Annotated in this window: 57 protein-coding genes and 2 pseudogenes (1 of these 59 only partly in view); 8 read left to right on the forward strand and 51 right to left on the reverse strand. The window is 68.8% G+C overall.

Annotated elements, in window-relative coordinates; genetic code table 11:
- Positions 1-276 (forward strand): annotated as a pseudogene (locus tag AS25_RS14835) (IS1634 family transposase); the annotation flags it as partial.
- Positions 277-523: 247 nt separating this feature from the next.
- On the opposite strand, the gene groL reads toward AS25_RS14835, so the two are convergent.
- The 6 genes from groL to AS25_RS00665 all read right to left on the reverse strand — a co-directional run bounded on the left by groL (position 524) and on the right by AS25_RS00665 (position 6,635).
- Complete coding sequence (gene groL / locus AS25_RS00640; protein WP_035959431.1) at positions 524-2,107, reverse strand: chaperonin GroEL; 1,584 nt, start codon at positions 2,105-2,107, stop codon at positions 524-526.
- Positions 2,108-2,214: 107 nt separating this feature from the next.
- Entirely contained in the window at positions 2,215-2,511 is a 297-nt protein-coding gene (groES, locus tag AS25_RS00645) for a co-chaperone GroES (RefSeq protein ID WP_035959438.1), read from the reverse strand.
- Positions 2,512-2,813: 302 nt separating this feature from the next.
- Complete coding sequence (locus tag AS25_RS00650) at positions 2,814-3,569, reverse strand: iron ABC transporter ATP-binding protein (RefSeq protein ID WP_035959444.1); 756 nt, start codon at positions 3,567-3,569, stop codon at positions 2,814-2,816.
- Entirely contained in the window at positions 3,566-4,603 is a 1,038-nt protein-coding gene (locus AS25_RS00655) for an iron chelate uptake ABC transporter family permease subunit (RefSeq protein WP_035959451.1), read from the reverse strand. Before AS25_RS00655 ends, AS25_RS00650 begins: the two co-directional genes overlap by 4 nt.
- Positions 4,596-5,573 carry an ABC transporter permease gene (locus tag AS25_RS00660; RefSeq protein WP_035959455.1) on the reverse strand — a complete coding sequence of 326 codons (978 nt, stop codon included), beginning with the start codon at positions 5,571-5,573 and terminating at the stop codon, positions 4,596-4,598. Before AS25_RS00660 ends, AS25_RS00655 begins: the two co-directional genes overlap by 8 nt.
- An 81-nt stretch (positions 5,574-5,654) precedes the next feature.
- The gene (locus AS25_RS00665) at positions 5,655-6,635 is read right to left on the reverse strand and encodes a siderophore ABC transporter substrate-binding protein (RefSeq protein WP_035959459.1); all 981 of its coding nucleotides are present in this window, start codon (positions 6,633-6,635) and stop codon (positions 5,655-5,657) included.
- Positions 6,636-6,796: 161 nt separating this feature from the next.
- Between AS25_RS00665 and AS25_RS00670 the strand changes: the two genes are divergently transcribed.
- Together AS25_RS00670 and AS25_RS00675 are read left to right on the forward strand one after the other, a co-directional pair.
- Positions 6,797-8,167, forward strand: a complete 1,371-nt coding sequence (locus tag AS25_RS00670; protein ID WP_035959465.1) for a THUMP-like domain-containing protein — start codon at positions 6,797-6,799, stop codon at positions 8,165-8,167.
- Between the two features lie 103 nt (positions 8,168-8,270).
- On the forward strand, positions 8,271-9,416 hold the full coding sequence (locus tag AS25_RS00675) for a glutamate--cysteine ligase (RefSeq protein ID WP_035959470.1): 1,146 nt from the start codon (positions 8,271-8,273) through the stop codon (positions 9,414-9,416).
- A gap of 21 nt (positions 9,417-9,437) precedes the next feature.
- Here the strand turns inward: AS25_RS00675 and tsaD are convergent, their stop codons facing one another.
- From tsaD to AS25_RS00695, 4 genes are all read right to left on the reverse strand, one after another.
- Positions 9,438-10,517, reverse strand: a complete 1,080-nt coding sequence (tsaD, locus tag AS25_RS00680; RefSeq protein ID WP_035959473.1) for a tRNA (adenosine(37)-N6)-threonylcarbamoyltransferase complex transferase subunit TsaD — start codon at positions 10,515-10,517, stop codon at positions 9,438-9,440.
- Positions 10,504-11,049, reverse strand: a complete 546-nt coding sequence (gene rimI, locus AS25_RS00685) for a ribosomal protein S18-alanine N-acetyltransferase (RefSeq protein WP_052160591.1) — start codon at positions 11,047-11,049, stop codon at positions 10,504-10,506. Before rimI ends, tsaD begins: the two co-directional genes overlap by 14 nt.
- Before the next feature lie 11 nt (positions 11,050-11,060).
- Positions 11,061-11,747: a tRNA (adenosine(37)-N6)-threonylcarbamoyltransferase complex dimerization subunit type 1 TsaB gene (tsaB, locus tag AS25_RS00690; RefSeq protein ID WP_035959476.1), complete on the reverse strand. Its 687-nt coding sequence runs from the start codon at positions 11,745-11,747 to the stop codon at positions 11,061-11,063.
- A gap of 107 nt (positions 11,748-11,854) precedes the next feature.
- The gene (locus AS25_RS00695) at positions 11,855-13,792 is read right to left on the reverse strand and encodes a bifunctional alanine racemase/tRNA (adenosine(37)-N6)-threonylcarbamoyltransferase complex ATPase subunit type 1 TsaE (protein ID WP_035959479.1); all 1,938 of its coding nucleotides are present in this window, start codon (positions 13,790-13,792) and stop codon (positions 11,855-11,857) included.
- 141 nt (positions 13,793-13,933) lie between these two features.
- Between AS25_RS00695 and AS25_RS00700 the strand changes: the two genes are divergently transcribed.
- Positions 13,934-15,130, forward strand: coding sequence for a glycosyltransferase (locus AS25_RS00700; protein WP_052160609.1), 1,197 nt, complete (start codon positions 13,934-13,936; stop codon positions 15,128-15,130).
- Positions 15,131-15,140: 10 nt separating this feature from the next.
- Positions 15,141-15,938 carry a phosphatase gene (locus AS25_RS00705; protein ID WP_052160592.1) on the forward strand — a complete coding sequence of 266 codons (798 nt, stop codon included), beginning with the start codon at positions 15,141-15,143 and terminating at the stop codon, positions 15,936-15,938.
- Here AS25_RS00705 and AS25_RS00710 read toward each other — a convergent pair.
- Positions 15,898-19,131, reverse strand: coding sequence for a cytochrome P450 (locus AS25_RS00710; protein WP_084117925.1), 3,234 nt, complete (start codon positions 19,129-19,131; stop codon positions 15,898-15,900). The genes AS25_RS00705 and AS25_RS00710 overlap by 41 nt on opposite strands.
- Positions 19,132-19,204: 73 nt before the next feature.
- Here AS25_RS00710 and AS25_RS00715 point away from each other — a divergent pair, with 73 nt between their 5' ends.
- Positions 19,205-20,233, forward strand: a complete 1,029-nt coding sequence (locus tag AS25_RS00715) for a LysR substrate-binding domain-containing protein (RefSeq protein WP_052160593.1) — start codon at positions 19,205-19,207, stop codon at positions 20,231-20,233.
- 60 nt (positions 20,234-20,293) lie between these two features.
- Here the strand turns inward: AS25_RS00715 and AS25_RS00720 are convergent, their stop codons facing one another.
- From AS25_RS00720 to glmS, 9 genes are all read right to left on the reverse strand, one after another.
- Positions 20,294-21,379: an inositol-3-phosphate synthase gene (locus AS25_RS00720; RefSeq protein ID WP_035959490.1), complete on the reverse strand. Its 1,086-nt coding sequence runs from the start codon at positions 21,377-21,379 to the stop codon at positions 20,294-20,296.
- A gap of 178 nt (positions 21,380-21,557) precedes the next feature.
- Positions 21,558-22,274: a LysE family translocator gene (locus tag AS25_RS00725; protein ID WP_035959496.1), complete on the reverse strand. Its 717-nt coding sequence runs from the start codon at positions 22,272-22,274 to the stop codon at positions 21,558-21,560.
- Positions 22,271-23,362, reverse strand: a complete 1,092-nt coding sequence (gene mgrA, locus AS25_RS00730) for an L-glyceraldehyde 3-phosphate reductase (RefSeq protein ID WP_035959502.1) — start codon at positions 23,360-23,362, stop codon at positions 22,271-22,273. Before mgrA ends, AS25_RS00725 begins: the two co-directional genes overlap by 4 nt.
- A gap of 174 nt (positions 23,363-23,536) precedes the next feature.
- Positions 23,537-25,360: a malto-oligosyltrehalose trehalohydrolase gene (treZ, locus tag AS25_RS00735; protein WP_035959506.1), complete on the reverse strand. Its 1,824-nt coding sequence runs from the start codon at positions 25,358-25,360 to the stop codon at positions 23,537-23,539.
- Positions 25,361-25,363: 3 nt separating this feature from the next.
- Complete coding sequence (gene treY, locus AS25_RS00740; RefSeq protein ID WP_035959510.1) at positions 25,364-27,727, reverse strand: malto-oligosyltrehalose synthase; 2,364 nt, start codon at positions 27,725-27,727, stop codon at positions 25,364-25,366.
- A 166-nt stretch (positions 27,728-27,893) separates the two neighbouring features.
- Positions 27,894-30,086, reverse strand: a complete 2,193-nt coding sequence (gene glgX, locus AS25_RS00745) for a glycogen debranching protein GlgX (protein WP_035959513.1) — start codon at positions 30,084-30,086, stop codon at positions 27,894-27,896.
- An 83-nt stretch (positions 30,087-30,169) separates the two neighbouring features.
- Positions 30,170-31,855, reverse strand: coding sequence for a bifunctional ADP-dependent NAD(P)H-hydrate dehydratase/NAD(P)H-hydrate epimerase (locus tag AS25_RS00750; protein WP_035959518.1), 1,686 nt, complete (start codon positions 31,853-31,855; stop codon positions 30,170-30,172).
- A complete protein-coding gene (locus AS25_RS00755; RefSeq protein ID WP_035959524.1) occupies positions 31,848-32,219 on the reverse strand; it encodes a holo-ACP synthase in 372 nt (123 codons plus the stop codon). Before AS25_RS00755 ends, AS25_RS00750 begins: the two co-directional genes overlap by 8 nt.
- Before the next feature lie 234 nt (positions 32,220-32,453).
- On the reverse strand, positions 32,454-34,337 hold the full coding sequence (gene glmS / locus AS25_RS00760) for a glutamine--fructose-6-phosphate transaminase (isomerizing) (protein ID WP_035959532.1): 1,884 nt from the start codon (positions 34,335-34,337) through the stop codon (positions 32,454-32,456).
- Between the two features lie 74 nt (positions 34,338-34,411).
- Between glmS and coaA the strand changes: the two genes are divergently transcribed.
- Together coaA and mscL are read left to right on the forward strand one after the other, a co-directional pair.
- Positions 34,412-35,368, forward strand: coding sequence for a type I pantothenate kinase (gene coaA, locus AS25_RS00765; protein WP_084117926.1), 957 nt, complete (start codon positions 34,412-34,414; stop codon positions 35,366-35,368).
- A 36-nt stretch (positions 35,369-35,404) separates the two neighbouring features.
- Positions 35,405-35,871: pseudogene (gene mscL, locus AS25_RS00770) on the forward strand (large conductance mechanosensitive channel protein MscL).
- A gap of 85 nt (positions 35,872-35,956) precedes the next feature.
- On the opposite strand, the gene glmM reads toward mscL, so the two are convergent.
- The 31 genes from glmM to rplB form a co-directional block, all read right to left on the reverse strand.
- Entirely contained in the window at positions 35,957-37,306 is a 1,350-nt protein-coding gene (gene glmM, locus AS25_RS00775) for a phosphoglucosamine mutase (protein ID WP_035959545.1), read from the reverse strand.
- 48 nt (positions 37,307-37,354) lie between these two features.
- The gene (ppk2, locus tag AS25_RS00780; protein ID WP_035959553.1) at positions 37,355-38,395 is read right to left on the reverse strand and encodes a polyphosphate kinase 2; all 1,041 of its coding nucleotides are present in this window, start codon (positions 38,393-38,395) and stop codon (positions 37,355-37,357) included.
- 182 nt (positions 38,396-38,577) lie between these two features.
- Positions 38,578-39,078, reverse strand: a complete 501-nt coding sequence (gene rpsI, locus AS25_RS00785) for a 30S ribosomal protein S9 (protein ID WP_035959560.1) — start codon at positions 39,076-39,078, stop codon at positions 38,578-38,580.
- Positions 39,079-39,110: 32 nt separating this feature from the next.
- Entirely contained in the window at positions 39,111-39,554 is a 444-nt protein-coding gene (rplM, locus tag AS25_RS00790) for a 50S ribosomal protein L13 (protein WP_035959569.1), read from the reverse strand.
- A 237-nt stretch (positions 39,555-39,791) separates the two neighbouring features.
- Positions 39,792-40,772, reverse strand: coding sequence for a tRNA pseudouridine synthase A (locus AS25_RS00795; protein WP_035959578.1), 981 nt, complete (start codon positions 40,770-40,772; stop codon positions 39,792-39,794).
- Positions 40,773-40,855: 83 nt separating this feature from the next.
- Positions 40,856-41,620, reverse strand: a complete 765-nt coding sequence (gene rplQ, locus AS25_RS00800; RefSeq protein ID WP_035959585.1) for a 50S ribosomal protein L17, sunset domain variant — start codon at positions 41,618-41,620, stop codon at positions 40,856-40,858.
- Positions 41,621-41,691: 71 nt separating this feature from the next.
- Positions 41,692-42,711 (reverse strand): DNA-directed RNA polymerase subunit alpha, encoded by a 1,020-nt coding sequence (locus tag AS25_RS00805; RefSeq protein WP_035959592.1) that lies wholly within the window; start codon positions 42,709-42,711, stop codon positions 41,692-41,694.
- 149 nt (positions 42,712-42,860) lie between these two features.
- On the reverse strand, positions 42,861-43,265 hold the full coding sequence (rpsK, locus tag AS25_RS00810) for a 30S ribosomal protein S11 (RefSeq protein WP_012397714.1): 405 nt from the start codon (positions 43,263-43,265) through the stop codon (positions 42,861-42,863).
- 59 nt (positions 43,266-43,324) lie between these two features.
- Positions 43,325-43,693 carry a 30S ribosomal protein S13 gene (gene rpsM / locus AS25_RS00815; protein ID WP_035959599.1) on the reverse strand — a complete coding sequence of 123 codons (369 nt, stop codon included), beginning with the start codon at positions 43,691-43,693 and terminating at the stop codon, positions 43,325-43,327.
- A 157-nt stretch (positions 43,694-43,850) separates the two neighbouring features.
- Entirely contained in the window at positions 43,851-43,964 is a 114-nt protein-coding gene (rpmJ, locus tag AS25_RS00820) for a 50S ribosomal protein L36 (protein ID WP_012397712.1), read from the reverse strand.
- Between the two features lie 89 nt (positions 43,965-44,053).
- A complete protein-coding gene (gene infA / locus AS25_RS00825; RefSeq protein ID WP_012397711.1) occupies positions 44,054-44,275 on the reverse strand; it encodes a translation initiation factor IF-1 in 222 nt (73 codons plus the stop codon).
- A gap of 251 nt (positions 44,276-44,526) precedes the next feature.
- On the reverse strand, positions 44,527-45,675 hold the full coding sequence (rlmN, locus tag AS25_RS00830; protein WP_035959607.1) for a dual-specificity RNA methyltransferase RlmN: 1,149 nt from the start codon (positions 45,673-45,675) through the stop codon (positions 44,527-44,529).
- A 99-nt stretch (positions 45,676-45,774) separates the two neighbouring features.
- Positions 45,775-46,608 carry a type I methionyl aminopeptidase gene (map, locus tag AS25_RS00835; RefSeq protein WP_035959614.1) on the reverse strand — a complete coding sequence of 278 codons (834 nt, stop codon included), beginning with the start codon at positions 46,606-46,608 and terminating at the stop codon, positions 45,775-45,777.
- 150 nt (positions 46,609-46,758) lie between these two features.
- On the reverse strand, positions 46,759-47,325 hold the full coding sequence (locus tag AS25_RS00840) for an adenylate kinase (RefSeq protein ID WP_035959623.1): 567 nt from the start codon (positions 47,323-47,325) through the stop codon (positions 46,759-46,761).
- 78 nt (positions 47,326-47,403) lie between these two features.
- The gene (gene secY, locus AS25_RS00845; RefSeq protein WP_035959629.1) at positions 47,404-48,717 is read right to left on the reverse strand and encodes a preprotein translocase subunit SecY; all 1,314 of its coding nucleotides are present in this window, start codon (positions 48,715-48,717) and stop codon (positions 47,404-47,406) included.
- A 230-nt stretch (positions 48,718-48,947) separates the two neighbouring features.
- Positions 48,948-49,415 carry a 50S ribosomal protein L15 gene (gene rplO / locus AS25_RS00850; RefSeq protein ID WP_035959637.1) on the reverse strand — a complete coding sequence of 156 codons (468 nt, stop codon included), beginning with the start codon at positions 49,413-49,415 and terminating at the stop codon, positions 48,948-48,950.
- Between the two features lie 2 nt (positions 49,416-49,417).
- A complete protein-coding gene (rpmD, locus tag AS25_RS00855) occupies positions 49,418-49,624 on the reverse strand; it encodes a 50S ribosomal protein L30 (protein WP_035959642.1) in 207 nt (68 codons plus the stop codon).
- Positions 49,624-50,352 (reverse strand): 30S ribosomal protein S5, encoded by a 729-nt coding sequence (gene rpsE, locus AS25_RS00860; RefSeq protein WP_035959651.1) that lies wholly within the window; start codon positions 50,350-50,352, stop codon positions 49,624-49,626. Before rpsE ends, rpmD begins: the two co-directional genes overlap by 1 nt.
- Complete coding sequence (gene rplR / locus AS25_RS00865; protein WP_035959658.1) at positions 50,349-50,720, reverse strand: 50S ribosomal protein L18; 372 nt, start codon at positions 50,718-50,720, stop codon at positions 50,349-50,351. The genes rpsE and rplR overlap by 4 nt, the downstream gene beginning before the upstream one ends.
- Positions 50,721-50,722: 2 nt before the next feature.
- Entirely contained in the window at positions 50,723-51,259 is a 537-nt protein-coding gene (rplF, locus tag AS25_RS00870; protein ID WP_035959666.1) for a 50S ribosomal protein L6, read from the reverse strand.
- Positions 51,260-51,290: 31 nt separating this feature from the next.
- On the reverse strand, positions 51,291-51,689 hold the full coding sequence (rpsH, locus tag AS25_RS00875; protein ID WP_035959672.1) for a 30S ribosomal protein S8: 399 nt from the start codon (positions 51,687-51,689) through the stop codon (positions 51,291-51,293).
- A gap of 74 nt (positions 51,690-51,763) precedes the next feature.
- Positions 51,764-52,333, reverse strand: a complete 570-nt coding sequence (gene rplE, locus AS25_RS00880; RefSeq protein WP_035959679.1) for a 50S ribosomal protein L5 — start codon at positions 52,331-52,333, stop codon at positions 51,764-51,766.
- Complete coding sequence (gene rplX, locus AS25_RS00885; protein ID WP_035959685.1) at positions 52,333-52,671, reverse strand: 50S ribosomal protein L24; 339 nt, start codon at positions 52,669-52,671, stop codon at positions 52,333-52,335. The genes rplE and rplX overlap by 1 nt, the downstream gene beginning before the upstream one ends.
- Before the next feature lies 1 nt (position 52,672).
- Positions 52,673-53,041: a 50S ribosomal protein L14 gene (gene rplN, locus AS25_RS00890; RefSeq protein ID WP_035959693.1), complete on the reverse strand. Its 369-nt coding sequence runs from the start codon at positions 53,039-53,041 to the stop codon at positions 52,673-52,675.
- 576 nt (positions 53,042-53,617) lie between these two features.
- Positions 53,618-53,905, reverse strand: coding sequence for a 30S ribosomal protein S17 (gene rpsQ / locus AS25_RS00895; RefSeq protein ID WP_035959699.1), 288 nt, complete (start codon positions 53,903-53,905; stop codon positions 53,618-53,620).
- Complete coding sequence (gene rpmC / locus AS25_RS00900; RefSeq protein WP_035959707.1) at positions 53,902-54,198, reverse strand: 50S ribosomal protein L29; 297 nt, start codon at positions 54,196-54,198, stop codon at positions 53,902-53,904. Before rpmC ends, rpsQ begins: the two co-directional genes overlap by 4 nt.
- Positions 54,199-54,201: 3 nt before the next feature.
- Entirely contained in the window at positions 54,202-54,618 is a 417-nt protein-coding gene (gene rplP / locus AS25_RS00905) for a 50S ribosomal protein L16 (RefSeq protein ID WP_012397695.1), read from the reverse strand.
- Positions 54,618-55,442 (reverse strand): 30S ribosomal protein S3, encoded by an 825-nt coding sequence (gene rpsC, locus AS25_RS00910; RefSeq protein WP_035959714.1) that lies wholly within the window; start codon positions 55,440-55,442, stop codon positions 54,618-54,620. Before rpsC ends, rplP begins: the two co-directional genes overlap by 1 nt.
- A complete protein-coding gene (rplV, locus tag AS25_RS00915) occupies positions 55,443-55,808 on the reverse strand; it encodes a 50S ribosomal protein L22 (RefSeq protein WP_012397693.1) in 366 nt (121 codons plus the stop codon).
- 53 nt (positions 55,809-55,861) lie between these two features.
- Positions 55,862-56,143 (reverse strand): 30S ribosomal protein S19, encoded by a 282-nt coding sequence (gene rpsS, locus AS25_RS00920; protein WP_035959716.1) that lies wholly within the window; start codon positions 56,141-56,143, stop codon positions 55,862-55,864.
- A 12-nt stretch (positions 56,144-56,155) separates the two neighbouring features.
- Positions 56,156-56,643, reverse strand: the 3' portion of a protein-coding gene (rplB, locus tag AS25_RS00925) for a 50S ribosomal protein L2 (RefSeq protein ID WP_035959718.1). Its footprint extends 352 nt past the window's final position; only the last 488 of its 840 coding nucleotides appear in the window; its start codon lies beyond the right edge, outside the window — the gene reads right to left on this strand; it ends in the stop codon at positions 56,156-56,158.

Consider the following 56,643-nt stretch of genomic DNA (forward strand, 5'->3'; position numbering starts at 1 on the left):
CGGATGAGCAAGACCGACCTGCGGGCCAGGCCCATGTTCCACCACGACCGCGATGCCATCGAGGCCCACCTCACCATCGTCGTCACCGCCCTGGCCGTCGCCCGTCACCTGCAGGATCAGACCGGGATGAGCATCAAGAAGATCGTCCAGGCCCTACGCCCGCTGCAACAGGTCACCGTCGTCATCGCCGGTCACCCCCACGTCGCCGCCGACCCGCTGACCGGCACCGCCAGCGAGATCCTCACCGCCACCGGCACCGAATGGCCAACACACTAAATTGGCACGACTCGGGCGGAAGCGACCGCGGCGCCGGTCACGGAACCGGCAGCGCTCGACCCGGGATCGTGCGAGGAGCGCTTCGGGGCGGACGGCATTGATTCAGCCTAGGGGCCGCCGCGACAGGATGCGAACCGTTCGCGGTGCGGGTCCTCACACGACACGACATGGGAAAAGGCGGCCCACTCCCGTCAGGAGCGGACCGCCAATTCTCAGACACCCACCGAGGTGGGCGGGGTGGGACGGGTCAGGCGTCCTCGCCCTTGTGCTCGGCCACGAGGGTCTCCGTGGTGAGCACGAGCGCCGCGATGGACGCCGCGTTCTGCAGAGCGGAACGGGTGACCTTGACGGGGTCGATGATGCCCGCGGCGAGCAGGTCCTCGTACTCGTCCGTCAGGGCGTTGTAGCCGTTGCCGGGCTCGAGGTCCGCCACGCGCGCCGCCACGACGTTGCCGTCCTGGCCCGCGTTCTCCGCGATCCAGCGCAGGGGCTGGGTCAGGGCGCGCCGCACGATGGTCACGGCCGTGGCCGCGTCCCCGGTCAGACCGAGGTCCGTGCCGTCGAGCGCCTTGGAGGCGTGGACCAGAGCGGAACCGCCGCCGGCCACGATGCCCTCCTCGAGGGCCGCGCGGGTCGAGGACACGGCGTCCTCTATGCGGTGCTTGCGTTCCTTCTGCTCGACCTCGGTCGCGGCACCCACCTTGATCACCGAGATGCCACCGGCCAGGCGTGCGAGGCGCTCCTGGAGCTTCTCGCGGTCCCACTCGGAGTCCGTGCGGGCGATCTCCGCCTTGATCTCCGCCACGCGCTCGGCCACGGCCTCCGAGGAGCCCGCACCGTCCACGAGCGTGGTCTGGTTCTTGGTCACGGTGATGCGGCGGGCATTGCCCAGCTGGGACACATCCACGCCCTCGAGCGAGATGCCGAGCTCGGGGGTGATCACGGTCGCGTCCGTGAGCACGGCCAGGTCCTGCATGATCGCCTTGCGGCGGTCACCGAAACCGGGGGCCTTCAGGGCCACGACGTCCAGCGTGCCGCGCAGCTTGTTGACCACCAGGGTGGACAGGGCCTCGCCCTCGACGTCCTCCGCGATGATGGTCAGCGGCTTCTTGGCCTGCAGCACCTTCTCGAGCACGGGCATGAGGTCCTGGACCGAGGAGATCTTGCCCTGGAACAGCAGCACGAAGGTGTCGTCCAGGACGGCTTCCTGGCGCTCCGGGTCCGTGACGAAGGACGGGGACAGGTAGCCCTTGTCGAACTGCATGCCCTCGGTGACGTCCAGTTCCACCTCGGTGGAGGAACCGTCCTCGATGGTGATCACACCGTCCGTGCCCACGGTCTCGAAGGCGCGGGCGATCAGTTCACCGATCTCCATGGACTGCGCGGAGATCGCGGCCACGTGGGCCACGTCCTTGCCCTCCACGGGGCGGGCGTTGTCGAGCAGGCGCTGGGCCACGGTGGCCACGGCCGCTTCCACGCCGCGCTTGATGTCGCCCGGGGCCGCTCCGGCGGCCACGTTGCGCAGACCCTCCTTGACGATGGCCTGCGCGAGGACGGTCGCCGTGGTGGTGCCGTCACCGGCGACGTCGTTGGTCTTGGTGGCCACTTCCTTGGCCAGCTGGGCGCCGAGGTTCTCGTACGGATCCTCGAGCTCCACCTCACGGGCGATGGTCACGCCGTCGTTGGTGATGGTGGGTGCGCCCCACTTCTTGTCCAGGACCACGTTGCGCCCGCGGGGGCCCAGCGTGACCTTGACGGTGTCGGCCAGTCGGTTGACACCGGATTCGAGCGCTTTGCGAGCGGCGTCGTTGAACACCAACTGCTTGGGCATGTGTGCTCCTTACGAAACGAGAAGGGTGTGGAAATGACGGCGCGGTGCCCGCGTGGCCCGTTCTCGGGCGAACGTCCGGGCACCGCGCACGAAAGTCGTTGCGGGGATTACTTCTCGATGACGGCCAGCACGTCGCGCGCCGGGAGCACCAGGTACTCCTCGCCGTTGTACTTGACCTCGGTCCCGCCGTACTTGGAGAAGATGACCACGTCACCCTCCTTGACGTCCACGGGGATGCGGTTGCCCTTGTCGTCCACGCGGCCCGGGCCCACGGCCAGGACGGTGCCTTCCTGCGGCTTCTCCTTGGCGGTGTCCGGGATGACCAGACCGGAAGCGGTGGTCTGTTCAGCGGCCAGCGGCTGAACCACGATGCGATCCTCGAGAGGCTTGATGGAGACCGACACGATCTCTCCCTTTCTTCTAGGCGTGTGAGACGGTGTGCGAACGCGCCGTGTCATGGGGTCCCATGACGGCGTCCGCCACAGGCCAGTTGGCGTGCCAACCGTCGTCGCGGTGCCGATTGAGCGCCTGGCCTTTAGCACCCTCACCATGAGAGTGCTAATCATCACTGTAGGGAGACGGGCCGCGCGCGGTCAAGGCGCGCCCGCCGCGCTCGCCTCTGGGCGCAATCCGCGGGTACGACGCCGCTGTCCCCCGCCCTCCCCACGGCCGCGTCAGTAGTGGCCGGAGAGCCGTCCGTGCCGCGTCAGTAGTAGACCGCGAGCCGTCCGTGGGGGCCGTCGTGGCACGTGACCGGGGTGTCGAACACGCGCGTGAGGGTCTCGTCCGTCATGATCTGCTCGGGCGGGCCGAACTCCACCACGCGACCGTCCTTCACGGCGCAGATCCAGTCCGAGTAGTGGCTCGCGAAGTTGATGTCGTGCAGCACGATCAGCACGGTGCGGCCGAGCTCGTCCGCGACGCGGCGCAAGTGGTGCATCATGTGCACCGAGTGGCGCATGTCCAGGTTGTTGAGCGGCTCGTCCAGCAACAGGTACTCGGTGTCCTGGCACAGCACCATGGCCACGTACGCGCGCTGGCGCTGACCGCCCGAGAGCTGGTCCAGGTAGCGGTTCTGCAGGGGCCCCAGGTCGAAGAAGTCGATCGACTCGGAGATGATCCGCTCGTCGTCCCGCGTGATCCGCCCGCGCGTGTACGGGAAGCGACCCAGTGCCACGAGCTGGCGCACGGTGAGCCGAGCGGTGAAGTGGTTCTCCTGGCGCAACGTGGAGACCACCTTGGCGAGTTCGCGCGGCGGCGTCCTGCTGACGTCGTGACCGCCGATCTCCACGGTGCCGGCCTCCGGACCCAGCAGGTGACCCATCATGGTCAACAGCGTGGACTTCCCCGCGCCGTTGGGCCCCACGAGCGCGGTCACGCCACCGGCGGGGATCTGCAGATCCACCGGCCCGATCGCCATGTCCGTGCCGTACTCCTTGACCAGTCCGGTCAACTGGATCACAGTCTGCCCCTCCTCAGGATCACGAAGAGGAAGACGCTGCCACCCACCAGCTCGATGATGATGGACACAGCGCCCTCCGCGTAGAAGACGTTCTTCAGGACGAAATAGGCCCCGGACAGCACCGCGAAACCGATCAGCGCGGCCATGGGGAACACGTAGCGGTGGTCGTGGGTGTCCGCGAACTGGTACGCCAGGATCGCCACGAGGAACCCCAGGAACGTCATGGGCCCGATCAGGGACGTGGAGACCGCCATGAGGATGGACACCCAGAACAGGGTGAGCAGCAGCTCCCGGCGGTGGTCCATGCCCAGGTTCGTGGCCACGTCCCGCCCCATGGCCATGACGTTGAGCTTGCGGGAGTGCACGTACAGGGCCACCGTGGCCACGACGCACAGCGGCACGGCCAGCGGGAAGTACCCGGGATCCGCGTTGGCCACCGAGCCGAACAACCGGGCGCTGAGCACGTCGAACTCGCTCGGTGAGAGCAAGCGCTGCATGAAGGTGGACACCGCGCCCAGTCCGCCGCCCAGGACGATGCCAATCAGCAGCATGACCTGCACGTTGGCGTACTTGCCCGAGAGCAACCAGCCATAGAGCCCCAGCGCGAACACGATCATGAGGCTCACCTGCAGGGCGTACTGCGGCAGTCCCTGCACCGCGCTGACCCCCACCGCGCCCAGGAAGTAGACCGCGGAGGTCTGGATGAGCACGTACAGGGACTCGAACCCCATGATCGAGGGCGTGATGATCCGGTTGTTCGCGGCGGTCTGGAACGCGACCGTGGCCATGGCTTGGCTCACCGCCACGATCAGGATCACCACCACGCTCGTGGCCCGGGACTCGGCGATCCGCCAGAATCCCGGGGTGCCGAACGGCAGGGGGTTGTCCCACGTGAGGATGCCCGCGCAGAACACGAGTCCCGCCGCGAGCAGGGACAGCGCGGTGATCCAGTAGCGGCGGCGGTGGGTCGGGGAGACGAAGGCTCCCGATCCCGTGCGCGCCCGGTCGTGGCGCAGCGCGGTGGCCTCAGACATGGCGCCGGCTCCGCAGCAACAGGGCGATGAACACCGCAGCGCCCACGATGCCCAGGATCAGGGACACGGGGACCTCGAACGGCGCGATGATCGTGCGCCCGATCAGGTCGCACACCGTGACCAAGCCGATCCCGAGCAGGCACACCCACGGCAGGTTCGAGCGCAGGTCGTCACCGCGGAACAGGGACACCACGTTGGGCACGATCAACCCCAGGAACGGCAGGTTGCCCACGACCACCGTGACCACGCCCGTGGCCACGGCCACGAGTCCGGTGCCGATCAGGATGATCCGGTTGTAGTTCAATCCCACGTTGGTCGCGATGTCCTCGCCGAGCCCGGCCACGGTGAGCCGGTCCGCCGTGATGAACACGAGCACCGCCACGAGTGCCACGACCCACAGGGTCTCGTACTGGCCGCGTAGCACGGACGTGAAACTGCCCGCGAACCACACGCCCAGGTTCTGCAACCGGTCCGTGACGAGCGCCAGGTAGGTGGAGATCGACCCCACCACGGCCCCGAGCATGATCCCCACGATCGGCACGATCAGGGAAGAACGCAGGGTGACCCGGCGCAGGAACGCGAAGAACACCATGGTGCCCACGAACGCGGCCACGATCGCGCCGATCATCCGCGCGCTCAACCCGGCGTCCGGGGCCAGGATCATCATGAGCAGCAACCCCAGCCCGGCCCACTCGGTGGTGCCCGTGGTCGTGGGTTCCACGAACCGGTTCTGGGTCAGCAACTGCATGACCAGCCCGGACATGGCCATCGCGGCACCGGCCAGTACCAGGGCCACCGTGCGGGGAATCCGGGTCAGCCCCAGGAACTGCTCACCCTGGGCGTCCGAGAGGTCCGCGACCCCCGTGACCAGGGACAGCCAGAGCAGCCCCAGGACCACCAGCAGGGCGAGCCAGAACTTCCAGTCCCGGGCCACCCCCGCGCGGGTCGGACGTTGTGCAGTGGAGACCATCACGTGTGTGCTTCCTGGATCATGCCGAAGCCCCGCGGGAGGCTCCCGCGGGGCGTCGGTGGTCGTGCGGGGCGGGAGGGATCAGTTGTTCCGGCCTCCCAGTTTCTCCGCGATGTCATTGAGGATCTCGGTGTAGGTCTGGATCCCCTCGTTCGTGTAGGTGTCCGCGGGCAGGTAGACCACGTTGCCGTTCTTCACCGCGGGGACGTCCTTGAGGGCCTCGGACTTCTCGATCACCTCGGACGCCGGGCTGGCCCCCTCGGAGGTCTTCACACCCGCGTCACGGTCCAGCACGATCAGCAGTTCCGGGCGGGACTGGGCGATGGCCTCCACGGAGATGTCGTCCCCCTGGTGGTTGTCGGAGCCCTCGACCTTCAGCGCGGGCTGCAGCCCCACCATGTCGAACAGCGGGCCGATCGTGCGTCCCTTGCTCGGTGCCACGTACCCGATGTCACCACCGGAGACGATTACGCCCATCGTGGACTGGCCGTCGTAGGCGTCCTTGGCGCGCTGGGCGGCCTGGTCCAGCCCGTCGGTGAGTTGGCGGGCCTCCTCCTGCTTGCCGAAGACCTCGCCCAGGGCCGTGGTCTGGCGCTTGAGCTCCTCGTCCAGCGGCTGGTCGTCGCGCGGATCCAGTTCCAGCATGGCGGCGTCCGGGACGAGCTTCTTGATGTCGTCGTAGTACTGCGCGAAGCGCTGCCCGTTGATCACGAGGTCCGGGTCCACCCCGGCGATCGCCTCGAGGTTCGGTTCGCGGTGGGAGCCCAGGTCCACGACGGCGTCGTCGTTCGCGTAGGAGATGTCGTTCGGGATCAGCTGCTTGGGGGCGGCCTTGAGCTGTACGCCCCAGTCCGCGAGCGTCTCGAAGACCCGGTTATCGGTGGCCACCACGGACTGCGGCGGGGCGGGAACGGTCTGCTCGCCCTTGTTGTCCGTGACGGTCACGGTGGCCGCGGACGCCTGGGTGTCGGAGGCGTTCTGGGCGTTGGCACCGCATCCCACGAGGGCCAGTGCCGCCACGGCACTCAGCGCCACACCGGGGATCAATCGGTTCATGGACATGGATTTTCTCGCAATCTCGCGGGGTCGTCTGTTACGGGCGGCCAGCCACTAGGTGAGCCTAACCTAATTAGGGATGCGGATCGTAATGTAAATGGCTCTGTGACGGGCATCGCGGCCCGCGCGTTCGTCGCGGCTTCCCCGCGCCGTGATGTGATGGACGCGTGAACGCCTCCACCGCCCCCGACGACGCCGAGACCCGCGGTCTCGCCCAGCTGCTGACCCCGCAGGGGATGCGGCTGCTGGATTCCCTGGGCCCCTACGACCCGGACGCCACGCTCGCGCTCTCACAGTCCCTGCGAGCGCAGGGCCACGACCCGGAGCTCGTGGCCGCGGTCCTCACCCAGTCCCGGTTGCGCGCCAAGGCCCACGCCAAGTTCGGGGACTTCGCCCGCCACATGGTCTTCACGCGCGACGGCGTGGAGCAGGCCACCCGCTGGTCGGTGGCCGCCCTGCACGCCCAGCGGTTCGCGCAAGCGGGGATCGAGCACGTGGTGGACCTGGGCTGCGGGATCGGCGCTGACTCGCTGGCCCTGGCCGCCCTGGATCGCACGGTCACCGCGGTGGAGCTGGACCCGGCCACCGCGGCCGTGGCGACCGTCAACCTCACGGGCTGGCCGCGCGCCCGGGTGGTGTGCGCGGACGCGCAGTCCCTGGACCTGGACGCGCTCGAGTCCGGTCCCGCGCAGGGCGTGTGGCTGGACCCCGCGCGCCGGGTCTCGGGTCACGGGCGCACGCGGCGGTTGTTCGACCCGGAGGCCTTCTCCCCTCCCCTGTCCTTCGTCACGGACCTCGCGGATCGGGGGCTCGCCGTGGGCGCCAAGCTCGGTCCCGGCATCCCCCACGAGCACGTCCCGCGCGCGGCGGAGGCCCAATGGATCTCACAGCACGGTGACGTCGTGGAGGTCGCATTGTGGTTCAACGCCGTGCGCCGCCCGGACGTCGCGCGCGCCGCCCTGGTCCTCGGACACGACGGCGCACCCCGCCTTCCCGGCGCCGCCGACGACACGCTCGTGCCGGGTGACGACGCGCCGGGTGCCGGGGGCGGCCGGAACGGTGACGCATCCCGGGACGGTGCCGCGGCGTCGTCGGCGGCCGAACTGACCTCCGCGACGTGGGAGTCGCCCGCGGCGGAAGGGGATCTGCTGGGCGCGGTGGGGCAGTACTTCTACGAGCCCGACGGCGCGGTGATCCGCGCGGGGCTCGTGACCGATCTCGCGCAGCGCATGGGGGCGCGTCTGATCCATCCCGCGATCGCGTACCTGAGCTCGGACACGCTCGTGCATACCCCGCTGGCCACCGCGTACGAGGTGCGCGAGGTGCTGCCCCACACCGTGAAGACCCTCAAGAAGTGGGTGCGGGAGCAGGACGTGGGAACGCTGGAGATCAAGAAACGCGGCACGGACGTGACCCCCGAGCAACTGCGTCAGCAACTTGCACCCCGGGGCACACAGCGAGCGACCCTGGTCATGACGCGACTCGAGCAGGCGGGGAAGGAACGGCGCGTGGTGCTCGCCGTAAACCTCGTACACTGATACCCCTGTGTTCGGACCGCGCGCGACACCCCGGTGATCGGCAACGACGTCCCGGTTCAGGTCACGACCGCCGATCCCGGTGCACCCATGAGAGGACCACGCCGTGCAGATTGATTTCCACAGCTCCGAACGTTCCACCCTGGGTGTGGAGTGGGAGGTCGCCCTGGTCGAGCGCGAGAGCGGCGAGCTCGCCCCGCGCGGCCAGGAGGTCCTCGAGGCCCTCGTGGCGCAGCACCCGCAGTTCGGTGAGGAGGGGGACCACCCCCATGTCACGGGCGAGTTCCTGCAGAACACCGTGGAGATGGTGACCGGTGTGTGCGACACCGTGGGCGAGGCCGTGGACCAGCTCGCGGACACCCAGGACCGGATCCGGGAGATCACCGATTCGCGGTCCCTCGAGATCTTCGGCGCGGGGACCCACCCGTTCTCCCAGTGGGCGGACCAGCCCGTGGTGGACAAGGAACGCTACTTCAAGGTCCTGGACCGCGCGCAGTACTGGGGCCGGCAGATGGTGATCTTCGGGGCCCATGTGCACGTGGGCATCGACCACCGGGACAAGGCCCTGCCCGTCCTGGAGGGCCTGCTCAACTACTACCCCCACCTGCTCGCGCTGTCCGCGAACTCGCCGTACTGGTGCGGTCAGGACACGGGCTACGCATCCCACCGGGCACTGATCTTCCAGCAGCTGTCCACCGCGGGGCTGCCCTTCCACTTCGACACGTGGGGCGAGTACGAGTCCTACGTCAACGACCTCATCGAGACCGGCGTGATCGAGGAGATCTCCGAGAACCGCTGGGACATCCGCCCCGTCCCCCGCTTCGGGACCGTGGAGATGCGCGTGTGCGACGGGCCGTCCACCCTGCGCGAGGTGGGTGCGCTCGCCGCTCTGACGCAGTGCCTCGTGGAGTCCTTCTCCCGTTCCCTCAACAACGGTGACACGATCCCCGTGATGCCCCCGTGGCACCACCAGGAGAACAAGTGGCGAGCCGCGCGCTACGGTCTGGAGGCCGTCGTGATCCGGGACGCCCGCAACCGCGAGCGCCTGGTCACGGAGGACCTCGCGGATCTGCTCACGGACTTGGAACCCCTCGCGGACGAGCTCGGCTGCACCCGCGAGCTCGCGCACGTGGAGACCATGATGGGCGGGGCCGTCGGTTACCAGCGTCAGCGGCGCGTGGCCCAGGAGAACGGCGGGGACCTGCGCGCCGTGGTCATGGACATCGTGGAGCGCAACCGCTCGGAGCGCTGATCCGGGTACGGCCCGGCAGGGCTACGCGGCGGGCACCGACACCGTGGACACCGGCAGGCCGGGATCGGCGGTGAACGAGATCCCGGTGGGCTGACGGCCCTGCGCCACCAGCCGGGAGCCCAGGGCCGCGACCATCGCGCCATTGTCCGTGCACAGGGACAGCGGGGGGATCACCACGGGAATCCCGTGCTCACCGCACCGCGCGGTCACGACCTCCCGCAACCGGGAATTGGCGGCCACTCCCCCGCCCATGAGCAGCGTGGTGATCCCGTGTTCGGTGCACGCCAGCACGGTCTTGCGCGCGATCACGTCCACGACCGACTCCTGGAAGCTTGCGGCCACGTCCGCCACGGGGACGGGTTGATCGGCGGCGTCGAACGCCTCGACCACGCGGGCCACGGCCGTCTTCAAGCCGGAGAAGGACATGTCGTAACGGTGCGGGCCGGGGTTCTCGGCCGACCCCATGTACTTGCCCGCCGTCAGCCCCCGGGGGAACGCGAAAGCCGTCGGGTCGCCGTCCTTCGCGGCCTTGTCGATCGCCGGTCCACCGGGGTAGGAGAGTCCGAGCAGGCGGGCGACCTTGTCGTAGGCCTCGCCGGCGGCGTCGTCGATCGTGGCGCCCAGTAGCCGCACGTCGCTCGTGATGTCGGGGACGGCCAGGATCTCGGTGTGGCCCCCGGAGACGAGCAGCGCGCCCAGGCCGTCGGGCAGCTCACCGCGGTCGTCGAGCAGACCCACCCCCACGTGGGCCACGAGGTGGTTGATCGCGTACAGGGGTTTGCCCGTGGCCACCGCGAGTGCCTTGGCCGCCGCGACCCCTACCATGAGCGCCCCGGCGAGCCCGGGCCCGGAGGTCACGGCGATCGCGTCGAGCTGGTCCAGGGTCACACCGGCGTCGTGGAGCGCAGCCCGCACCGCGGGGACGAACGCCTCGAGGTGCGCGCGCGAGGCGATCTCGGGGATCACCCCGCCGAAGCGCACGTGTTCGGCCATGGACGAGGACACCGTGTTGGTGAGCAGCTCGGTGCCCCGCACGATCCCGATACCCGTCTCGTCGCACGAGGACTCGATGCCCATGACGAGCGGTTCAGCGGTGTTCATGAATGGTCCTTCCGTCCGCACTGCGGGTGGGCTCCTTCGCGGGGGCCAGTTCGCAGCGCATGATCAGTGCGTCGTGGCCGGGCCCGTAGTAGTGCGCCCGGGTGTGGATGTGGTGGTAGCCGAAGCGGCGGTACAGCTCTTGCGCGCGCGGATTGTCCGCGCGCACCTCGAGCATCATCTCGGTGGCGTCGCTGCGGATCGCGGCCTCGTGCAGCACGCGCAGCAGGGCACTGCCCAGGCCCTTGCCCTCGTGGTCCTTCGCGACCGCGATGGTCTGCACGTCCGCGACCGGCGGGATGCTCATCATCCCCGCGTAGCCCACGATCTCCCGGTCCCGGGTGAGCACCCAGTACTGCCGTGTGGGGTGGGTCAGTTCCTCGTGGAACATGTGCCGGGGCCAGGCGTCCTCGGGGAACAGGACGGTCTCCAGCGCGTACACGTCCTCGAGGTCCCCGGGTTGCATGGGGCGCAGCGCGTAGCCCGCCGGTAACGACGACGCCGCTCCCACCGCAGCCGCGTGCCCTCCCGTCATGGGGTGGCCCGTCATCGGGTGGCTCGCTTGGGGGATGCGGGCACCTTGGCGTCGGAATCGCGCAGGTACAGGGGGGACGTATCGGTGCTCAGTTCCTGACCGCGGCTCGTGATCGCCCACGCCGCCCGGGCGAGATCCGCGGCGGAGGGGTGCAGGTCCGAGAATCCCGGGACCGCGTGCGACAACCGATCGGGGTAGAGCCCCGCACCGGAGCCGTAGCACGGCAGCGCGGGAACGTCCTCCGGGGGGCCAACCCGGGGATCGCCCAGCGGGGTGATCACGGGTCCGAGCTCGTCCTCGTGCACCCGGTAGTCGCGGCGGTAGAGCTCCTTGCGGCGCGCATCGGTGACCACCACGAACTCCGCATGACCCGCGGCGAGCGCCTCCGGGGCCACGTGGAACGCCGCCGCGTCCAGGGAACACACCCCATGGACAGGCAAGGCCCATGCAAAGCCCAAAGTGCGACCGGTCACAAGTCCCGCGCGCAGACCCGTGAACGGTCCGGGACCGGTGCCCACGAGAACGGCGTCCAGGTCGGTGCCGGTGAGGCCCGCCTCCGCCATGAGGTCGTGCACGGCGGGAGCCAGGGCCTCGGCGTGGGATCGGGTGTCGACGGTGTCGAACCTGCTCAAGACCTCACCGTCCCGGGACAGTGCCACGGACGCGATCGACGAGGAATCCAGACTCAGCACAAGCACCCGAACAGTCTAAGCCCGGCCCCGCAACCGCTCCGGGCCCCGGCGACCGCCCGCCGCCATCACTCCGGGCTCCGGCCGCCCCCCCGCCCCGGCACTGCGTGGCGAGGTCACAACTGGAGGGGGTCCGCCCAACGGGGTCCGTAGCCGCGCACGATCACCGCGCGCGGTTCATCGCTGAGTTGCTCCGCGGATTTCCACTCGTCGTTGAGGGCGCGGATCACGTCCGCCGCGGAGGGGGAATCGCCCTCCCCGTCGGAACCTGATCCGCCGGAGAGCACCGCCCCACTGAGATCCGCGGGGTCCTCACCGTCCGTGGTTCCCACGGTGGACTCCGCACCCGTCGCGTCCGACACCGGATCCGTCGAGCCGGGCCCGTCCTGCGTACCCCGCGCCCGGACGATGTCGATCACCAACCGGGAATCGCTGAGGTGTTCCACCTTGCCGGTCCCCCACTCCACGACGGTCACGCACGTGTCCACGGTGTCCTCGAGGTCGATGTCGTCCACGTCCGCCGCGGAGTCCAAGCGATAGGCGTCCACGTGCACGAGATCGGGTCCGCCCGGGTGGGGCCCGTCCGGATCGTTGGGGTGCACGCGGCTCAACACGAACGTGGGGGAAATGATCCCGTCGCGCACGCCGAGGCCCCGGCCGAGCCCCTGGGTGAACGTGGTCTTCCCGGCGCCGAGGTCACCGTTGAGCATGACCAGGTCCCCGGCCCGCAGGTGCTCTGCCACTCGCTCGGCGAGCACCCGGGTGTCATGAGCGGTGTCGGGATGCCGGGTCAGGGTCCAGACGGCACCGTCCGCCGCGCTCCCGGCCGTTCCGGCGCCGTCGGCATCGGGAGCGTTCACGTACTCCCGGGGCACGCGCGGCGAGATCCGGGTGACAATCTCGTAGTTGATCGTTCCCGCGGCGTCGGCCCAGCGCGTGACGGACGGGTCCTCCCCCGCCCCGAACAACACGGCCTTGTCCCCCACGCGCACGGCCGGTTCCGCCCCGGACGAGTCCACTCCGGACGACGAGGCCGCCGGCTCCCCGTCCAGCGACAGGTCCACGACGCACTGGTCCATCGCGATCCGCCCCACCACGGGGTAGACGCGGTCCCCGATGCGCACGGGGGCGCCGGTGGCCACGCGGGGAACGCCGTCGGCGTAGCCCAGCGGGATCAATGCGAGGTGCGTGGGCCCGGCGGTGCGGTACGCGAAGCCGTACGAGACCCCGTGGCCCGCGGGAACGGCTTTGACGTTGGCCACACGCGTCCGCAGGGTCATGGCCGGGCGCAGGCCGAAGTCCTCGGGGGTGCGATCCGCGAACGGGCTCAGCCCGTACAGGCCCAGCCCCACCCGCACGGCGTCACGGAGCACGAGATCGGGGTCCGCCATGTCCTGTGCCCCGAGCAGTCCGGGGGTGTTGGCCGCGTGGATCAGGGTGGGCTCGAGGCCCGCGTCGCGCGCGATCCGCACCGCATCGCTGAGGGCGTGCAGTTGCGCGACGGTCTCGGCCTCGCGCTGTGGTTCGTCCGCGACGGCGAGGTGCGTGAAGATCCCCTCCACCCTCAGCAGACCGGCGTTCTGAGCGACCACCACGCGCTCGACGAATCCGGGCCACTCCTCCACCGTGGCGCCGTTGCGGCCGAGCCCGGAATCGATTTTCAGGTGCACCGTGGCCGGGGTGCCCGTGGCGCGGGCGGCGGTCAGAACGGCGTCGAGCTCCCACCCGTTGAGGCCCAGGCGGATGTCACGTCGCAGCGCCTGTTCGAAGTCCGTGGCAGGGGTGTGCAGCCACGCGAGCACGGGGGCGGTGGTGCCCGCGTCACGCAGGGTCACCGCCTCGGACGCGTGCGCCGTGCCGAGCATGTGCGCCCCGGCGGCGAGCGCCGCGCGCGCCACCGGAACCGCCCCGTGGCCGTACGCGTCCGCCTTGACCACCGCGATCAGCCTGCGCCCCCGGGCGAGTTCCGCGAGGCGCCGCACGTTGTGCTGCACGGCGGAGAGATCCACCACCGCGCTGCGTTCGCTGGGTTGCCGGGGCTGTCGGGACGTCATCGCACTCACCGTTCCATTGTGCCCTGCACCGCCGGCACGCCCGGCCCCGCTCGACTCCCCTGGCCCGGCACGCGGTGCACCCCGCCCCAGTAGGCTGGTCGCGTGTCCCTTCCCGATCGGCCCCACGTCCTGCTGCTGAGCATGCACACGTCCCCCGTGGACCAGCCCGGGACCGGGGACGCCGGCGGCATGAACGTGTACGTGTGGCACCTGGCCCACGCGCTCGCCCACGCGGGGTGGGCCGTGGACATGGCGACCCTCGATCGCGATCCGTCCCACTCCCCCGGCATTCGCACGACGGACCTCGCCCCGGGGGTACGGCTTCTCGCCGTGGCGCTCGCGGGCGCCGCAGAGGTCCCCAAGGAGAGACTTCCCGGCTTCGCGCGTGCCTTCGGCGAGGCCCTCGCGCAGCACTACGCCGACGACGCCGCGCCCGTCCTACACGCCCACTACTGGCTCTCCGGCGTGGCCGGGCTGCACATGGCGCATGTCCTCGGGGCTCCCCTCGTCCTGACCCTGCACACCTCCGCCGCCGCCAAGAACCTGCGCGCCGGATCGGACGAGTCCCCCGAACCACCCGAGCGCGAGGCCGCCGAGCGAGAACTGATCGCCCACGCGTGCCGCACCGTGGTGAACACCCCCGCGGAACAGCGGCAGGTCGTGGAGCTGTACGGCGCGGATCCGGCGCGCGTGGTCGTGATCCCTCCCGGGGTGGACCCCGAGGTCTTCCACCCGCCGATCCCGGACGAACGCGACGAGCCCCGGGACGAACCCTTCACCGTCCTGTCCGCCGGGCGCATGCAGCCCCTCAAGGGTCAGCAGATCCTGATCCGCGCGCTCGGTGCGCTGCGCCGCAGTCACCCCGACATTCCCGTTCGCTTGCTCCTGGCCGGCGTGGGCTCCCCCGATTTCCTGGCCCACCTGCGCGGGCTGGCAGACGCGGAGGGCGTGGCGAGCGCCGTCGACTTCCGCGGCTCCCTGCCCCGCGAGGACCTCGCGCGACTCACGGGCCGGGTGGACGCGGTGGCCGTGGCGTCGTCGTCGGAGACGTTCGGGCTCGTGGCGGTCGAGGCCCAGGCGTGCGGGACGCCCGTCCTGGCCACGGACGTGGACGGGCTGCGCTACGCCGTGCGCGACGGTGAGACCGGCCGGCTCGTCCCGGACCGCGAGCCCGCGAGCTGGGCGGACGCGCTGTACCGCGCGGCCCGGGACCCGGGCGCGTGGCGAGCAATGTCACACGCCGCTCGGCTGCGAGCGCGCGAGCTGACGTGGGACGACGTCGCCGCGCAGCACGCTGCGGCCTACCTCGCCTGTGCGGCGCGCGAGCACGACGCCTAAACTTTCCCGTGTGACCACCGCGTACCTGAGCCGTGATTCCCTTGCCCGTTACCTGGACCGCTCCCGGATCACCGGGGCCGTCGCGACCCCCCGTGAAGCCAACCTCCGCAACATCCGCGGTTTCCTGGACGGGGACCAGCACCAGCACATGGGGGTCGAGCGCACCAGGGACTGGGATTTCGACTCCGTCTTCGAGCTCATGCGCGACCGCGTGGGGATCAACGACGACCCCGAGTACACCGAGGGCCAGGACTCCATTTCCGCGCAGCTGTGCGTGGCCGGACTGGACCGCTACGCCGAGCTGTTCAGCCGCGCGGTGCAGGGCCGCAAGCGGTTGTTGTTCGCGACCGGTCATCCCTCGGGCCTCGCGCCCGTGTACGCCCGGCTCGCGCGGGTGGCCCGCAAGTCCGGGGCGCGCGTGCTGCGCTTCGACGAGGCCCTGCCGTTCGAGGACGGGGACGTGCGCCAGATCGAGGACGTCGTGATGGTCGAGCAGTACGGCGGTCTGCGCCACACCCACTTCCCCGAGCCCATGCAGCTGGTTCTCGATCACCTGCGGGACCAGGGCCGCGAGGCCCCGGACCTCGTGATCGCCGATCACGGGATGGCCGGGTACGCGGGCTCCCGGGCGGGACTTCCCACCATTGCGATGGGCGACTGCAACGACCCCGGGATCTTCGTCGCGGAGGCCCAGGGGCAGGTGGAGGTCGTGGTCCCGCTGGACGACAACGTCCCCCCGCACCTCTACGACCCCGTGGTGGACTACATCATTTCCCGCGCGGGGCTCGCGGGGCAGGAACGCGGCTGAGTTCCGCGATCCCGTCCAGCCACTCGCACGCCTGCCGCGCGGGCGGTCGGCCCCCGGCGGCGTCGTGCCGGCCCACGTCCCCGAACCGGGACGCGTCCGCTGCCGCGAGGGTCTCATCCAGCACGACGACGCCGCGCGCGAACGTCTCCCCGTACGTGCGGTCCCCGAGGCCGAACGCCGCGTAGCGCACACCACTCAGGTCCGCGGAGCCCTCGGTCACCGCTTCCGCGAAGGCCCGCGCGGACGTGGGCAGCTCGCCGTCCCCGTAGGTGGAACACACCACGACGTACGGGTGGGAGGTGTCCAGCGCGGCGGGATCCGTGTCCGCGAGGTCCTGGACCGTGACCGCGAACCGGTCCCGCACGTGAGCGGCGAGTGACTGCGCCACGAGTTCCGCGTTCCCGGATTCCGTGCCGAAGAGGATCGTGAGGGGAGCCGTCCCCGCACCGTCGGAACCGTCACCGGAACCGCCGGAGTCCTGTGCGCCGTCCCCGCATCCCCGCGGGACGCCCAGGGCGGCAGCGGCGAGCAAGCGCGATTCCCGGGGGTCGGTGAGCTTGAGCCGGGGGCGCCCCTCGGCGGCACGCTCGCGTTCGGCGGCGTCGATGCGCAACCAGCCGTCGAAGTCCGTGGCGCGACCCAGGTAGGGGCGCACCGCGGCCATGCCGGGGCGAGGTGGGGTCCCGCCCTCGTTCGCCGAGCCGGAGCCCGCCTCGCCTGGGACCGTCGAGCCCGTCAGGTCCGCGGCGATCAGCTGCGCGAGCTCACGGGCGTCCGTGCGCTGGGACGCGATCGTGCCGCGCGGTCCCCTGCGCAGCCATCCCGCCGCGTACAGCCCGTCCCCCACGCATCCGGTGTCCCGGCATTCGGCGTCGAGTGCGCTCTGCGGGAGCAGGGCGTCGGGGCCCTCCGTGAATCCCACGGCCGTGATGACCGAGTCCGTGGCGATGCGCGTGGATTCCCCGTCGGAAGCCCCGGTGGAAGCTCCGCCGGAAGCCCCACGGATCTGAACCCCGCTCACGTGATCGGGACCGACGACATGCTCGGGGGTGTGCCCGAACCACCACTCGATCCGCAACCGCGCATCCTCGGGTGCCGGGTACCGCAGCAGCTCCGCGACCAGTTCGCACCGGGTGTCCCCCGCGCGGGCCGCCGCGAGCAGCTCTTCTTCCGCGACGCCGTGCACCACGTGGTGGATCCCGTCCAAGGCTACGATCTCCCGCAGCATCACGGGGTCGAACGCGGCCCGCTGCGGCGCGGAACGGCCCAGCACGTGGATGGTCTGCAGCCCCGTGCTCAGGGCGCGGTGGGCGTCGTCGTGCACATCCGATCCCGCGAGATCGGTGGCGCGCTTGGCGAGCAAGCGGATCACGTCCATGGCCACGTTGCCCATCCCGATCACGGTGGTGCTGCCACCGAGCAGGGTGCCGGAATCGGTGCGGCCCGCACACTCCCCGGGGTCGCCGTTGAGCCACCGGGTCACCCCGCCCGCGCCGTGCACACCGGGCAGGTCCCCGCCCGGCACGCCCGGATCCGCGTCCGTGTGCAGCCCGGTCGCGAGCACCACGGCGTCGAAGGCCTCGCGCAGCTGGTCCAGAGTGAGCTCCGCGCCGTCCGCGTCCTGCGAGCGGGACGCCGGGCCCATGACACCGGGGCGGCCCGAGAGCACGACGTCGTACTCGGGCTCACCGCCGTGCACGCGCGTGCAGCCCACGAACTCCACGTCGCGGGAGGCGAACATGCCCGTGAACTGTTCCGCGATCGCCTTGGTCCCCTGGTGGTCACCGGCCACGCCGCTGCGCACGAGTCCGAACGGCGCGGGCCGCGAGTCCAGCACCGTGATCCGGGCGCCCGGCAGGGTGCGCAGCAGCGCCTGCGCGCTGTAGCAGCCCGCGGGCCCCGCCCCGACGACGGCGATGTGCCGCCCCGTGCCCACCGCGCTCGACGGCGCGGGCGGGTCCCACACCACGGGGAGCTTGTCCATGCCCCGGAACACCCATCCGCCGGCCACGGCCGGGTTCCCGGGATCCAGGCGAAGACCCGGCAGCCGCGAGAAGAGCAGCGGGAGGGCGACGTCGGCGACCTCCGCCCGCGCGACCCACGCGCCGGCGCAGACGTGCACGCCCTTGCCGAACGCGAGGTGTGCGCCCTGGTCGCGGCGCGTGAGGTCGAAGCGTTCGGGGTGCGGCCACTCGTTCTCGTCCCGGTTGGCCGAGAGCAAGCACACCCCGAGCCTGGAACCCGCGGGCAGGTGCACGCTCTGGAGGACGGTGTCCCGCGTGGTCTGGCGCGGGTACATGCCGATGGGTGCGACCCACCGGATGCTCTCGTCGAACACCGCGTTCCACAGGGAGGGATCATTGCTCACGAGCTCGCGCTGCTCCGGGTGGCTGAGCAGCGCCCACGAGGCCACGCCCAGGGCGTCACGGGGTTCGTTGAGGCCACCGCCGATCGTCATCTTGATGTTGGCGCGGATCGAGTGCAGCGGCATCCGGTCCCCCGGCATGGACAGCAGCCCCGAAATCAAGGAATCGTCCGGGTGCGTGAGGTGCCACGCGAGCATCTCGTCGATGGCGTCGTCGACCTCCGCGAACGCCTTCTCACCGCGGGCCCACACGTCCGGATCATTCGCGTAGTTGCCGGTCGCGTCGATCAGGCACTGGGACCAGCGCTGCATGTCCTGCTCGGTCACGTTGTGCAGACCCGTGACCGCGCGCAGGGATTCCGCGGCGAACGGGGCAGCGAAGTCCCACACCAGATCCGTGCCCGGGCCGATCTCCTGCAACCGGGCCAGGTAGCGCTCGGCGGTCGCGCGGAAGATCCCCATCCAGGACTTCTGCACCGCCGCGGGACGCAACGGCGGCATGAACGCGCGCCGCTCGGGGTGGTGTTCGGGGTTGTCCTTGCGCAGCATGGAGTGGCCCATGGCGCGCTTCATGAGCGAGCCCTCCTCGTTCGCGGAGAACAGCTCCTGGTCCAGCTCGGTCGCGTGCGCGGCGGCGTAGGACGTGACCAGGTAGCGGTTGACCGCGGGAACCCAGTGCACGCCGCCCTCGGCGCGCAGCCGCTCGAACGTGGGGAACGGGTCCTGGTACAGCTGTTCCAACCGGACCCAGTCCGCCACGGGGGCGGTGCGTCCCGGGGAGGCCGGTCGTGCGGCGGAGGCTGGGGTGTGCGGGTCCAGGATGGTCATGGTTTAACTGTGACCCGCGTCTTACTTACAGTACAACTGAGATTAAGTGAGCTGTTAACGCAGGAGAACTTTTATGGTGGGTGATCCGGGGATCACGTTCCGGCAACTCGAACAACTGATCGCGGTCGCGGACACCGGCGGCTTCGCCGCGGCCGCCCAGTCACTGCACCTGACCCCCAATGCCGTGGCGCAGTCCGTGACCGAGCTCGAACGGATCCTCGGGGTCCCCGTGACCGTCCGGCAACGCGCCCGCGGCGTGACCCTCACCCCCACGGGTGCGCGGTTCGTGGAACGGGCCCGCGCCCTGCTGCACGACGCCGCGGACCTCGTCTCGGAGTCCAGCGAGGACCGGGACACCCCGCTGCGCGGACGGATCACCCTGGGCTGCTTCGCGCCGCTGGCCCCGACCGTGATCGCCCAGGTGTGGTCCGATCTGGCCCGCGAACACCCCGGGGTGGAACTACGGATCGTGGAGGCGGACACCACGGAACTCGTCCAGGACGTGCTCACGTCCCGCGTGGACGCCATCATCACCTACGCGGTCAACCTGCCGCCCGAGCTGCACACCGTGGAGTTGTTCGGGGCGCGACTCAAGGTCTCGCTCGCGGGAGATCATCCGCTGGCCGGTCAGGATTCCGTGGCGCTGGAGGATCTCGCGGACGAGCCCCTCGTGCTGCTCGACAAGGCACCGAGCGGGGAGAACACCCTCAACATCCTGCGCCGGCGCGGGATCACCCCGCGCATCGTGCACCGCACGGAGGACGTCGAACTCATGCGCTCCCTCGTGGGCCGCGGTGCGGGCTACGGGATGCACTTCCTGGGCGTGGGGACGGAGCTGAGTCGGGAGGGACTACCCGTGGTGCGCCGCCCGGTGTCCCCGGGGAACGAACGGGAATCGGTCGTGCTGACCTGGCCGCGGGGCATGACCGTGCCCCCGGCGGGTCCGGGCGGTCGCGGACCTGGCGCGCGCGTCCGCCGAGGGCTCGGCGATCTTTCGCTGCACCGTGCGAGGGCCGGGCCGTACGCCCGCCCCCAGGGACCCGGGCCGCCGCACCCGCGGGCCCGGGCCAGCAGCAGGACGCAGACCTCCGGACACGCATGAGGGCCGCCCGGTGCGTGCCGGACGGCCCTCGCGGCGTCGTCGTACGGTGCTACGCGACGCTCAGCGCTCGACCTCGCCGCGGATGAACTTCTCCACGTTCTCGCGCGCGGTGTCGTCGTCGAACTGCTCGGGCGGGGACTTCATGAAGTAGGAGGACGCCGAGGTCAGCGGTCCCCCGATGCCGCGGTCCAGGCCGATCTTGGCGGCGCGGATCGCGTCGATGATCACGCCGGCGGAGTTGGGCGAGTCCCACACCTCGAGCTTGTACTCCAAGGAGATCGGGGCGTTGCCGAAACCGTGGCCCTCGAGGCGCACGAACGCGAACTTGCGGTCGTCCAGCCATCCCACGTAGTCCGAGGGGCCGATGTGGACGTCCTTGGCCCGCATCTCGTGGGGCACGTTGGAGGTCACGGCCTGGGTCTTGGAGATCTTCTTGGACTCGAGCCGCGAGCGTTCGAGCATGTTCTTGAAGTCCATGTTCCCGCCCACGTTGAGCTGGTACGTGCGGTCCAGGACATAGCCGCGGTCCTCGAGCAGCTTGGCCAGCACGCGGTGCGTGATGGTCGCGCCCACCTGCGACTTGATGTCGTCGCCCACGATCGGCACGCCGGCGTCCGTGAACTTCTGCGCCCACTCGTCGGTCCCGGCGATGAACACCGGCAGGGCGTTGACGAACGCCACCCCGGCGTCGATCGCGGCCTGCGCGTAGTAGCGGTCGGCCTCCTCGGAGCCCACCGGGAGGTAGGACACGAGCACGTCCACCTCGCGCTCGCGCAGCACCTGCGCGACGTCCACGGACTCGGCGTCCGATTCGGTGATGGTCTCGCGGTAGTACTGGCCCAGCCCGTCCAGGGTGGGTCCGCGCTGCACGCTCACGTCCAGGTTCGGGACCTTCGCGATCTCCATGGTGTTGTTCTCGGAGGCCAGGATCGCCTGGGAGAGATCCAGGCCCACCTTGGCGGCGTCCACGTCGAACGCGGCCACGAACTGCACGTCCCCCACGTGGTAGTCGCCGAAGCGCACGTGCATGAGCCCGGGCACCGTCTCGGAGGGGTCTGCGTCCCGGTAGAAGTGGACGCCCTGGATGAGCGATGTGGCGCAGTTGCCCACACCGGCAATGGCCACGCGGATGGGATTTTCGGACACGGTTCTCCTCAGCTCGGGTGATGACGGCCACGCGCACCTCGCGCGTTCGTGCGTGGGCACCGCATCCCGCCGTGCCACGCCGCACGCAACCGACTCCACAGTCTAGCCACGCGTTCGGACGTGACTTTCCCCGGGGCAGCAATGACGACGACGCCGCTGCCGCCCCCGCGCTGCAGGGTCACCCGACCACGAGGACCTCCACGAGCAACAGCACCGCGACCAGCAGGAACACGACCCCGGCCACGATCTCGACCTCGGCCGAGCGCGCCTGGAACCGCCGTGCCAGGGCGGGGACGGAACCGAACCACGCGACGGCCAGGAACCACGCCAACCCCACCGCCATGAGCAGTGCGAGGGCGATCAGTCCCTCCCACCACAGGATGTCCGCGGGGACCACGGTCGCGAACAGGGCGATGAAGAAGACGATCGCCTTGGCGTTGGCCAGGTTGGTGATCGTCCCCTGGAGCAGGGCCTTCCCCGCCGTGAGATTGCGGGTCCCGAGCAGACCTCCGGCCTTCGAGAACGCGGGGCCCCCGATCGTGCCCGCGGCAGCGGCGGGGTCCCCAGGTGGGGTGGATCCCGTTCCGGCACGATGCAGCGCGCGCGTGGCCAGCCCGGCGCGCAGGGATCCGTAGCCCATGCGCGCCAGGAACAGGGCACCGGCGATCTGGATCACGAGTTTGAGCACGTGATTGCTGTTGATCACCAGCGTCACACCCGTGAGCGAGAGCGTGATCCACATGAGGTTGCCGATCATCACCCCCACCGCCGTGAGCATGGCCTTGCCGCGCGTGGTGAGGAACGCGTTGCGCAGGATCAGTAGGACGTCCGGACCCGGGGAGATGATCCCCGCGATCCACAGTCCCAGTAGCGCGGCGTACTGCGCCGCGGTCATACGTGCTTGGACGCGGTGGCCGCCCCCCAGATGTTGATGTCCGCGTCCGAGACCAGCTCGTCGATCCGCTGCAGTTCGTCGTCGGAGAAGTCCAGGTTCTGCACGGCGCGGGCGGAATCGGTGATCTGCTCGGGCGAGGACGCGCCCACGAGCGCCGTCGTGACCTGTCCCTCCGCCTGAGGACGCAACACCCACGCGATCGCCATCTGGGCCAACGTCTGCCCGCGCTCCCGGGCCATCGCGTTCAGTTCCCGAATCTGATCCAGGGTGTTCTCGCTCAACCAGTCCGGGTTGAGTGACTTCCCAGCGGCCGCACGGGAGTCCTCGGGGACGCCGTTCAGGTACTTGTCGGTGAGCATGCCCTGGGCCAGCGGGGAGAAGCTGATGGAACCCATTCCCGCTTCCGTGAGGGCGCCCAGCAGGTTCTTCCCGTCCGCGCGTTCGTCCGGCTGTTCGATCCAGCGGTTGAGCATGGAGTACGAGGGCTGGTGGATGAGCAGCGGCGTGCCCAGCTCCCGCATGATCCCCTGAGCGGCGAGCGTGAGGTCCGCGCTGTAGGACGAGATCCCCACGTAGCTCGCGCGGCCCGAGCGCACGATGTGGTCCAGCGCGCCCATCGTCTCCTCGAGGGGCGTGTCCGGGTCCGGACGGTGGTGGTAGAAGATGTCCACGCGGTCCAGGCCCATGCGTTCGAGCGACTGGTCGACGGAATCGAGCAGGTACTTGCGCGAACCGCCCACACCGCCGTACGGGCCGGGCCACATCTGCCACCCGGCCTTCGTGGAGATGACGAGTTCCTGGCGGTACCGTGCGAAGTCCTCCCGCAGGATGCGCCCGAAGTTCAGCTCCGCGGAGCCCGCGGGCGGGCCGTAGTTGTTGGCCAGGTCGAAGTGCGTAATCCCCAGGTCGAACGCCCGGCGCAGCGTGGCACGCATGGTGGCGAGCGGCGTGTCGTCGCCGAAGTTGTGCCACAACCCCAGGGACAGCGCGGGCAGCTTCAACCCGGAGTTCCCCACCCTCCGGTACGGCATGGTCTCGTAGCGGTCCTCGGCCGCGGTCCACACGGTGTTCTCACCAAAAGTCAGCATGGGGTCCAGTGTGCCACCGTGCGGGCGGGCCTCACTCGAATCAGGTGACGGTCGCGTCCCGGGCCCGGCGCAGCAGCCCGCACGACGACGCTGCGGCGGGACCCGCGCGGGGCCCCGCCCCCTGGAATCCCGCCGCGCACACCGACGCCGCGCCGAACGACGCCGCACGGGTAGCTACACCCGCAGCACCGCCGCCGTCTCCGGCGCGAGCCGCACCGCGCCCGGCGCCGTCGTGACGTCCGGGTCCGTGCCACTCGCGAACAGCACCTGCGGGGCGTCACCGCCCATGAGCGGCAGCTCGCGTTCGGAGTCCGAGAGGTTCACGGCCACGACCACGCCGTGTTCGGATTCCGGCTCGCTCATCCGCTTGAGCACGAACCACTGCTCGGAATCGCTGGCCTGGGTGGCCACGGTGGCCCAGTCCTGATCCGTGAGCTCCGGGGTGTCGTGGCGCAGCGTGATCAGTTCCCGGTAGGCGTCCAGGATGCGCTGGTGCTCACCCTCGTGCACCTCACCCCAGTCGAGCTTGGAGCGCTCGAACGTGCGCGGATCCTGGGGGTCCGGGACGGTCGCGTGATCCCAGGCCATCGCGGCGAACTCCGCCTTGCGGCCCGTGGCCACGGCCTCCCCCAGCTCGGGTTCGGGGTGGGCCGTGAAGAACTGCCACGGCGTGCTGGCCCCGAACTCCTCGCCCATGAACAGCATGGGCGTGAAGGGCTGGGTGAGCAGCCACGTGGCGGCTGCGATCGCCCGGTCCACGGTCATGCCGTGGTTCATCCGGTCCCCGGCCGCGCGGTTGCCCACCTGGTCGTGGTTCTGCAGGAAGGTCACGAACTGCCACGGCCGCTGCTCGGCCGGATCGATCTCCCGGCCGTGGGAGCGACCCCGGAACGTGGAGTACGTCCCGTTGTGGAAGTACGCGGTGTGCATGGTCTTCTCGAGGGCGTGCAGGGACGCGAAGTCCCCGTAGTAGCCGTGGGTCTCCCCGGTGAACGCCACGTGCGCGGCGTGGTGGACGTCGTCGAGCCACTGCGCGTCCATACCCAGACCGTGTCGGTCCGTGCCCGCGATCATGCGGGGATCGTTGAGGTCGGACTCCGCGATGGCCACGAGGTCCTTGCCCGTGCGCTCGGACTCGGCGGCGATACGTTGGGCGATCTCCTCCAGGATGTGCGTGGCGCGGGAATCGGCGAGCGCGTGCACGGCGTCCAGGCGGAACCCGTCCACGTGGTAGTCGCGCAACCACATGGTGATGTTGTCCAGGATGTACTCGCGCACCCCGTCCGAACCCCACCCGTCCAGGTTGATCAGATCGCCCCAGCTGGACGCCCCGGGCTTGAAGTACTCCGCGAACAGCGGCAGGTAGTTCCCGCTGGGTCCCAGGTGGTTGTAGACCACGTCCTGGATCACGGCGATGCCCTTGGTGTGGCACGCGTCCACGAACCGCTGGTAGGCCTCGGGTCCGCCGTAGGACTCGTCCACGGTGTACCACGCGACGCCGTCGTAGCCCCAGTTGTGGTCCCCGTTGAACCCGTTGACGGGCAACAGTTCCACGGCGTCCACGCCGAGGTCCACGAGGTGGTCCAACTTGCCGATCGCCGCGTCGAGCGTGCCCTCCGGGGTGAACGTCCCGGGGTGCAGTTCATAGAGCACGGAGTCCCGCAGCGGACGCGGCCGCCACGCGGCGTCGTGCCATTCGAAGGCGTCCGGGTCGAACGTGCAGGACAAATCGTGCACACCTTGCGGCTGGCGGCGTGAGCGCGGGTCTGGAAGCACCTCGGACACCGAAGTGCGTTCTTTGTCCGTGCCCTCGTCGAAAACCTTGGTGAGCAGGTAGCCGTAGCGCACGGTGCCTCGGGGGACGTCGGCGTCGTCGGGCAGCGTCCACCAGCCGGGGCGATCGGTCAGGCCCTGCATGGGGTGGTCCGTGCCGTCGATGCGGACGGTGACCTTGCGGGCGTGGGGTGCCCACACGTCGAAACGATGGTCCTGGGTCATGTCTCAGCCGTCCTTCCGGCGCAGGATCGCCACGGGGTAGGTGAAGAGCAGATCGGCCAGGCGCACGGCGCCGTCCTGGTCCGTGGTGTACTCGCGGTGCGTGAGGACGTCCTGCCACGTCCCCGGCGCGAGGACCACGGTCTCGTCCGTGAAGCCGCCCTCGGGGGCGAGGGTCGCGGGGAATCGGGTGACCACGGTGGCCACGCCGCCGCGGTCGAAGCCTATGGCGTGCTCGGCGAGCGCGCCCCGGAACTCCAGCGGTGTGTACTCCGTGAACAGCTCGGGGTGCTCGCCGCGCAGCCGCAGGACGCGCGAGGTCAGCAGCATGCGCGCGGCCCCCGTGCCGTCCACGGGCGGGGTCGCGTCCTCGGAACCCGGCCGAGCGGCGTCGAGCCGCGCCAACATCTCCTCGCGCGCCGCGAAGTCCACGGGTCGGCGGTTGTCGGGGTCCACGAGCGACGGTTCCCACAACTCCTGCCCCTGGTAGACGTCCGGGACGCCCGGCAGGGTCAGCTGCAGCGCGGTGGCCGCCAGGGCGTTGCTGAACCCCGGCGCGCTCACGCGCTCCACGCACCCCTCCACGATGCCGCGGGCGCGCGGGTTGCTGAACAGGAAGTCGATGAAACGGGTCAGCTCCGCCTCGAAGTGCTCGTCTCCGTCCACCCACGCGGTGGACACGGACGCCTCGCGCACGGCCTTCATGGCGTAGTCCACGGCGCGATCGCGCTCGAGCGGCCACGCACCCACCACGGCCTGCAGCACGAGGTTCACGGCGGGTCCGTCCGACAGCTCGATCTGCGCGTCCTTGGCGCGGTTGACGAGCGTGGCCACGGTCTCGGACCAGGCCCTGGGCTGCTCCGAGAGCACCGTGATGCGCGCACGCACCGACGCCGAGCGCTTGGTGTCGTGGGTCGTCAGGGCGTTCATGGTCGCGGGCGATTCACGCTGCCGCCGCGCCGCCTCCGCGTGGAACTGCTCGGGCGTGAGTGAGAAGACCGCGGGGTCACCGCCCACCTCGGTCAGGGAGGAGAGCTTGGGGTAGCGGTAGAACGCGGTGTCCTCCACGCCCTTGGCCATGACCATCCCCGAGGTCTGCTGGAAGCGCTGGGCCACCTCGCTGAGCTCACCGTTCGCATCCCCGCCGAGTTCACGCGCGAGGTCCTCGAGCACGTCCGCGAGTTCGGGCCGCCACCGCCGGGCCGCGGCGACCGCGTCCCGCAGGTACTGCGCCCCCTCGGGCAGGTACGTGCGGTACACGGGGAAGTTGGCGAGGATCTCGGCGAGACCGTCGTATGACGCCGCGGCCCCGTGCGGGAAGTCCGCGGGCAGTTCGCGCACCAGACGGTGCACCTCCGCCGCCAGTCCCGCGTCCGCCATCCGACGCTTGGTCTCGTGGATCAGCGGGTCCCAGCGCACGGGCTGCCCGCCGCGCAGTTTGGTGTCCAGCGACGCGAGCTCGTAGTGCCCGCGCGCGTCCGTGAGCACCCGGTCGATCCAGCCCAGCGAGTCGTAGCCCGTGGTCCCGGCCGTGCGCCACTGTTCGGGCAGGTACTCCCCCGGTTCCAGGATCTTCTCGACGACGGTCCACGCGCCGTCCGTGAGTCCGGCCAGCTTCTCGAGGTAGTCCTGCGGGTCCCGCACCCCGTCCGGGTGGTCGATGCGCAGCCCGTCCACGAGGCCCTCGCGGAACCAGCGGGCGACCTCCGTGTGGGACTCCTCGAAGACCCGGGCGTCCTCGACCCGCACCCCCGCGAGCGTGGCCACGGTGAAGAACCGGCGGTAGTTCAGCTCGGAGTCACCGCGGCGCCAGTTGATCAGTTCGTAGTGCTGCCGCCCGTGCACCTCGGCGGGGTCGTCACCCTCGCGGTACGTGCCCTCGGCCAGGGGGTAGACGTTGTCGTAGTAGTGCAGCGTCCCGTCCTGGACGGTGAGCGCGGAGAGGTCCTCGTCGCCGTCGCCGAGCACCGGGATCAGGATCTTGCCGCCACCGGCCTGCCAGTCCACGTCGAACGCGTCCGCGTAGGGGCTGTCCTGCCCCTTCTCGAGCAGCGACCACCACCACGGGTTCTCCTGCGGGGCGGCCACACCCTGGTGGTTGGGCACGATGTCCACGACGACGCCCAGTCCGGCCTCGTGCGCGGCATCGGACAGTGCCTTCAGCCCCTCCGATCCCCCGCGTTCGGGATCCACCTCGGTGGGATCCACGACGTCGTACCCGTGGTCCGAGCCGCTCGTGGCCCGCAGGATGGGCGAGAGGTACACCCACTCCGCCCCCAGACGCTTGATGTAGGGGATCAGTTCCGCCGCGCGATGCAGGTCCTGCTGGGTCGTGATTTGCAACCGGTACGTTGAAGTGGGTGTCAGCACCCTTACAGTCTTGCCGAATGCGCGCGCTCGGGCCAGTCACTCCGCGCTCAACGAGCACCGTGACGTAAACGGCGGACGCGCCACCCGTGTGGGGTGACGCGTCCGCAGTCGTGTTCAGCGCGGCGCGGGCTGCGGGCGATCTGCCCGGTCACGCACCGCGGGGCGCTCAGGCGTCGTCGGGCGACGCCGCGTACACCGCTGCCGCGACGGACGCCGCCACGGAGGCGTCCGGCTCTTCCTCGGGGGCCTCCCAGGCGCGCAACAGCACCGTGGACTTGCCCGCCATCCGCAACGTGGAGGAGTGCTCACGCACGGCACCGTCCGCGTGCTCGCCGGCGGTGTCCACGATCTCCTCCCACTTCATGCCGTAGCTGGCCGGCGGCAATGTGATGTCCACGGGCTCGGGGTTGGAGTTGAAGTACACGATGAAGTTCACGTCCGTGATCCGGCGACCGCGCATGTCCACCCCCGCGATGCCCTGACCGTTGAGCCACATGCCCACGGCACGAGCCAGGGGCTCGTCCCAGTCGGCGGGCACCATGGGCGTGCCGTCCGTGTTGAGCCACGCGATATCCGGCATGGGATCGCCCTCGGCGCGCTCGCCCATGTCCACGGGACGCCCGTCGAAGAACTGCGAGCGGCGGAACGTGGGGTGTTCGTGGCGCAGGTGGGTGATCACCGAGGTGAACTCCACGAGCGGGGTGTCCACCTTCTCCCAGTTGATCCACGTGAGCTCGTTGTCCTGGCAGTACGTGTTGTTGTTGCCCTTCTGGGTGCGCCCCGCCTCGTCACCGTGCAGCAGCATGGGCGTGCCCTGGGACAGCATGAGCGTGGCGATGAAGTTGCGCTGCTGACGCGCACGCATCGCGAGCACCTCGGGATCGTCCGTGGGCCCCTCCTCACCGCAGTTCCACGAGCGGTTGTGGGACTCGCCGTCGTTGTTGTCCTCGCCGTTCTCCTCGTTGTGCTTCTCGTTGTAGGACACGAGGTCCCGCAGTGTGAAGCCGTCGTGGGCGGTCACGAAGTTCACCGAGGCGAAGGGGCGCCGGCCGCTGTTCTCGTAGAGGTCAGCGGAGCCGGTGACACGGGACGCGAACTCCCCCAGGGTCGAGGGCTCACCGCGCCAGAAATCACGCACGGTGTCCCGGTACTTGCCGTTCCACTCGGTCCACTGCGGCGGGAAGTTGCCCACCTGGTAGCCACCGGGACCGATGTCCCAGGGCTCGGCGATCAGTTTGACCTGCGAGACGATCGGGTCCTGCTGGACGAGTTCGAAGAACGTGGAGAGCTTGTCCACGTCGTAGAACTCACGGGCCAGCGTGGCCGCGAGGTCGAAGCGGAAACCGTCCACGTGCATCTCTGTGACCCAGTAGCGCAGCGAGTCCATGATCAGCTGCAGCGAATGCGGGTGGCGCACGTTGAGGGAGTTACCGGTACCCGTGTAGTCCATGTAGAACTTCTGGTCGTCGTCCACGGTGCGGTAGTACGCGGTGTTGTCGATGCCCTTCATGGACAGCGTGGGGCCCATGTGGTTGCCCTCGGCCGTGTGGTTGTACACCACGTCCAGGATGACCTCGATGTCCGCCTGGTGCAGTGCGCGCACCATGGCCTTGAACTCCTGGACCTGGCTGCCCAGGTGGGAGGCCGCGCTGTACTCGTTGTGGGGCGCGAAGAACGCGATGGTGTTGTAGCCCCAGTAGTTACGCAGCCCCTTCTCGAGCAGCGTGGAGTCCTGGACGAACTGGTGCACGGGCATCAGTTCGATCGCGGTGACCCCCAGCTTCTGCAGGTGTTCGATGACCGCGGGGTGGGACACACCGGCGTACGTGCCGCGCTGTTCCTCCGGGACCTCCGGGTGCTGCATGGTGAGACCCTTGACGTGGGCCTCGTAGATCACGGACTTGTGGTACGGGGTGCGCGGGGTGCGGTCACCCTCCCAGTCGAAGAACGGGTTGATCACCACGCCCTTCATCATGTGTTCCGCGGAGTCCTGGTGGTTCTCGGAGTCCTCGTCACCGAAGTTGTAGGAGAACAGGGACTCGTCCCAGTCGATCCCGCCCTCCACGGCCTTGGCGTAGGGGTCCAGGAGCAACTTGTCGGGGTTGCACCGCAACCCCTGGGACGGATCCCACGGCCCGTGCACCCGGTACCCGTAGCGCTGACCGGGCTGCACCTGGGGGAGGTAGCAGTGCCACACGTAGCTGTCCACGGCGGTGACCTCCACGCGCGTCTCCGTGCCGTCCTCCTCGAACAAGCACAGTTCCACACGGTCCGCGACCTCCGAGAAGAGCGCGAAATTGGTCCCCGTGCCGTCGAACGTGGCGCCCAGCGGGTACGGGTGTCCTGGCCAAACTTCCATGTACTTCTCCTCAGCGTGTCGTGGGGCCGTGAGCGGATCCCCGCTCGCGGCCAGCCACTAATAATAGTCGTTCGGGTCGCGGCTCACGGACGGGCCAGCACCGCGCGCACGTTCTCCGCGAGCACCGACGGCGGGACGGGGCCCTCCCCGTTCGCCCGTGAGGCCACCGCGTGCAGACCGGCCCCGAGGGCCGCGGCGGCCGCCCAGCGACCGTCCCCGCGGGCCCAGTCGCCCAGGACCGCGAGCGCGTCCGGGTGCTCGGCCACGTGGGCCACGACCGTGCCCAGGATCCCGGCGAGGGTGTCCCCCGAACCCGCCGTGGCCAGCCAGGGGCTCGCGTGGCCGATGCTCAGGCACAGGCATTCGTCGCGCCCGGAAGCGTTCCCGTCCTCGGAGGCGTCCCCGTCCCGTCCCACGGGGGACGCGATCACGGTGGACGCGCCCTTGAGCAGCACCGTGGCACCCGTGAGGCGCGCGGCCTCGCTCGCCCAGTGCACGGGGTTGGCCTCGATCTCGGAGCGCTCCACCGTGGAATCGCACACCCCGAAACCGTGGAGCCACTCGAAGACCTGGGACAGTTCCCCCGCGTGGGGCGTGAGGATCTTGTGGGGGCCCAGGGCGGCGTCGACCACGGAACGCGCGGCGGCGTCGAGCGCACCGGCGTCGAGTACGGCCGGCTCCTGGGCCTCGATGATCGCCTGCACGCGCGCGGCCTGGGACTCGTCCCCCACCACGCCGGGGCCCGCGAGCCACGCCTGGACGTGGACGTCCCACGGCTGGTCGTCCGAGCACACGACCTCCGGACTGCGCGCGAGCACCATGCCGCGCGTGGTCGAATCCCCCAGGAAGCGGACCATTCCCGCGCCGGCGTTGACCGCCGCCTGGGTGCACATGATCGCCGCGCCCGGATAGCTCGACGCACCGGCCACGACGCCCAGCACACCTCGGGTGTACTTGGTGTCGGTCGCCCCGGGGCGCGGCCACGCGGCGAGCACGTCACGCGGTTCGAGCCGGTGCACGGCGGGGTCGCTCAGCCGGTCCTCGATCCCGATGGGCACCACCGTGAGCGCCCCCGTGGCCTGCTCCCCCGGGGACACCACGTGGCCCGTCTTGGCGCCGCCGAACGTAATGGTGGCGTGGGCGTGCAGGACCGGCTCGGGAGCCTCACCGGTGTCCGCGCTGACGCCGGAGACGAGGTCGCACGCCACGATCCGCGGGAAGCGCCGTTCCCGCGCGGCAGCCGGATCCCGCTGCCGTTCGGTGAACGCCCGCACGAGCTGCGCGACCTTACCCCGCAGCCCACCCTGCGCACCGGTGCCGAGCACGGCGTCCACGATCAGGTGGGCGTCGGCCATGAGGGAGACCGCGCGGGACACGTCCACCGGGTGCGCGGCGGCCACGGCGTCCGAGAGCTCGCGCTCCTCGCCGTCCTGGTCGGTGAGCCGCAGCGCGGTGCCGCCGCGAGCGAGCAGCGCCCGCAGGCCCTGTTCGTGCACGCGGGTGCCGGTCAGGACGGCCACGACCTTCACGCCGCTGCGGCGCAGGAACGCGCCCGCCCACAGTCCGTCCCCGCCGTTGTTGCCCGAGCCCACGAGCAGCACCGCCGTGGTGCCGCCCAACAACCCTCTCCGGTTGGCCAGGCGCAACTGCGCTTCGCAGCCGCGGGCCAGTCCCAGGGCCGCGCGACGCATCAGCACGTCCCCGTAGCCCTCGTCCAGCAGCGGCTGTTCCGCAGCGCGGATGCTCTCGCCCGAGTACGCCTCAATCATCGCGGTGTCCTCCCTGTCCTTCGGCCACGACGAACGCCACGGCCATGCCGCCGTCGTGGGAGATCGTCACGTGCCATGTTTCCACGCCCCTGCGCCGCGCCTGCTCGGCCACGGTGCCTGCGGTGTGCAGACGGGGAGCGCCGTGGGCGTCGTTACTGATCCAGCAGTCCTGCCAGATCATCCCCGGCGGGGCCAGCAGCGCCTTGGCCGCGGCCTCCTTGACCGCGAAGCGCGCGGCCAGCGAGCGCGGGTGCAGTTCCCGCTCGTGGGGCACGAACAGGCGTTCCCGCAATCGCGGCGTGCGCTCCAGCTGTCGTTCGAAACGCGCGATGTCCACGATGTCCACGCCGGTGCCCACAATCATGTCGCCAGCCTACCGGCGCCGCCCGACCCCCTCACGGGCGCCGCGGCACGGTCCGGGCCTCGCGCATGCCTCGGCTCGGTCCGCGTCTCGCGGTCCCCGCGGCACCACACGAGCCTCGCGATCGCCGCAGCACGGCCCGGGCCCCCTGGGCGTCGCGGCATGCCCGGGTACGACGACGGCGGGTGACGCTCCCACAGGAAGCGTCACCCGCCGTCGGACGGACGAACCGGAGGATTACTCCACGGTCACGGACTTGGCCAGGTTGCGCGGCTGGTCCACGTCGTAGCCCTTGGCCCCGGCGAGTTCGCACGCGAAGATCTGCAGCGGCACCGTGGCCAGCAACGGCTGCAGCAGCGTGGGTGCCTCGGGGACGTAGAAGACGTGGTTGGCGAACTCGCGCACGGCGTCGTCGCCCTCCTCCGCGATCACGATGGTCTCGGCCCCGCGAGCGCGGATCTCCTGGATGTTGGAGACCACCTTGGCGTGCAGCGAGTCCCGGCCGTTGGGCGAGGGGACGATCACGAACACGGGCTGGCCCTGGTCGATCAGCGCGATGGGCCCGTGCTTGAGCTCACCGGCGGCGAATCCCTCCGCGTGGATGTAGGCGATCTCCTTGAGCTTGAGCGCACCTTCCATGGCCACGGGGAAGCCCACGTGACGGCCCAGGAACAGCACGGACCCGGCGTCCTTCATCCCGGCCGCGAGTTCCTTGACCTGCGGCTCCACCTCGTCCAGCACGCGCTGGATCTTGGCGGGCATGGCCTCGAGCTCGGCCAGCATGGTGGAGATCTCGTCCTTGAACTTGTTGCCGCGCAACTGGGCCAGGTACAGGCCCAGCAGGTACGCGGCGGTGATCTGGGCGAGGAACGCCTTGGTGGAGGCCACCGCGATCTCGGGACCCGCGTGCGTGTAGAGCACGGCGTCCGCTTCGCGCGGGATCGTGGAACCGTTCGTGTTGCAGATCGCCACGACCTTGGCGCCCTGTTCCTGCGCGTGGCGCACGGCCATGAGGGTGTCCATGGTCTCGCCGGACTGGGAGACCGCGACCACCAGGGTCTTCTCGTTCACGATCGGATCGCGGTAGCGGAACTCGTGCGCGAGCTCCACCTCGGTGGGGATCCGGCACCAGTGCTCGATCGCGTAGCGCGCGACCTGCCCGGCGTACGCGGCGGTACCGCACGCGATCACCACGATCTTGTCGATCGAGCGCAGCACGGTCTCATCGATCTTGATCTCGTCCAGCGTGAGCCGGCCGTTCTCGTCCAACCGGCCCAGCAGGGTGTCCCCCACGGCGGCGGGCTGGTCGTGGATCTCCTTCTCCATGAAGGACGGGTACCCGTCCTTCTCCGCGGCGGCGGCGTCCCACTCGATGTCGAAGGGCTTGCCCCCGGCGGCGTTGCCGTGGAAGTCCACGATCGTGTAGTCGTCAGCGGTGATGGTCACGATCTGGTCCTGGCCCATCTCCACGGCCCGCTTGGTATAGTCGATGAAACCGGAGACGTCCGAGCCCAGGAAGTTCTCGCCGTCGCCCAGCCCGATCACGAGCGGCGAGTTGCGGCGCGCCGCGACCACGCGGTCCGGGTGGTCCGCGTGCACGGCCAGCAGCGTGAACGCGCCCTCGAGGCGGCGGCACGTGTCCTGCATGGCCACCGTGAGGTCCTTCTCGTCCGCGCCCTGCGCGTTGTACGTGCGGGCCAGCAGCACCGCGGCGACCTCGGTGTCCGTCTCGGACGTGAAGCTCTCGCCCTGGGCGCTGAGTTCGCGCTTGATCTCGCTGAAGTTCTCGATGATCCCGTTGTGGATCATGGCCAGCTTGCCGCCGTCGACCACGTGGGGGTGCGCGTTGACGTCGGAGGGGCCTCCGTGGGTGGCCCAGCGGGTGTGGCCGATCCCGATGTTCGATTCCGGCAGGGGGTGCGCTTCGAGCTCACCGATCAGGTTGCTCAGCTTCCCGGCCTTCTTGCGGTACTCCACCGCACCGTCGGCAATCACTGCGACGCCCGCGGAGTCGTACCCGCGGTATTCCAGTCGACGAAGCCCTTCGAGGATCACCTCGAGCGCACCGTGCTGTCGCCCGTCAGCACGGTTCGAGCCCACATATCCCACAATTCCACACATGAAAAATACTGTACCGGAAACGCTCCGCGCCCTATGCCCTGCGTGAGGGGGCCCGGGCCTACACTGGTCCGAGCATGAGCACACAGCCCATAACCCACCGCGTCTCCCCTTTCGTGGAGTTGGATCGTCAGACCTGGTCCAGGCTTTCGCACGAGATCGACGTCCCGCTCACCGCGCAGGAGATCGAGAACCTGCGCGGTCTCGGTGACCGCTTGGACGTGGACGAGGTCCGCGAGGTCTACCTGCCCCTCTCGCGGTTGCTCACGCTCTACGACATGTCCTCCACGCAGCTCAACGCCGCCACGAACTCCTTCCTGGGCGAGCATCACGCGCGCACCCCGTTCGTGATCGGGATCGCCGGGTCCGTGGCGGCGGGCAAGTCCACCACGGCTCGCTTGCTGCGCGAGATGCTGGCCCGCTGGCCGTCCACCCCGAACGTGCAGCTCGTGACCACGGACGGTTTCCTCTACCCCAACGCCGAGCTCCGACGGCGCGGGCTCATGGACCGCAAGGGCTTCCCCGAGTCCTACGACCGGCGCGGGCTGCTGCGCTTCGTCTCCGAGATCAAGTCCGGCGCCCCCGAGGTGCGTGCCCCCAAGTACTCCCACGTCACCTACGACATCCTCCCGGACGAGGAAGTCGTGGTGACCCGCCCCGACGTCGTGATCGTGGAAGGCCTGAACGTGCTCGCGCCCGCGAAGCTGGAGAGCGGCAAACGCACCGCGCTCGCGCTGAGCGATTTCTTCGACTTCAGCATCTACGTGGACGCCCGCACCCAGGACATCGAACGCTGGTACGTGGAGCGCTTCCAGGCCCTGCGCTCCTCCGCGTTCTCGGACCCCGAGTCCTACTTCCACCGCTACGCGGACCTCACGGACGAGCAGGCACAGGACGTGGCCACGGACATCTGGCGGCGGATCAACGAACCCAACCTGGAGCAGAACGTGCGCCCCACCCGCGGCCGCGCCCGGCTGATCCTCTCCAAGGACCACGACCACAAGATCCGCAGAGTGCTGCTGCGAAAGAACTGATACTTTCCGGCCCGTTTTCTCTGTACGATGAGCGCCATGCTCAGTGGTTTCAAAGAATTCATCACGAAGGGCAACGTGATGGATCTGGCCGTTGCCGTGCTCATCGGCGCCGCCTTCTCCAAGATCGTCAACGCTCTCGTCGAGAACGTGCTCATGCCCGCCATCTCGGGAATCGTCGGTTCGCCCAACTTCGACAATTTCGCCGCCGTCACGCTCAACGGTAACCAGATCAAGTTCGGGTGCTGCTGACCGCGATCGTGAACTTCCTGCTCATCGCCGCCGCCGTGTACTTCTGCATCGTGCTGCCCATGAACAAGATGATCGAACGCCGCAACCGCCGGCTGGGCATCGAGCCCACCGAGGAGCCGGCCGATCCCAACACCATGCTGCTCACCGAGATCCGCGACGCGCTCACCGGGCACAACGCCGGCGCGCTGCGCACGGACGGCACGCAGCCCGGCCTCTCGGGACAGCCCGGTACCACCGGCGGAACGATCCGCTGACCCCCACCCCTTCGACGTCAGGAAACGGCGAGGCCCCGCACCACTTCTCGGTGCGGGGCCTTCGCCGTTGGTCCGTGCGGTGGCGCTACAGGCTGAGGTGCTGCTCCACCACGGACACCAGCTCTTCCGCCTCGCGCTGGGCGATGTCCTGCGAAGCCGCCTCCACCATGACCCGCACCACGGGTTCGGTGCCGGAGGGGCGCAACAGCACCCGGCCCTCGCTGCCCAGCCGCTCCTCCGTGCGGGCGACGGCGTCGAGCACCGGCTCGCTCGTTCTGGCCGCCGCCTTGTCCACGCCCTTGACGTTGATCATCACCTGGGGCATGCGCGTCATGGACTTGGCGAGTTCCTGCAACGGCATGCCCGTCTGGGCCACCCGTGAGGCCAGCATCAGACCCGTGAGCAGACCGTCGCCGGTGGTCGCGTAATCCGCCATGATCACGTGCCCGGACTGTTCACCGCCCAGGTTGTAGCCGTTGGCCACCATGGATTCCAGGACGTAGCGGTCCCCCACGGAGGCGCGCACGAGTTGGATCCCGGCCTCGTCCAGGGCCAGTTGCAGCCCCAGGTTGCTCATGACCGTGGCCACGAGCGTGTTGTGGTTGAGCCTGCCCGCGTCCTTCATGGCCATGGCCAGGATGCACATGATCTGGTCGCCGTCCACCTCCGTGCCGGTGTGGTCCACGGCCAGGCAGCGATCGGCGTCGCCGTCGTGTGCGATGCCCAGGTCCGCGCCCAGCTCACGCACGACCTGCTTGAGCGGACCCAGGTGGGTGGAGCCCACGCCGTCGTTGATGTTCAGCCCGTCCGGTTCCGCACCAATCACGTGCACCTTGGCACCGGCGTCGCGGAACGCATCCGGTGAAGCGCCGGATGCCGCGCCGTTCGCGCAATCGAGCACGATCGACAGCCCGTCCAGACGGTGCGGGATGGCACCGACCAGGTGCAGGATGTAACGGTCCTCGGCGTCCGACAAACGGGTCACGCGGCCCACTTCCGCACCCGTGGGGCGGCGGAAATCCTTGGCCTCGTAGACCTCCTGGATGGTGTCCTCGATCGCGTCCGGCAGTTTCTTGCCCCCGTGCGCCAGGAACTTGATGCCGTTGTCCGGCGCGGGGTTGTGGGACGCGGAGATCATCACGCCGAAATCGGCGTCGATGTCCCCCACCAGGTAGGCGGCTGCCGGCGTGGGCAGCATCCCGGCGTCGTAGACGTCCACGCCGGAGCTCGCGAGACCCGCGATCACGGCCGCGCCGAGGAACTCCCCGCTCGCGCGCCCGTCCCGCGCCACGACGGCGGTGGGTCGCTTCCCGGCCTCCGCGTGGCCGTGGCCCAGGACGATCGCCGCCGCCTGGGACAGCTCCATGGCAAGTTCTGCTGTGAGGAGGCCGTTCGCGAGACCGCGAACGCCGTCCGTTCCAAAGATTCTAGACATCGAGAGTCATCTTACGACCAACGCCCGCGCAAACCCGGCGCATTCGACTCAGCCCTTCCCGGGCCGGACCACCGGGAAACCGTCCGGGTTCTCGTTGCTGTCCTCCGTGAGATCCGCCGCCCCACCCACGATCTTGGTGTCCGGCGTGCCCACCACGGAGTGGTCCTTGTTGGGGTAGTCGAACTGCGTGAGGACGTAGCGCATGGCCTCGAGCCGCGCACGTTTCTTGTCGTTGGACTTGATCACGGTCCACGGGGCGTCCCCCGTGTCCGTGTAGAAGAACATGGCCTCCTTGGCCTCCGTGTAGTCGTCCCACTTGTCCAGGGACGCCACGTCCGTGGGCGAGAGCTTCCACTGCCGCACCGGGTCCGTCCGGCGGGACTGGAACCGCGCGAGCTGCTCCGCGCGCGTCACCGAGAACCAGAACTTGATCAGATGGGTGTCCGAGTTCACGAGCATCCGCTCGAACTCCGGTGCCTGACGCATGAACTCGTAGTACTGCTGCGACGTGCAGTAGCCCATGACCCGTTCCACGCCCGCCCGGTTGTACCACGAGCGGTCCATCAGCACGATCTCCCCACCGGACGGCAGGTGCTTGACGTAACGCTGGAAGTACCACTGCGTCTGCTCGATGTCCGTGGGCTTCTCGAGCGCCACGACCCGCGCACCACGGGGGTTCAGGTGCTCCGTGAACCGCTTGATCGCCCCGCCCTTACCCGCGGCGTCCCGGCCCTCGAAGATGATGAGCAGCTTCTGACCGGTCTCCTTGATCCACAGCTGCAGCTTGAGCAGTTCGATCTGCAGTGCCCGCTTGGTGCGCTCGTAGTCCTTGCGGGGCAGCTTCTCGTCGTACGGGTAGCCCAGCTTCCACGCGGTGGACGGTTCCGCCCCGCTCGCGTCGTACAGTTTCCGCCCGAGCTCCGCGATCTCGTCGAGTTCGGCCGCGTAGTCCTCCACCACGGAGACCCGGTGCTGTTCCTTCTTGAGGGCCTCGTCCACCGCCGCCCGCTGCTCCGTACGCTGTTCCGTCTCGGCCTGCTGCTTCTCGACGACGGCGTTCCCCGACTTCTGCTCCGACTGCTTGCTCATACGGGCCCTCTCTCGACGGTACGGCGGGAGCGACGTCGCTCCGCACCTTCATGTTACGTCCGTCACCGCGTCGGGTGGCCGCATGGCAACGCCCGGGCAACGAAACAGGGTCCCGTTCCCCGGCGGAAACCGAGGAGCGGGACCCTGCGACCACGCCAGTCCGGCGTGTGGGTGGCGCAGCTTTAGCGCTTCGAATACTGCGGCGCCTTGCGGGCCTTCTTGAGGCCTGCCTTCTTGCGCTCGATGACGCGGGCGTCACGGGTCAGGAAGCCGGCCTTCTTGAGGGCGGGGCGGTTGTGCTCGGCGTCGATCTCGTTGAGCGCGCGGGCCACGCCGAGGCGCAGCGCACCGGCCTGGCCGGAGGGGCCGCCGCCGCTGATGCGGGCGATGACGTCGTACGCGCCCTGCAGTTCGAGCAGGCGGAAGGGGTCGTTGACCTCCTGCTGGTGCAGCTTGTTGGGGAAGTACTCCTCGAGGCTGCGACCGTTGACGCTCCACTGGCCGGAACCGGGGACCACGCGCACGCGGGCGATGGCCTGCTTGCGGCGACCCAAGGCCTGGCCGGAGACGGTCAGGGCGGGGCGGTCGGACAGGGCGGCACCGGCGACGGGCTCGGTGGACTCGGAGGTGTAGCTGGTCAGCTCCACGTCCTCGGTGATCTGCTCTTCAGTGTTCTGAGCCACGATTCTCCTTATGTGTTATTCGTTGGCCCGAATTACTGGGCGACCTGGGTGAATTCGTAGGGCTTGGGCTGCTGAGCCTGGTGCGGGTGCTCGGCACCGGCGTAGACCTTCAGCTTGGACAGCTGCTGAGCGGCCAGCTTGTTCTTGGGCAGCATGCCCTTGACGGCCTTCTCCACGGCGCGCGTGGGGTTCTTCTCGAGCAGCTCGGCGTAGCTGGTGGACTTGAGCCCACCCGGGTAGCCGGAGTGGCGGTAGGCGCGCTTCTTCTCGAGCTTGGCACCCGTGAGGGCGACCTTTTCCGCGTTGATGATGATGACGAAATCGCCGGTGTCCACGTGGGGAGCGAAGGTCGGCTTGTGCTTCCCGCGCAGCAGTGTTGCGGTCTGGCTGGCAAGACGACCCAGGACGACGTCGGTGGCGTCGATGACGTGCCACTGACGCTGGACGTCACCGGGCTTCGGAGTGTACGTACGCACGTTGATCTGCCTTCGTTTGTCTGCTGATGACACGAATGCTCGTGTCCGTTGGTTCCGTTGTGCTTCGGGGCCCGGGTGAGATCCGGGCGGCATCCGTGCGTCCACAACCCGGTGCACCGCACGGCCCTGCGCTCTGCAACATGAGCGACCGATGCGGGTACACGTGAACCGGGGCAGAACACGCACAACAGCATTCCATATTACCGGATCACCGCCCGCCCCGCCAGTCGTGGGGCGCTATTCGTCGTGTTGGGCGGGGCGCCGAGCGCGCGTGAGCCGGGCGCGTTCGGCGAGCTGGGATGGGTCGGGATAGCGCACGGCATCAAGGACGAGACCGTGCGCGGGTGCCATGAGGACGTTCGCGTCCCGGACCCGGGCGCGCAGCCGCTGACCCGGCCACCCGGCGTCGTACCGCCCCTCCCCCACGCGGACCACCGCGCCCACGATGCAGCGCACCATGTGGTGGCAGAAGGCATCCGCCTGTAGGGCGATCGTGATCATGCCGCTCTCGTCGCGGTGCACGCCCGCGCGCTGCAGGTCGCGGATCGTGGTGGCGCCCTCGCGGGGTTTGCAGAAGCTCAGGAAGTCGTGCAGCCCCAGCAGTTCGCGCACGGCCCGGTCCATCGCGGGCACGTCGAGGTGCCAGGGGACCCACCACGAGAACGTGCGCGTCAGGGGGTCGTGGCCGGTCACGGCGTCCGCCACGCGGTACGTGTAGCCGCGGGAGAGCGCGGAGAACCGGGCGTCGAAGCCCTCGGGGGCCACGGCGACGTCGCGCACCACGATCGCACCCACGGCGGGGTCCCAGCCGTGGGCCGCACGGTCCTTACCCAGGACCCGGTTGAGGGCGCCGTTGAGCTTGCGCGTGAGCCCCGCGGCGGCGGCATCGCGGGCCGCGACGTCCTGCACGTCGGCGGGACCGCCTGCGCTGAGATCGCCGGTGTCGGCATCACTTGCCAGGGGCCCGCGGGGACGCGAGCACGCGAACCGGGCCCACAACGGCTCGGGAATGTCCACGTGGACGGTCTGCCGACGCGCATGCACACCCGTGTCCGTGCGCCCGGCCACGACCGTGGCGCACGGCGCGCGGAAGATCAGCTCGAGCGCGTCCTCGAGCGCGCCCTGCACGCTCGGCAGCCCGGGTTGCCGGGCCCAGCCCTTGAACGGGGCGCCGTCGTAGCCCAGCTCCACCCGCAGTCTGAGGGTCTCTCCCGTCATCTGTGCGTTCCTCCCGAAGACGACGACGCCGCCGCAGGAACCTGCGGCGGCGTCGTGACGGTCGTGCTACTCAGAAGTCCCGATCACTCGGAGATCTTCTGGGCGGCGGCACCGCCGGCGGGCTGGAAGCCGGCTGCCTCGGCGTTGGCCGGGGAGTCGAACCAGATCTCGGCGGTCGTGCCGGAGTACCAGCGCGAACCGGGCACGTGGTACTTCATGGAGTTGCGGTTGCCCTTGACGGTGAAGCCCTCGGGGGCCTCGCCGGACTCGAGCGGCGCGTGGGAACCGGCGAACTCGGCGTCCTGGTTCTCCTCGGCGACCTCGGCGGCCTCCTCGGAGCCGATGGCCGGAGCCTGCTCCTCGGCGGGGATCTCGTTCTCCTTGACGTCCTCGGCGGTGGAACCGGCGGGGGTGTCCACGGGAGCGGCGGGCTCGGCGGCGGCCTTGGTCGTGGCGCGCTCGGCCTCGGCCACGGTCTCCCGCTTGGCCACGGGCTCCATGACGAGCTCGATCACGGCCATGGGGGCGTTGTCGCCCTTGCGGTTGCCGATCTTGGTGATGCGGGTGTACCCGCCGTCGCGGCCTTCCATGGCGGGCGCGATGCTGGTGAACAGCTCGTGCACCACGGACTTGTCGGTCAGCTGACGCATGACGCGACGGCGGGCCGCGAGGTCACCGCGCTTGGCGAACGTGATCAGGCGCTCGGCCACGGGACGCAGGCGCTTGGCCTTGGTCACGGTGGTGGTGATGCGCTTGTGCTCGAACAGCTGCTGCGACAGGTTCGAGAGGATCATGCGCTGGTGGGTCGGCCCGGCGCCGAGACGGGGTCCCTTGGTAGGGGTAGGCATAGTAGGTCTCCTGATGATCGGGCCCGTGCGGTCCGCTCAGCGGCCGCGGGGCACGGAAAGTGGTGTGGGCGTCAGTCGAGATCGACGTCGAACGGGTTGTTGTTCTCGTCCTCGTCCTCGAGCGACGCCGCGTGGGCGGCGAGGTCGTAACCCGGAGGGGAATCCTTCAGGGCCAGACCGAGCTCACCGAGCTTCTCCTTGACTTCATCGATGGACTTGGCACCGAAGTTGCGGATGTCCATGAGGTCCGCTTCGGAGCGGCCCACGAGTTCACCCACGCTGTGGATGCCCTCGCGCTTGAGGCAGTTGTACGAACGCACGGACAGCTCGAGGTCCTCGATGGGCAGCGCCATGTCCGCGGCAGCCGCGGCGTCCGTGGGCGAAGGCCCGATCTCGATGCCCTCGGCAGCCGAGTTCAGCTCGCGCGCCAGGCCGAACAGCTCGACCAGCGTGGTGCCCGCCGAAGCCACCGCGTCACGCGGGGAGATGACTTCCTTGGTCTCGACGTCCAGGATGAGCTTGTCGAAGTCGGTGCGCTGTTCCACACGGGTGGCCTCCACGCGGAAGGTCACCTTCAGGACGGGGGAGTAAATGGAATCCACGGGGATCCGACCGACTTCCGCGTCAACCGACTTGTTCTGCGACGCCGAGACGTAACCGCGCCCGCGCTCGATGGTCAGCTCGATCTCGAGCTGGCCCTTGGAGTTCAGGGTCGCGATGTGCAGATCGGGGTTGTGGACCTCGACACCGGCCGGGGCGGAGATGTCCGCCGCGGTGACCTCGCCCGGTCCCTGCTTGCGCAGCCACGCGGTGACGGGCTCGTCCTCCTCGGAGGACAGGGAGAGCTTCTTGATGTTGAGGATGAGCTCGGTGACGTCCTCCTTGACACCCTCCACGGTGGAGAACTCGTGCAGCACGCCGTCGATGCGGATGCTGGTCACGGAGGCCCCGGGGATGGAGGACAGGAGCGTACGGCGCAGGGAGTTACCGAGGGTGTAACCGAAACCTGGTTCCAACGGTTCGATCACGAACCGGGAACGGTTCTCGGCCACAGCCTCTTCCGTGAGGGTGGGGCGCTGTGCGATGAGCACTGATGTTTCCTTTCAGCGTGCCTCCGCCATATGACGCACGCAGGTGGTGGAAAACAAAATGGGTGGGTGCCGCGGTGAGCAGGCGTGAAACACCGCGTCGAAGCGTGGCCACCCGCACCCAGGGGGCACGGGCGACCACGCGGGACGTGTCAGACGCGGCGGCGCTTGGGGGGCCGGCAGCCGTTGTGCGCGGACGGGGTGACGTCCTGGATGGAGCCGACCTCCAACCCGGTGGCCTGCAGTGCGCGGATCGCGGTCTCGCGGCCCGAACCGGGGCCCTTGACGAACACGTCCACCTTGCGCATGCCGTGCTCCTGCGCGCCCTTGGCAGCGGCCTCGGCGGCCTGCTGCGCGGCGAACGGGGTGGACTTCCGCGAACCCTTGAAGCCCATGCCGCCGGCCGAGGCCCACGACAGGACCGCACCCGAGGGGTCGGTGATGGAAACGATGGTGTTGTTGAACGTAGACTTGATGTGGGCCTGGCCCTGCGTCACGTTCTTGTTAACCTTGCGACGCGGCTTGCGAGCAGCCGTCGCGCGAGTCTTCTGAGCCATGAATTCTCCTACAAAGATCTTCGACGTAGATCAGCCACCGGCGGCGGTGGCGACCACGATTACTTCTTCTTGCCGGCGACCGTGCGCTTGGGACCCTTGCGGGTGCGAGCGTTGGTCTTGGTGCGCTGGCCGTGGACCGGGAGGCCACGGCGGTGACGCAGTCCCTGGTAGCTGCCGATCTCGACCTTGCGGCGGATGTCGGCGGCAACCTCGCGGCGCAGATCGCCTTCGACCTTGTAGTTGCCTTCGATGTAGTCGCGCAGCTCCACGAGCTGGGCGTCGGTGAGATCCTTGACGCGCACGTCGCCCGAGATGCCGGTGGCATCCAGGGTTGCGAGAGCGCGCGTGCGTCCCACGCCGTAGATGTAGGTCAGCGCGATTTCCAGCCGCTTTTCGCGGGGGAGGTCGACGCCTGCGAGACGAGCCATATCGGCGGTTCTCCTTGTACTGTCCGGAGGTCTTGAACACTGCGTCCCGGATGTTTCGTCACATCCGGTCTCCGGCCTCCGTGCCGGGGGTTGCCGCACCCGTGGGTGCCGACTGCAGTGCCCGTTCTGTCAATCCACTTGCGTGGGGGCGTTCCCGTCAGCCCTGGCGCTGCTTGTGCCGGGGGTTCTCGCAGATCACCATGACCCGCCCGTTACGGCGAATCACCTTGCACTTGTCGCAGATCTGCTTGACGCTCGGTTGGACCTTCATCGCATTCCTTCGCGTACTAGTAATGGCGTGTGCACCGGAGACACCGCGCCCGGGCCGGGGGCACCGGCCGTGCACGGTGGTTCTGGGTCTTACTTGTAGCGGTAGACGATCCGGCCTCGGGAAAGGTCATAGGGGCTGAGCTCCACCACGACGCGGTCCTCAGGGAGGATCCGGATGTAGTGCTGGCGCATCTTGCCAGAGATGTGGGCGAGCACCTTGTGACCGTTGGTCAGCTCAACACGGAACGACGCATTGGGCAGTGCCTCGACCACAGTGCCTTCGATCTCGATGACTCCGTCTTTCTTGGCCATATCCTCCGCTAACTTCTCGAGGGGTCCGGTTGTTCTACCGGACGGCGGTGCCCGGACCGGTAGTCCCCCCAGACGAACAACCCCGCACTACGATTCGCAGTGGGGGTCATGGGATGGGTGGGCGCGGCTCGGTCTGCGAGCACAAACAACCAACGCACGACACTACGCTGTTTCGCCCGTCTGCGCAAGCCGGGACGGCCCGGGGACGACGGTGCTCGGGCGGCCCGATCGCCGCTCGTCCCCTCCGCGGCTCAGACGTCCGTGGCCAACTGGCCGCACGCGCCGTCGATGTCGGAGCCGCGCGTGTCCCGCACCGTGGTGGGGATGCCGTGGGCGCGCAGGCGCTCCACGAAGTTCTGCTCCACGCCGCGGCGCGAGGCCGTCCACTTGGAGCCGGGGGTGGGGTTGAGCGGGATGGGGTTCACGTGCACCCACCCGGCACCGCGCTTGTTGAGCTTCTCCCCCAGCAGGTCCGCACGCCAGCCCTGGTCGTTGATGTCACGGATCAGCGCGTACTCGATCGACACGCGCCGGCCGGTGGCGTCGTAGTAGTCGCGCGCGGCCTCGAGCGCCTCGTCCACCTTCCACCGGGTGTTGATGGGGATCAGTTCGTCACGCAGTTCGTCGTCCGGGGCGTGCAGGGACAGCGCCAGGGTGATGGGCAGCTTCTCGAGCGTGAACTTGCGGATCCCGGGAACCAGGCCCACGGTGGACATGGTGAGCCCGCGCGCGGAGATCCCGAGTCCTTCCGGGGAGGGGTCGATGATCCGATGTACGGCGCCCATGGTGGCCTTGTAGTTGGCCAGGGCCTCCCCCATGCCCATGAACACGATGTTGGACACCCGCTGGGGCACGTCCTCCGGGTCCCCCACCACGCCGTCGCGCAGCGCCCGCACACCCTGGACCACTTGATCGGCGATCTCGGCGGCGGAGAGGTTGCGTGTGAGGCCGGACTGGCCGGTCGCACAGAACGGGCAGTTCATCCCGCACCCCGCCTGGGACGAAATGCACATGGTCACGCGCTTGTCGTAGCGCATGAGTACCGACTCGACCATAGCGCCGTCGAACAACCGGTGGACGGACTTGACGGTCATCCCCTGGTCCGCGCGCAATTGCCGCACGGTGGTCAACAGCGGCGGCAGGGCCTTGGCCGCGAGCTCGTCCCGCTGGGCGGCGGGCAGATCCGTCATGGCCGCGGGGTCCGCCTCGAAGCGCTCGAAGTAGTGCTTGGACAGCTGCGACGCCCGGAACGCGGGGTAGCCCGCGTCCTGTAGGAACTGCTTGCGCCCGGCCATGTCGAAGTCCGCGAGGTGCAGCGGGGGCTTGCCGCGCCGCGCGGGCTTGAACACGAGCTGGCCGGTCTTGGGTTTCGGGGTGATCTCAACGGGTTGTGCCGTCATGGGAATCCTCTCCCTGTTCTCGGGGTGGTTCTGTGGTGTCAGGGGTCGGGTGGACGTTGCGGGACGAGCTGTGACGATCGGAAGTGCGGCGGCGGGCCGTCAGGCAGCGGGGATCGGGACCGGGCGGACCCCCAGGGGTTCGAGTTCGGAGCGGCCACCGTCCTCCGCGGTGAGCACCCACACGCCCTGGCTGTGGCGGCACACGGTGTGCTCCCACTGGCTCGCGCGCGAGCCGTCCGTGGTCACGACCGTCCATTCGTCCTCGAGCACGCGGGTCTCGATCCCGCCACGCACGAGCATGGGTTCGATGGCCAGCGCCATGCCCGTGACGAGCTTGGGCCCGCGGTTGCTGACCGCGTAGTTGGGGACGTCCGGGGCCATGTGCATCTCGGTGCCGATGCCGTGGCCCACGTAGTCCTCGAGGATCCCCAGGCGTCCGCCCACGGTGTCCCGCACGTGGTGCTCGACCGCGCGGCCGATGTCCCCCACGTGGGTACCGGTGGCCATCGCGGCGATCCCGCGCCACATGGCCGCGCGCGTGACGTCCGACAGTTCCTGGTCGGCGGGGTCGTGGGTCGTCCCCACGAGCACGGTGCGCGCGGAGTCCCCATGCCAACCGGCCACGATCGCGCCGCCGTCGATCGAGACGATGTCACCGTCCGCCAGGACGCGCTGCCCGGGGATCCCGTGCACGACCTCGTCGTTGACGGAGGTGCACACCGTGGCCGGGTAGCCGTAGTAGCCCAGGAAGTTGGACTGCGCGTCGTACTCGTCCAGGACCTCGCGGAACGCACGGTCGAGGTCTGCGGTGGTGGCCCCGGGGACGGCGGCCGCGACCGCGGCGTCGAGCGCGAGTGACGTGACCACGCCCGCCCGGGACATGGCCGCCAACTCGGCGTCCGACTTCAATTGGATCTTGCGGCGTCCGAACACGGTGCTCGGGACCTCCCTGATGGTTGATGTTCGTCTGACGGGCGAGCCCCCGGACCGACGCGTCACGCCGGTCTGGGGGCCCGTGATGGTTCTGGTGTGCGACGGCGCTCCCCCGGCCGCGGCCGAGCGGCGCCGTTCGTGGGTCGCGGCTCAGGCGGGCAGTGCCGCCAGGATGCGCTCGGTGACCTCGTCGATGCCGCCGAGTCCGTCCACGCGCGTGACGATGCCCCGGTCCTCGTACAGCTCCACGACCGGTGCGGTCTGCTCGTCGTAGACGTCCAGGCGGTGCCGGATGACGTCCTCGGTGTCGTCCGTGCGGCCCTGGTCCTGGGCGCGGCCCAGCAACCGGGACACGAGCTCCTCGTTGTCCGCGGTGAGCAGCAGCACCACGTCCAGGGAGACCCCGTTGGCCTCGAGGATCCGGTCCAGTTCACGGACCTGGGCCACGGTGCGCGGGTACCCGTCCAGCAGGAAACCGTCGCGGACGTCGTCGTGCGACAACCGGTCGCGCACCATGTTGTTGGTCACGGAATCCGGGACGAGGTTCCCGGCGTCCGTGTAGCGCTGGGCTTCCTTGCCGAGTTCGGTCTGTTCCTTGATGTTGGCGCGGAAGATGTCACCGGTGGAGATCGCGGGAACGTCCAGTCGCTCGCAGATCCGCGCGGCCTGGGTACCCTTGCCCGCGCCCGGCGGTCCGATGATCAACATGCGGGTCATGTTCTCTCCTTGCGTCAAGGTCAGGTTCTCCCCCACTCTACCGGGCGGCGGACCCGCCGTACGTGGCTGAACGCGGGATCAGGTGCGCAGCAGACCCTCGTAGTGGCGCTGTTGCAACTGGGCGTCGATCTGCTTGACGGTGTCCAGACCCACGCCCACCATGATCAGCAGCGACGGGCCGCCGAAGGGGAAGTTCTGGTTCGCGTCGAAGAGCACGAGCGCCACGAGCGGGATCATGGACACGATGCCCAGGTACAGCGCACCGGGCAGGGTGATCCGGGAGAGCACGTAGCGCAGGTAGTTCTCGGTGGGACGGCCCGCGCGGATCCCCGGGATGAAGCCGCCGTAGCGCTTCATGTTGTTGGAGACCTCTTCGGGGTTGAACGTGATGGACACGTAGAAGTACGTAAACGCCACGATCAGCAGGAAGTAGACCGTCATGTAGATCGGGTGGTCACCGCGGGCCAGGTACGTGTTGACCCAGTTGACCCACCCCGGAACGGGGCTGCCGTCGTCGGGCATCGCGAACTGCGCGATCATCGTGGGCAGCATGAGCATGGAGGACGCGAAGATGATGGGGATCACGCCGGCCATGTTGACCTTGAGCGGGATGTAGGTGCTGGTCCCGCCGATCGTGCGGCGGCCCACCATGCGCTTGGCGTACTGCACCGGGATCCGGCGCTGCGACTGCTCCACGAACACCACGCACGTGATGACCACGAGTCCCACGGCGCACACGCCCAGGAACAGGCCCCAACCGCGCGTGCGCAGGATGTCACCGAGCGCGGACGGGAACGTGGCCGCGATGGAAGTGAAGATCAGCAGGGACATGCCGTTGCCCACACCGCGGTCCGTGATGCGCTCACCGAGCCACATGATCACGGTGGTGCCCGCGGTCATCGTGAGGATCATGATCACGAGCACCCAGAGCGAGTCGTCCGGGATGATGGGCAGGGGGCAGTTGCCGAGCAGGTTGCCCGAACGCGCCAGGGAGATCACGGTGGTCGCGTTCAACGCGGCCAGCCCGATCGTGAGGTAACGGGTGTACTGCGTGAGCTTGGTCTGCCCCTGCGCACCCTCCTCGTGCAGTTCCTGGAACCGCGGGATCACCACGCGCAACAACTGCACGATGATGCTCGCGGTGATGTAGGGCATCACGCCCAGCGCGAAGATGGACAGCTGCAACAGGGCCCCACCGCTGAACAGGTTGACCAGGTCGTACGCGCCACCCGTGGTGTTGCCCAGGGCGAGACACTGCTGCACGTTGCCGTAGTCCACACCCGGTGCGGGGATGAACGTCCCCAACCGGTAGATCACGATGATCCCCAGTGTGAACAGCAGCTTGTTGCGCAGCTCCGGCGTGGTAAACGCCCGTGCGAAAGCACTGAGCACAGGTCCTCCTCCAAAAACGTGGTGGCCCGGTGGGTTCCGACCCCGGGCAAGTCTAGCGAAGGATGCGCCGCGACCCCGGCGGTTGGTCTTGCGACATCCTGGTAAAGCGATTCGGGCGACGCGGTCCGGGCGTCGTCGTGGGGGTAACGCAACGGGCCCCGCGCCGGCAATCCGGCACGGGGCCCGTTCCAGTTCAGGGATTCACCCTACAACCGAACACTGGGATCGGTTCACGCGTTCTGCGTGGACCCACCAGCCGCGGCGATCTTCTCCGCCGCGGACGCGGAGAACTTGTCCGCGGTGATGTTCAGCGCCACGGAGATCTCCCCGCTGCCGAGCACCTTCACGGGCTGGTTCTTGCGCACCGCACCCTTGGCGACCAGGTCCGCGACGGTGACCGTGCCACCCTCGGGGAACAGCTCGCCCAGGCGGTCCAGGTTCACGACCTGGTACTCCACGCGGAACGGGTTCTTGAACCCGCGCAGCTTGGGCAGGCGCATGTGCAGCGGCAGCTGACCGCCCGCGAAACCGGCCTTGACCTGGTAACGCGCCTTGGTGCCCTTGGTACCACGGCCCGCGGTCTTACCCTTCGAGGCCTCGCCACGGCCAAGACGCGTCTTGGCCTGGTGCGAGCCGGGGGCGGGACGCAGGTGGTGGACCTTCAGAGCGTGGCGCTTGCTCTCGGTGTTTTCAGCCATGCTCAGGCCTCCTCAACCTCTACGAGATGCGACACCGTGTTGATCATGCCCACGGTGGCGGCATCGGCCTTGCGCTCCACGACCTGGCCCGGACGCTTGAGACCGAGCGAACGCAGCGTGTCGCGCATGTTCTGCTTCTGACCGACCACGGAGCGGACCTGCTTCACGCGCAGGGACGCGCCGGTGGCCTGAATGCGCTTTCCGTTCATCAGGCACCTGCCTTCTGGATGTCACGCAGCAACGGCGCGGGAACGACCTCGTCCATGGGCAGGCCACGGCGGGCCGCCACGGAGGCGGGCTCCTCGAGCTCACGCAGCGCCTGGATGGTCGCGTGCACGATGTTGATCTGGTTGGACGAGCCCAGGGACTTGGACAGCACGTCGTGGATACCGGCGCACTCGAGCACCGCACGCACCGGACCACCGGCGATCACACCGGTACCCGGGGTCGCCGGGCGCAGCATGACGACGCCGGCCGCGGCCTCACCCTGCACACGGTGCGGGATGGTGCGGTTCTCCACGCGGGGGACCCGGAAGAAGTTCTTCTTGGCCTCCTCCACGCCCTTGGAGATCGCGGCGGGAACTTCCTTGGCCTTGCCGTAGCCCACGCCGACCATGCCGTTGCCGTCACCGACGACCACGAGAGCGGTGAAGCTGAAGCGACGACCACCCTTGACGACCTTGGACACACGGTTGATGGTCACGACGCGCTCGAGGAACTTGTCCTTGTCGTCGTCGCGCCCGCCACGGCCCCCACGACCACCACGGTCGTTGCGGCCACCGCGCTCGTTGCGACCACCACGGTCGCTACGACCGCCGCGGCCACCGCGGTTCTCGTCGGTCCCCTGGCGCTCCGAGGTGTTCGCCTCGGTCGTCGTGTTGGAACCGTTGGTGGCTTCGCTCACCTGAGTTTCCTTCTCGTTCTTCTGCTCGCTCACAGCGCCAGACCTCCTTCACGGGCACCCTCGGCCACCGCGGCCACGCGGCCGTGGTACTTGTTGCCGCCGCGGTCGAACACGACGGTCTCGATCCCCGCAGCCTTCGCGCGCTCGGCGATCAGCTCACCGATGCGCTTGGCCTTGGCGGTCTTGTCGTCGGACGACGCACGCAGATCGCTTTCCATGGTGGACGCGGAGACCAGGGTGAAGCCCTTGTCGTCGTCGATCACCTGGGCGACCATGTGGCGGGTGGAACGCGTGACCACCAGACGGGGGCGCAGCGCGGTTCCGGCGATGTGCTTGCGCACGCGGCGGTGACGCCGTGCCCGCTGAGCAGCCTTCGACTTTCCCTTGATTACGAGAGCCATGATTACTTACCAGCCTTTCCGGCCTTGCGGCGGATCTGCTCGCCGGCGTAGCGCACGCCCTTGCCCTTGTAGGGATCGGGCAGACGCAGGGAGCGGATCTTCGCGGCGACCTGGCCAACCTGCTGCTTGTCGATACCGGAAACGGTGACCTTGTTGGCGCCCTCGACGGACAGCGTGATGCCGTCCGGAGCGTTGAAGGGCACCGGGTGGCTGTAACCCAGAGCGAACTCCAGGTTGGCACCCTTGGCCTGGACACGGTAACCCGTGCCCACGATCTCCAGCTGCTTGGCGTAGCCCTGCGAGACACCCTGGATCATGTTGGAGATCAGGGTGCGCGTGAGGCCGTGCAAGGAACGGGATTCGCGCTCGTCGTTGGGGCGGGACACCTGAACGGTGCCGTCCTCGACGACCACGGTGATGGGCGCGGCCACGGTGTGGGTCAGTTCGCCCTTGGGGCCCTTGACCTGCACCACGGAACCGTCCACGGAGACCTCCACACCGGCGGGCACAGAGATCGGGAGACGTCCAATACGTGACATGTCTTCTTCCTTTCTTCTTCTGTGCTACCGATTACCAGACGTACGCGAGGACTTCCCCGCCCACGCCCTTCTTGCCGGCCTGCTTGTCGGTCAGCAGCCCGGAGGACGTGGAGAGGATCGCGATGCCGAGGCCGCCGAACACGCGGGGCAGCTCGGTGGACTTCGCGTACACGCGCAGGCCCGGCTTGGAGATGCGGCGGACACCGGCGATCGAGCGCTCACGGTTGGAACCGAACTTCAGCGACAGGGTCAGGGTCTTGCCCACCCGTGCGGGTTCTTCGGACCAGTCGGCGATGTAGCCCTCGGCCTTGAGGATGTCCGCGATCCGAGCCTTGAGCTTGGAGTACGGCATGCTCACGGTGTCGTGGTAGGCCGAGTTCGCGTTACGCAGCCGCGTCAGCATGTCTGCGACGGGATCTGTCATTGTCATGTGGGCTTCAGCCCTTCCTCGTCAGGGTTTCCCTGCCGGTTGCAGCCCGCAGGGACCTTCTGACGTCGATGGAATCAGTTGGTCTTGAACGGGAAACCGAGCGCCTTGAGCAGCGCGCGACCCTCGTCGTCGGTCTTGGCGGAGGTGACCACGGTGATGTCCATACCGCGCACGCGATCGATCTTGTCCTGATCGATCTCGTGGAACATGGACTGTTCCGTCAGACCGAAGGTGTAGTTGCCGTTGCCGTCGAAGTGACGGTCGGACAGACCACGGAAGTCACGGATACGCGGCAGCGCGAGCGTGACGAGACGGTCCAGGAATTCCCACATCCGCTCGCCACGCATGGTGACGTGAGCGCCGATGGGCATTCCCTCACGCAGCTTGAACTGCGCGATGGACTTCTTGGCCCGGTTGACCACGGGCTTCTGACCGGTGATGGCGGTGAGGTCCTTGATGGCGTTGTCCACCAGCTTGGAGTCCTTGGCCGCCTCGCCCAGACCCATGTTGACCACGACCTTGACCACGCGCGGCATCTGCATGACGTTCGCGTAGCCGAACTGCTCCTGCAGGGCCGGGACGACGGTCTCCTGGTACTTGGTCTTGAACCGGGGGGTGAACTTGGTTTCGGTGGTTTCGCTCATCACAGATCCTTGCCGGTGCTCTTGGACACGCGAACGCGGACGGTCTTCTGCTTGCCGTTGCGCTCCACGGTCTCGGTGCGGTAGCCCACACGGGTCGGCTTGCCGGTCTCCGGGTCCACGAGCATCACGTTGGAGATGTGGATCGGAGCCTCGGACTTGACGAGGCCGCCGGCTTCGCCCTGGGCGTTGGCGCGCTTGTGCTTGGTCACGACGTTGACGCCCTCGACCACCACGCGGGAGGTCTCGGTGATCACGCGCAGGACCTTGCCCTGCTCGCCCTTGTTCTTACCGGTGATGACCTGAACCAGGTCGCCGGTCTTGATCTTGAATTTCGCCATGTCAGAGCACCTCCGGGGCCAGCGAGACGATCTTCATGAACTTCTTGTCGCGCAGCTCGCGGCCCACGGGGCCGAAGATACGCGTGCCGCGGGGGTCCCCGTCGTTCTTCAAGATCACTGCGGCGTTCTCGTCGAAACGGATGTAGGAACCGTCGGGACGGCGCCTCTGCTTCTTGGTACGGACCACAACCGCCTTGACGACGTCACCCTTCTTGACGTTGCCGCCGGGGATGGCGTCCTTGACGGTGGCGACGATGATGTCGCCAATGCCTGCGTAACGGCGTCCGGATCCACCGAGCACACGGATGGTGAGAATTTCCTTCGCACCCGTGTTGTCGGCGACCCTCAGCCGCGATTCCTGCTGAATCACTGATTTACTCCTGTCGTCGCGCTGGTTCTCATCCGATGGTGCTGAATGTCGAGCCTTGCGGAACGGTGGTCGTGTGAACGCTCCACGCCACGGTGTTCCCCGTGACCGTAGGAGGGGTCCGGGGCGTGCGCGGAGTTCGTACGCGATGATCGCTCACACATGGTGGCGAACGGGTTCGCCGTGCTGCCCTGCTCGGATTCGTGGCTGAATGCAGAATCAACGAGCAAGTTGTCGCAGCGTCCGCGGCGTACAACGCGCGGAGCCGCCCACGGGTATACCGCAGGGCTTGCCGCCGTCCCGGTACGGTGCGCGCAGCGCACGTGGGACGGACGTGGATTCTGACTCAGCAGGGTCGAAGTCAGAGTGGGCACACGTGTGTCGACACGCGTACCGGCCTACTCTACCGCGCCCCGGCGGGGAACGCCAATCGCTGTACAGGCCGGCGGACGGCACGGGACCGGGTGCGCAAGCGGCGTCGGCAGCGACGTCGTGCAAGGCGCCGGGCAGCGCCGTCGTGCACGCGCAAGGGCCCCCGACCGCAACCGGTCGGGGGCCCTTGACGCTGTCGAGGAGGTCCTACTTGGCCTTCTCGATGATCTCCACGATCCGCCAGTTCTTGGTGGCGGACAGCGGACGGGTCTCGGCGATGCGCACGAGGTCCCCGACGCCGCAGGTGTTCTGCTCGTCGTGGGCCTTCACACGCTTGGACTTGCGCAGCACCTTGCCGTACAGGGCGTGCTTGACGCGGTCCTCGACCTGGACGACCACGGTCTTGTCCATCTTGTCGGAGACCACGTAGCCCTGGCGGGTCTTGCGGTCACCGCGCTCGGCCGCGGCCGATTCGTTGTTAACCTGCTCGCTCACTTGGCATCATCCTCAGACTTGGCAGCCTTCTTCGAGGCCTTCTTCTCGGTCTTCTCAGCAGCCGGCGCCACGTCCTCGCGGATCCCGAGCTCGCGTTCACGCAGCACGGTGTAGATCCGGGCGATGTCGCGCTTGACGGACTTGAGACGGCCGTTGCTCTCGAGCTGACCGGTCGCGGCCTGGAAGCGCAGGTTGAACAGCTCTTCCTTGGACTTGCGCAGCTGGTCGGTGAGGGCACCGGTGTCGAGAGCCGCGAGGTTCTCCATGTTCAGATCCTTGGATCCAATAGCCATTGATCATTCACCGCCTTCGCGACGCACGATGCGTGCCTTCATCGGGAGCTTGTGGATGGCCAGGCGCAGCGCCTCACGCGCCACATCCTCGCTCACGCCGGAGATCTCGAACATCACGCGTCCGGGCTTGACGTTGGCGATCCACCACTCGGGGGAACCCTTACCGGAACCCATGCGGGTCTCGGCGGGCTTCTTGGTCAGGGGACGGTCCGGGTAAATGTTGATCCAGACCTTGCCGCCACGCTTGATGTGACGGGTCATGGCGATACGCGCGGCCTCGATCTGACGGTTCGTGACGTACGCCGGGCTCATCGCCTGGATGCCCCACTCGCCGAACGTGACCTGGGTTCCGCCCTTGGCCTGACCCCGACGACGCGGGTGGTGCTGCTTACGGAACTTCACACGACGTGGGATGAGCATTACTTACCACCCTCTGCGTTGGTCGCCTCCGCAGCGGTGTTCTGCTGCGGGGCTGCGGCGGAGTCGCGCTCACGGCGTCCACCACGGTCGTTACGGTCATTGCGACGACGCCGCTCGCCACCGCCGCGACGGTCGTTGCGTCCGCGCGAGGACGGAGCAGCGGCCTGCTGGGCGGCGAGTTCCTTGTCGGTGAGGTCGCCCTTATAGATCCAGACCTTCACGCCGATGCGGCCGAAGGTGGTCTTGGCCTCGAAGAAGCCGTAGTCGATGTTCGCGCGCAGGGTGTGCAGGGGCACACGGCCTTCGCGGTAGAACTCCGAACGGGACATCTCCGCACCGCCGAGGCGGCCGGCGCACTGGATCCGGATGCCCTTGGCACCGGCGCGCTGCGCGGACTGGATGGCCTTCTTCATGGCGCGACGGAACGCGACACGGGAGGCCAGCTGCTCGGCGACACCCTGAGCGACGAGCTGGGCGTCGGTCTCCGGGTTCTTGACCTCGAGGATGTTGAGCTGGATCTGCTTGCCGGTGAGCTTCTCGAGCTCCCCGCGGATCCGGTCCGCCTCGGCGCCGCGGCGGCCGATGACGATGCCCGGGCGCGCCGTGTGGATGTCCACGCGGACGCGGTCACGAGTGCGCTCGATCTCGACCTTGGCGATGCCGGCGCGCTCCATGCCCGTGGACATGAGCTCGCGGATCTTCACGTCCTCGCGGATGTAGTCCTTGTAGCGCTGACCCGGCTGGTTCGAGTCCGCGTACCAGTGCGAGACGTGGTCGGTGGTGATGCCCAGACGGAATCCGTTGGGGTTGATTTTCTGTCCCACTTAGCGGACCTCCTCCTTCTCCGGGGTCGCCACGACCACGGTCACGTGGCTCGTGCGCTTGTTGATGCGGAACGCACGGCCCTGGGCACGCGGCTGGAACCGCTTCATGGTGGGTCCCTCGTCCACGAAGGCCGCGGAGACCACGAGGTCTTCCGGCTTGAACGCGAGACCCTCGCGGTCGGCCTTCTGCCGGGCGTTGGCCACGGCGGATTCGAGAACCTTGAACACCGGCTCGGAAGCTGCCTGCGGGGCAAACTTCAGAATCGCCAATGCCTCATTCGCCTGCTGGCCACGAATCAGGTTGACGACGCGCCGGGCCTTCATAGGCGTCACGCGGATGTAGCGCGCAGATGCCTTGGCTTCCATTGCTTTCCTTCTCTCGTCTTGTCGAAGAAGTGCAACGTGCTCACCCCGAGGGGTCAGCGACGCTTGCCCTTCTTGTCGTCCTTCACATGGCCGCGGAACGTGCGGGTGGGGGCGAATTCGCCGAGCTTGTGCCCGACCATCGACTCCGTAATGAACACCGGAACATGCTTGCGTCCGTCGTGCACGGCGATCGTGTGGCCGAGCATGTCGGGCACGATCATCGAGCGGCGGGACCACGTCTTGATGACGTTCTTGGTGCCCTTCTCGTTCTCCTTGGCGACCTTCACGAAGAGGTGCTGATCAACGAAAGGGCCCTTCTTGAGGCTGCGTGGCATTAGTCAGGCTCCTTAGCGCTTGTTCTTGCCGGTACGACGACGACGCACGATGAGCTTGTCGCTTTCCTTGTTGGGGCGACGGGTGCGTCCCTCGGGCTTACCGTTCGGGTTGACCGGGTGACGACCACCGGAGGTCTTGCCCTCACCACCACCGTGCGGGTGGTCCACGGGGTTCATCACGACACCGCGAACGGTCGGGCGGATGCCCTTCCAGCGGTTACGTCCGGCCTTGCCCCAGTTGATGTTGGACTGCTCGGCGTTGCCGACCTCGCCCACGGTCGCGCGGCAGCGCACGTCCACGTTGCGGATCTCACCGGAGGGCAGGCGCAGCTGGCCGTACTTGCCCTCACGGGCGACCAGCTGCACGGAGGCGCCGGCGGAACGGGCGAGCTTGGCTCCCCCACCCGGACGCAGCTCCACCGCGTGCAGCACGGTACCCACGGGGATGTTGCGCAGCGGCAGGTTGTTGCCCGGCTTGATGTCGGCGTTGGGGCCCGACT

It is taken from the genome of Kocuria marina (assembly GCF_000786655.1).
In the GTDB taxonomy this organism is placed as follows: domain Bacteria; phylum Actinomycetota; class Actinomycetes; order Actinomycetales; family Micrococcaceae; genus Kocuria; species Kocuria marina_A.

Excerpts from the sequence above, each read along its gene's own strand:
- AS25_RS00695 (WP_035959479.1), bottom strand. The coding sequence starts at position 13,792 with ATGACGTCCCGACAGCCCCGGCAACCCAGCGAACGCAGCGCGGTGGTG.
- rplE (WP_035959679.1), bottom strand. The coding sequence starts at position 52,333 with ATGAGCGAAACCACCGAAACCAAGTTCACCCCCCGGTTCAAGACCAAG.
- coaA (WP_084117926.1), top strand. The coding sequence starts at position 34,412 with ATGAGCACACAGCCCATAACCCACCGCGTCTCCCCTTTCGTGGAGTTG.
- rplQ (WP_035959585.1), bottom strand. The coding sequence starts at position 41,620 with ATGCCTACCCCTACCAAGGGACCCCGTCTCGGCGCCGGGCCGACCCAC.
- AS25_RS00710 (WP_084117925.1), bottom strand. The coding sequence starts at position 19,131 with ATGACCATCCTGGACCCGCACACCCCAGCCTCCGCCGCACGACCGGCC.
- AS25_RS00715 (WP_052160593.1), top strand. The coding sequence starts at position 19,205 with ATGGTGGGTGATCCGGGGATCACGTTCCGGCAACTCGAACAACTGATC.
- rpsM (WP_035959599.1), bottom strand. The coding sequence starts at position 43,693 with ATGGCTCGTCTCGCAGGCGTCGACCTCCCCCGCGAAAAGCGGCTGGAA.
- rplX (WP_035959685.1), bottom strand. The coding sequence starts at position 52,671 with ATGGCGAAATTCAAGATCAAGACCGGCGACCTGGTTCAGGTCATCACC.
- infA (WP_012397711.1), bottom strand. The coding sequence starts at position 44,275 with ATGGCCAAGAAAGACGGAGTCATCGAGATCGAAGGCACTGTGGTCGAG.
- rplF (WP_035959666.1), bottom strand. The coding sequence starts at position 51,259 with ATGTCACGTATTGGACGTCTCCCGATCTCTGTGCCCGCCGGTGTGGAG.
- glmS (WP_035959532.1), bottom strand. The coding sequence starts at position 34,337 with ATGTGTGGAATTGTGGGATATGTGGGCTCGAACCGTGCTGACGGGCGA.
- rlmN (WP_035959607.1), bottom strand. The coding sequence starts at position 45,675 with ATGACGGCACAACCCGTTGAGATCACCCCGAAACCCAAGACCGGCCAG.
- AS25_RS00660 (WP_035959455.1), bottom strand. The coding sequence starts at position 5,573 with ATGGTCTCCACTGCACAACGTCCGACCCGCGCGGGGGTGGCCCGGGAC.
- AS25_RS00840 (WP_035959623.1), bottom strand. The coding sequence starts at position 47,325 with ATGACCCGCATGTTGATCATCGGACCGCCGGGCGCGGGCAAGGGTACC.
- AS25_RS00795 (WP_035959578.1), bottom strand. The coding sequence starts at position 40,772 with ATGACGGGAGAGACCCTCAGACTGCGGGTGGAGCTGGGCTACGACGGC.
- AS25_RS00700 (WP_052160609.1), top strand. The coding sequence starts at position 13,934 with ATGCACACGTCCCCCGTGGACCAGCCCGGGACCGGGGACGCCGGCGGC.
- glmM (WP_035959545.1), bottom strand. The coding sequence starts at position 37,306 with ATGTCTAGAATCTTTGGAACGGACGGCGTTCGCGGTCTCGCGAACGGC.
- mgrA (WP_035959502.1), bottom strand. The coding sequence starts at position 23,362 with ATGCTGACTTTTGGTGAGAACACCGTGTGGACCGCGGCCGAGGACCGC.
- treZ (WP_035959506.1), bottom strand. The coding sequence starts at position 25,360 with ATGACCCAGGACCATCGTTTCGACGTGTGGGCACCCCACGCCCGCAAG.
- AS25_RS00750 (WP_035959518.1), bottom strand. The coding sequence starts at position 31,855 with ATGATTGAGGCGTACTCGGGCGAGAGCATCCGCGCTGCGGAACAGCCG.
- rimI (WP_052160591.1), bottom strand. The coding sequence starts at position 11,049 with ATGACGGGAGGGCACGCGGCTGCGGTGGGAGCGGCGTCGTCGTTACCG.
- rpsH (WP_035959672.1), bottom strand. The coding sequence starts at position 51,689 with ATGACAATGACAGATCCCGTCGCAGACATGCTGACGCGGCTGCGTAAC.
- AS25_RS00655 (WP_035959451.1), bottom strand. The coding sequence starts at position 4,603 with ATGTCTGAGGCCACCGCGCTGCGCCACGACCGGGCGCGCACGGGATCG.
- rpsK (WP_012397714.1), bottom strand. The coding sequence starts at position 43,265 with ATGGCTCAGAAGACTCGCGCGACGGCTGCTCGCAAGCCGCGTCGCAAG.
- rplO (WP_035959637.1), bottom strand. The coding sequence starts at position 49,415 with ATGGCTGAAAACACCGAGAGCAAGCGCCACGCTCTGAAGGTCCACCAC.
- rpmD (WP_035959642.1), bottom strand. The coding sequence starts at position 49,624 with ATGAACGGAAAGCGCATTCAGGCCACCGGCGCGTCCCTGCGCGTGAAG.
- rpmC (WP_035959707.1), bottom strand. The coding sequence starts at position 54,198 with ATGGCTATTGGATCCAAGGATCTGAACATGGAGAACCTCGCGGCTCTC.
- rpsS (WP_035959716.1), bottom strand. The coding sequence starts at position 56,143 with ATGCCACGCAGCCTCAAGAAGGGCCCTTTCGTTGATCAGCACCTCTTC.
- AS25_RS00725 (WP_035959496.1), bottom strand. The coding sequence starts at position 22,274 with ATGACCGCGGCGCAGTACGCCGCGCTACTGGGACTGTGGATCGCGGGG.
- AS25_RS00755 (WP_035959524.1), bottom strand. The coding sequence starts at position 32,219 with ATGATTGTGGGCACCGGCGTGGACATCGTGGACATCGCGCGTTTCGAA.
- rplP (WP_012397695.1), bottom strand. The coding sequence starts at position 54,618 with ATGCTCATCCCACGTCGTGTGAAGTTCCGTAAGCAGCACCACCCGCGT.
- glgX (WP_035959513.1), bottom strand. The coding sequence starts at position 30,086 with ATGGAAGTTTGGCCAGGACACCCGTACCCGCTGGGCGCCACGTTCGAC.
- groL (WP_035959431.1), bottom strand. The coding sequence starts at position 2,107 with ATGCCCAAGCAGTTGGTGTTCAACGACGCCGCTCGCAAAGCGCTCGAA.
- ppk2 (WP_035959553.1), bottom strand. The coding sequence starts at position 38,395 with ATGAGCAAGCAGTCGGAGCAGAAGTCGGGGAACGCCGTCGTCGAGAAG.
- AS25_RS00665 (WP_035959459.1), bottom strand. The coding sequence starts at position 6,635 with ATGTCCATGAACCGATTGATCCCCGGTGTGGCGCTGAGTGCCGTGGCG.
- tsaD (WP_035959473.1), bottom strand. The coding sequence starts at position 10,517 with ATGAACACCGCTGAACCGCTCGTCATGGGCATCGAGTCCTCGTGCGAC.
- rplV (WP_012397693.1), bottom strand. The coding sequence starts at position 55,808 with ATGGAAGCCAAGGCATCTGCGCGCTACATCCGCGTGACGCCTATGAAG.
- rplR (WP_035959658.1), bottom strand. The coding sequence starts at position 50,720 with ATGGCTCTCGTAATCAAGGGAAAGTCGAAGGCTGCTCAGCGGGCACGG.
- rpmJ (WP_012397712.1), bottom strand. The coding sequence starts at position 43,964 with ATGAAGGTCCAACCGAGCGTCAAGCAGATCTGCGACAAGTGCAAGGTG.